Source organism: Mumia sp. (assembly GCF_028803055.1).
Lineage (GTDB): Bacteria > Actinomycetota > Actinomycetes > Propionibacteriales > Nocardioidaceae > Mumia.
On record NZ_JARBCJ010000001.1, the window covers coordinates 1 to 56682 of the forward strand.

Sequence of the window (56682 nt, forward strand, 5' to 3'; positions counted from 1 at the left end):
GCCAGATAGGAGACGTCCATGCCCTTGGGCAGCCACCGATAGCCGTCGGGGACCGTGGCCTCGGCCAGCAGGCCCATCGCGGCCTCGAGGCCGTTGCAGACGGCGATCGCGTGGACCGTGCCGATGTGGTTCTTGACGGCCCACCGCTTCGGGAGCACGAGCTCCGCTCGGTGCGGCCTCATCTGGCGGATCCGTGGGCGGACGGTCCGGAAGTACGGGGCCTTCAGACTGAACGCCAGGTCGAACAGGCGGCCACCGAGAGGCAGGGTCGTCAGGCGCTCGTACATCGCGAGGGTCGAGTTCACGAGTGGCACCCTAGCAGGATTGGTTACTCGTCGGTAACAATCGGTGGACACCGTCGCGAGCGAGGCGGCAGACGATGTCGGCGTAGTCCTCCCCCGGCATCTGGATCCACTGACGCTGCTCGAATCCGAGCTTGCCGAGCACCCTGAGAGACGCGGCGTTGCGCGCATCCGGGCACGCGACGAACCACGGCGCATCGGGGTAGGCCGCCAGCAGGACGTCCGTCAGGTATGCCGCGACCATCCGCGTGCCCAGCCCGGCGCCGATCAGGTCCGGGCGCCCGATCAGGTAGTCGAACCCGACGGCCCCCGGCAGCTGCACCCGAACGGCCAGGTCGTCGTCGGAGGCGACCGGGAAGTCCTGGACATAGCCGACCGGCTCACCCTCGACCTCGACCACCCACATGCATGTCGGGTGCTCTCCGGCGAGCCGCTCGGCGTACCGTGCGCGCGCCTCATCGACGTCCTTCGGCGGATCACGGAACCACGCGAGCACGTGAGGGGCACTCCTCCAGCCGACCAGCATCGCCAGATCCGGCTCGCGCATGGCGCGGAAGGCGATCCCGCGTGATCCGGCGTCGGACATGGCCCTGAGGGTACGACGCCGCCGTACCCTCAGGACATGGGACGCACCGCGTCGACCCTCTCAGTGCTCCTGCTCGCCGTCGGGTGCACGATCGGACCTGCTCCGGAGCCGGCGCAGTCGCCGACTCGGGACCGACCGACGTCCGCCGCGCCCTCGCCCCGGGCCGAGACCGGTGCCGCGCCGGTCTTCGTCACCCATCACCACTCTCCCCTGCGCGTCCTCACTCACGAGGGCGCACTACGGCTCCTCAGCACCGGCCCACCCTCCGAGCTCCGACTGGTCACCGACCGCTCCGACGTCCCGGCGGCCGACCGTCTCGCCGATGCTGCCGCCGTCGTCGCTGCGGTCCGCCTCGACCCGGATGCCGTCGGCTATGTCTCCGCGTCCGTCGTCGACGAGACGGTGCGCACGGTGCGTGTCGAGAGCAAGGACCCGATCCGGCACCCCGCGGCGTATCCGTTGACGACCCCGCAGGCCTCCCCCGCACCCGAGCCCGAGGTCGTCACCGTCGCGATCACGGGTGACATCATGCTCGGACGACGAGTGGGGTCCCTCCTCCGGCGGGCCGACGACCCCACGGCCGTGTTCCGACGGCTTGCAAGCCGCCTCGCGGGTGCCGACATCACGGTGGGGAACCTGGAGTCGACGTTGTCACGGCGTGGCTCGCCCACCCAGGGCGGTGACTCCTTCGGCGGCGATCCGTCGGTGCGACGAGGCCTACGGGCGGCGGGGTTCGACCTCGTCAGCCTCGCCAACAACCACCTCGGCGACTTCGGCGAGCGCGCCATGCTCGACACCTTCGCCCGACTGCGCTCCAGTGGCCTCCCGTACGTCGGCGCCGGTCGTGACCGCACGGAGGCGGAGCGCCCGGTGATCATCGAGCGGGGCGACACGTCAGTCGGGTTCCTCGCCGTCGACTCGATCGGCGAGACGCCCGCTGCCACCGCAACCAGCCCGGGCACGAGCCGACTGGACATGCCTCCCCGCACCGGACCGATGGACGAGCGACGACTGGCACGACTCGAGGCTCAGACCCGCTCGCTGGCCGCGCGGGTCGACACGGTGGTCGTGCTGACCCACTGGGGCACTCAATACACCAACCTGCCGGAGCCGTCCCAGCGCCGCGTCGCGCGCGTGGTCGCTCAGGCGGGCGCCGACGTCGTGGTGGGCGGTCATCCGCACTGGCTCCAAGGACTCGAGCAGGTCGGTGACACGCTGGTGGTGCACTCGCTCGGCAACTTCGTGTTCGACATGGACTTCCAGCGGCGGACCCGCGAGGGCGCGGTCCTCGAGCTCGTGCTGTGGGACGGCGAGCTCAAGGGCATCGAGCTGGTGCCGTACGTGATCGACGACGACTTCACGCCGCGCCCGGTCCAGGGCGCGAGGGGGCAGACCGTCCTCAGGACCGCGTGGGAGACCAGCACCGGTCCCTACGCCCTGCCCTGACCTCTCCTCATCGCATCCAGCGCCAGACGATCGTCGCGACTCGGCGGAGCTGCCGATCGTCCACCACGCCCGAGCGGTCGTCAGCGGAGTGGTATCCGGCATACGGGATGCTTCCGAGCCGGGCGGCCGGGACATCGGCCTTCTCGTACGACCAGTGGTCGCTGGCGCGGTCCTCGCACGTGCTCGTCGGGATCCCGCCGGCCGCGGCGACCAGCGAGCGGACGACGCGACCGTTGCTCGTCCCGCCGTCGCAGACCGGCACCGTCCGACCCCGGACTCCCACGCGGTCGAGCGAGACCATGGCCCGCACCGCAGCGCGTTCGGGGCCGCTCATCGCGGCGACGCGGTGCCGAGACCCGAAGTGGTGCAGGCTGTCACCCGGACCGCGTGGCTCCTCGGCCCCGAAGGCGACGAGCCGCACGGGGAGCCTCGTACCGTACGCACTCGCCAAGCGGGCGAGCTCACGCACGACGGCCACGCCGGACGCGTTGTCCTCGGCCCCCGGCGACACCGCGATGGTGTCGAGATGGGCGCCGACGACCAGGTGCGGCTGCGAGGCGTCGAAGCCCGGCGGATCGGCGATCACGTTGACGGAGTCGCCCGCACTCACCGGCGTCCCCCACGAGTCTCCAGCGGGTACGGCGAACGATTCCTCCGTCACGGTGTAGCCAAGCCGCCGCATCTCCCCGCCGAACCAGCCTGCTGCCTGGCGGAAGGCCGCAGTGGTGGCTTCTCGCGGACCGACCCGGATTGCCAGGTGCCGGATGGCCGCCCGCATCGCCGATCCGTCGGCCGTCGGCGCGACCGGCTTCGGCGGCTCTCCCGGGGACGGGGCGTCCGTGCCCGGCTCACCCGGGCCACCGGGCGAGCCGGTATCCCTCGGGGCTACTCCCGGAGGCTTCGCCGGCGACGAGCTCCCCGCTGACGGACCGCTCGAGGTCGCAGGCGCGGGGCCTGGCGAGGACGGTTCGTCGTCGGCCTCCCTCGCACTGCACGCGGCGAGGAGCAGGACCAGCGATACACCGACGACGGCAGTGCGCACCGCTCCATGCTGACACGTCGGCGGGTGGCCGTCCGACGTGTCAGGGGCCGTCCTGCCAGCCCTCGGCCTCCATCGAGTCGTCGGCCGCGCCGACCTCCTCACGGACGATCCGGTAGGCGATGCCGGGGCCATAGCCTTTGCGACCGAGCGCACCGACAAGTCGTCGCACCTTGACCTGCTCGTCGAGATTGCGCATGGAGCGGAGTTTTTTGCGGACGACGGCACGGGCGGCGTCCTCCTCCGACTCCGGGTCGAGGGTGTCGATCGTGTCGCGCACGATCTCGTCGTCGATCCCCTTGCGCCGGAGCTCGAGCGCCAACGCCCGTCCCGCGAGGCCACGCGACTGCTGCCGGGAGCGCACCCACAGCTGGGCGAACTCCTCGTCGTCGACGAGCCCGACCTGCTCGAACCGGTCGAGCATCCTCTCGGCGATCTCGTCAGGAACGTTGCGCCGCGCGAGCTGCGCGGCCAGCTCCGCTCGGGATCGCGGACGCTCAGCCAACCGGTCCAGGAGGATCTTGCGTGCCACGGCCTCGTGGTCGGGCTCCGGACCGAGGTCCCGGTCGGCGTCCGGCTCGGGATCCCGGCGGCCCCAGGATCCCGAGCGCTGCGTGCGCGCCATGCTCAGAAGTCGACCGCAGCCTTGCCGGCCTTGGCTGACTTGCCCGCAGCACCTGCACGCGTCCCCGCGGCCGCACCGGCGACCACGGCGTCAGCGGCCACGGCGTCGGTCGGCTCGTCCACCGTGGCTCCGATGCCGAGGTGCTCCATGATCCGCTTCTCGAGCTCGTTGGCGAGGTCGGGGTTGTCACGCAAGAAGCTGCGCGCGTTTTCCTTGCCCTGGCCGAGCTGGTCGCCCTCGTACGTGTACCAAGCGCCGGCCTTGCGGACGAAGCCTGCATCGACGCCGACGTCGAGGAGGCTGCCCTCTCGGCTGATGCCCTGGCCGTACATGATGTCGAACTCGGCCTGCTTGAACGGCGGGGCCATCTTGTTCTTGACGACCTTGCAGCGGGTGCGGTTGCCGACCATGTCGGTGCCGTCCTTGAGCGTCTCGATCCGTCGCACGTCGAGACGGACCGAGGCGTAGAACTTGAGCGCCTTGCCGCCCGTCGTGGTCTCGGGCGAGCCGAACATGACGCCGATCTTCTCGCGGAGCTGGTTGATGAAGATCGCGGTCGTGCCGGCACCATGGAGCGCGCCGGTCAGCTTGCGCAGCGCCTGGCTCATCAGTCGAGCCTGCAGACCGACGTGGCTGTCACCCATCTCGCCCTCGATCTCGGCGCGTGGCACCAGAGCGGCGACGGAGTCGATGACGATGATGTCGAGCGCACCGGAACGGATCAGCATGTCGGCGATCTCGAGCGCCTGCTCTCCGGAGTCCGGCTGGGACACGAGGAGGGCGTCGGTGTCGACACCGAGGGCCTTGGCGTAGTCGGGATCGAGCGCGTGCTCCGCGTCGATGAACGCCGCGATGCCACCGGCGCGTTGTGCGTTGGCCACCGCGTGGAGGGCGACGGTCGTCTTGCCGGAGGACTCTGGGCCGTAGATCTCGACGATCCGGCCGCGCGGGAGCCCGCCGATGCCGAGGGCGATGTCCAACGAGGTCGCCCCGGTGGGGATGACCTCGATCGGGATCTTGCCACGCTCGCCGAGGCGCATCACCGATCCCTTGCCGTGCGAACGCTCGATCTGGGCCATTGCCGTGTCGAGTGCCTTGTCGCGGTCCTTCGGTGCTCCCTTGCCCGGGTCAGCAGCCATCAGCGTGGTCCCTTGTCTCTCGTATCCGCCGGTCATCTACGACGTTAGGGGCCGGCACCGACACTTCGTGCGTCTCGCACGTGTGCTGTGGAGTCCGGGCCTGCTCGTCGACCTGGGGACGACTCTAGTCCGAACACGTGTTCGATGCGACTACCGACACGCCGAGTGTCGCGTGTCGACCGCGCTGGGGATGTCTTCGCCACCGATCCCCCCGGAACCGACACGTCGGCCCCCGTCCGTGAGGTGCTGAGCAGCACGGCTCAGCGTCACGGCCGGGGGCCGACGTCGGTTCAGACAGGTCAGACGGAGACGGCGAACCGCTCCCACACCCGGTGCATAGCCATGTCCTCCTGGACCTGGCCGAGCACCTCGGCGCCGCTCTCACCCCGGACGATGCCCGGTCCGCCGACGTAGCCGGCGGCGTCGAGCACGGCCGTACCGGCGCCCCAGGCACCGATGACCTTCGCGTGCCGGAAGCACTCTTCGACCAGCAGCACGACGCGCGGATCGATGGTGACCGTGTCGGCCGCGCCCGCCTTCTCGTCGCGGTTCGGCAGGGCGTCCGGGGCCGGCACCGGGGCTCCGGCGACCAGGACGGCGTCGAACTCCACGGACCGAGCGGTCGCGAACGTACGCTGCACGGCGATGCCGTCACCGATCATCCCGCCGTGCGGCGCGATCACCAGCGGCACCATGCCGGCCGTGAAGATCGCCGTACGAACCTCCTCGACACCGGAGAGGTCACCCTGGGGGTCGACCACGATGCCGACCATCCGGCCGTCGGCCGGCCACGGCTCGCCCACCTGCGACAGCGCAGGACTCGTGACGGGCTCGATCAGCTCGACCGTCGGCGACGGCGCCGGCAGCCCGAGGCCGGTCGCGACCTCCTGGCAGAGCACCGGGTCGATGTTGGCCAGGCACTGCAGCTGGCGTTCCTTGATCGCCTGCTCGTAGCACTTGCCGAGCTCGAAGGTGTAGGCACGGATGATGTGCTCCTGCTCCACCGGCGTCATGCTCTTCCAGAACAGCCGCACCTGGCTGTAGTGGTCGTCGTACGACGCGGGCTGGGCGCGCACCTTGGTGCCCTCGGCCACCCGCACCGCGAGGTGCTCGAACGAGCCCTCGACGTCGGCACCCGCGTGGAACGGACACCCGCCGTCGAGCGAGTTCGGCTTGTACGGCGCCACGCCCGCGTGCACCGCGTGCTGGTGGAAGCCGTCGCGGAACATGTCGTTGACCTCGGTGTGCGGCCGGTTGACGGGGAGCTGGTTGAAGTTCGGCCCACCGAGCCGAGTCAGCTGCGTGTCGACGTACGAGAACAGCCGCGCCTGCACCAGCGGGTCGTCGGTCGCGTCGATGCCGGGCACCAGGTGGCCGACGTGGAACGCGACCTGCTCGGTCTCGGCGAAGAAGTTGGTCGGGTTCGCGGTCAGCACCATCAGGCCGACCGGCTGCACCGGCGCCAGCTCCTCGGGCACGATCTTGGTCGGATCGAGGAGGTCGATCCCCTCGAAGACCTGCTCGGGGTTGTCCGGGAAGACCTGCAGGCCCAGCTCCCAGGCGGGGTACGCCCCGGCCTCGATCGCGTCATAGAGGTCACGGCGGTGGAAGTCGGGGTCGATGCCACCGATCATCTGCGCCTCTTCCCACGTCAGCGAGTGCACGCCGAGGCGCGGCTTCCAGTGGAACTTCACCAGCGAGGTCTCCCCCGCCGCGTTCTCCACGCGGAAGGTGTGGACCCCGAAGCCCTCCATCATCCGGTAGGAGCGCGGGATGCCACGGTCGGACATGTTCCACATGGTGTGGTGCTGCGCCTCGGTGTGCAGCGAGACGAAGTCCCAGAAGGTGTCGTGGGCGCTCTGCGCCTGGGGATCTCCCGGTCGGGGTGCGGCTTGCCGGCGTGGATGACGTCGGGGAACTTGATGCCGTCCTGGATGAAGAACACCGGGATGTTGTTGCCGACGAGGTCGAAGTTGCCCTCGTCGGTGTAGAACTTGGTCGCGAAGCCTCGCGTGTCACGGACCGTGTCCGCCGAGCCGCGCGAGCCGAGCACGGTCGAGAAGCGTACGAACGTGGGTGTCTCGACGCCCTCGCGCAGGAACCCTGCCTTGCACACCGCGTCGGCGGTGCCGTAGCCCACGAACACGCCGTGCGCGCCGGCACCGCGGGCGTGCACCACGCGCTCGGGGATGCGCTCGTGGTCGAAGTGCGTGATCTTCTCCCGCAGGTGGTGATCCTGGAGCAGCGTCGGGCCCCGCTCCCCTGCCTTGAGGGAGTGGTCGGTGTCACGAAGGCGGACACCGGTCGACGTCGTCAGGTAGGTCTCCTGCTGCGACCGGGCGGTCACGGGTGCGCCGGTCTCCACGCCGGTGGCGGTGCGGGTCGCCGGGGCGCTCTGGTCGGCCTTGGGCGGCAACGGTGGCCTCGGCTCTGTGGGCTCAGCGAGACTGGCGGGCTCCGGCCCCGGTGCTCCGGGGATCGCGGGGTCGGTGCTTCCGGCGACGCCGTGCGCGATCCGGTCGAACGTTTCCTTGGCCAGCTGCTTGAGATCCATGTGACTCCTCGGTGGTCGATAGCCGCGTCGCGGCCTTGTCCCCACTATCTCCCGCGGCGATCGCCGTCGCAGGTGGCCAGCTTGACCACCAGCAGCGGGACGGCGGCCGCTCACTCCTCGACCGCGAGCTCCGCGACTCGCCGGCCCCCGTGCAGGCGCAGACCGCACCACACCAGACCCGCCCTGCGCGCCACGGCGCCGATCCCGTCGACCCCGACCCGCGCCCAGGCGAACGGGGCGCTCTCGCGGCCACCCGCACGAAGACGGACGTGGTGGCTCCGGACTCCGACCCCGGGTGACTCGACCTCGGCCAGCACGCTGCCCCCGGCTCCGACCAGCTCGCTCACGCGCCGAAGCAGCCGGACGGGGTCCCCGCCGATGCCGATGTTGCCGTCGGCCAGCAGGGCGTGCCGCCATCTCCCTGCCGCGGGGACGCTGCCGAACACGTCCCCGCGCACCGCGGCCGCCCCACGCCCGCGTGCCTGGCGAACCGCCTCCGCGGAGATGTCGAGACCCAGCGCGTGCACCCCGCGTCCGGCGAGCGCCCCGGCGAGCCGGCCGGGCCCGCAGCCCACGTCGAGGGTCGGCCCGTCACACCGGTCGACGAACAGCTGCCGGTCGGACTCGGTCGCCTCACCCCGCCACCGAGCGACCGGGAGCGAGAGGACCGTCCCACGAGCGGTGACCATCTCGACCGCCGCCCCGCGGAAGGCGGCGTCCACGACCGCCCCCGACGACATCGGCGGCCGTACCGTCACTGGGCGCTCCTCGGAGAGGGTCATGACACCCCACCAGCGACGAGCTCGGCGATCACGCGCCCGGCCCTGCTCCTCGGGGCGGTGCGTACGAGGGCCAGCGCGTCCTCCCACGTGTCGACGTCAGTGAGGACCGGCGCGTCACCGACCCGCGCGCCTGCCGCCGTCAGGGCCGCGTACGTCCGGGCGCCGGTGTCGGATCGCGACATCGCGACGTCGCTGAGGGGCCGAGCCCAGCGCGGCGACCGGACCCCGAGCGCCCACCAGCCCCCGTCGGCGGCGGGGCCGAGCACGGCCTCGTGGGACTGCAGACCGTCCGCGACCGCGATGAGGTCGGCGGTCGTCGCCTGCGGGGTGTCCGTGCCGATCTGGACGACCCCGGCGCCTGCGTCGGCGTCCTCGTGAGCGTTGACCAGGCGCTGGCCGAAGGTGGTCCCCCGCTGGGCGACCACCCGGTGCGGCGCGCACGCGGCAGGGCGGTGTTCACCGGGGGCTGCCGGGTTGTGGGCGCCGGTGGGGGCGACCACCACCGGCCAGCCGAGCACCGACACGGTCTCCAGCGTGTCCAGGAAGGCGGCCGCCGCGAACCGCGCCGCGACGTCGGCTCCGGTCCGTCCGGCCAGGCGGGTCTTCGCGACCCCTGGCTCCGGCGCCTTCGCGACCACCAGCAGCGTCGACGCGGTCATCTCATGACCTTCGCGAAGTCGAGCGCGGTCCGCACCGTCCCCCGCACCGACCCGCTGACCTTCGACCGCGTCCCGGCCGCACGCGCGCGGTAGGCGATGTCGTGCTCCTCCACCGTCCAGCCGGCGCGAGCCGCCCCCAGCATGAGCTCCAGCGGGTAGCCGAACCGCCGGTCCCGCAGGTCGAGCGCCACCAGGTCCTCGCGGGGGCACACCCGCATCGGCGCCAGGTCGTGCAGCGCGAGCCCGGTGGATCGGCGGATCCAGGCAGCGAGCAGTGTCGTACCGGCCCGCGCGTGCCACGGCCAGACACCTGAGGAGACGGGTCGACGTCGCCCGAGCGCCATCGTCGCCCGCCCGGCGAGCACCGCGTCGAGCAGCGGGTCCAGGTCGGCGGCGTCCATCGAGCCGTCGCCGTCCATCACAGCGACGTACGGCGCACGCGACGCGCGAACCCCCGCGTCGACGGCGGCCCCGTACCCCGCGACGGCCTCGTGGACGACACGAGCGCCCAGCTCCCGCGCCACCTCTGCCGTGCCGTCACGCGAGCCGTTGTCGACGACGATCACCGAGAACCGCTCCGGCACGTGGGCGAGCGCCTCCGGGAGCGCCCGCGCCTCGTCGCGGCACGGCACCACGAGGTCGCACACGCGCGCATCCGTCATGGTCCGACCCTAGGGCGAGATGTCCGATCCGTCCGGGTCGACGACGGCGTCAGCCGCGCCCGCGCACCGTGCCCGAGGCCTGCGCCAACGCCTACGGTGTCCAGATGACCAGCCGCCCCGACAGTCGGAGCCGAACCGCCCTCGCGGGCGCCGCGACAGGGCTCGTGCTCGTCGCCGCAGCGATGCTCTGGCCGGCCGTGACGGGCACGTTCGTGCACAACGGGATCTCGGGTCTCCCCCGCTTCCCGCCCCTTCACGCGAACTGGATGCCACGGCTCACCGCGACGTCATGGCTCCCACTCGCCGTCGCGCTGGTCGTCCTCCTCGCGTGGCCGCGCGTGTCGGCCCTGCGCTGGCCCGTCTATCTCGGCGCGCTGTTCGTCGCGGCCTGGAGCTGGACCGTCGCCCTTGCCCTCGTCGACGGCGAGGACGGCCTCGGCGCCGTCTTCGCCCGTCGCGGCGAGTACGTCGCCGACGCGCAGGCCGTCACGGACGTGAGCGCCATGCTCGCCGGGTTCGTCGACCGCATCCCGGTCGATGCCGCCGACAACTGGGGCATCCACGTCGCCGGTCACCCTCCCGGCGCGCTCCTGATGTTCGTCGGCATCGACCGGCTCGGCATCACCGATCCGGTCACCATCGCGATGACGGTCCTCACGCTCGGCTGCACGGCCTTCGTCGCTGCGGCCGTCGTCGTACGCCGCGTCGCGGGTGAGGACTGGGCCCGGCGGGCGGGCATCTGGTGGGTGCTGGCGCCGGCCGCGGTCTGGGTCGGGGTGAGCGCCGACGCCGTCTTCATGGCCGTCGCCGCCTGGGGTCTCGCCCTGCTCGCGGTCTCGCTCACCACGAGACGCACGGGCGTCGAGATCGCGTCGGGCGTCGCCGCAGGCGTCGTCCTCGGTGCCTGCGTCTACCTGTCGTACGGCCTGGTCCTCCTCGCCGTGCTCGCCCTCGCGGTCGTCCTTCTCACACGCCGGCCGCGGCCCGTGCTCTGGGCCGCGCTCGGGGCCGTCGCGGTCGCCGCCGGGTTCACGCTCGCGGGCTTCGCCTGGTGGGAGGGGTACGCGGTCCTGAGGGAGCGCTACTACGACGGGGTCGCCTCGGACCGGCCCTACGGCTACTGGGTGTGGGCCAACCTCGCGGCCTGGACCTTCACCATCGGGCTCGCCGGCTGGGCCGGCCTCGCGGAGGCTGGGCGATCGGTGGTGGCACGACCACGGCCGGATCGCGGGACGGTGGCCGTGTCGGTGCTCGCGATCAGCGGGCTCGCGTGCGTGCTGCTGGCGACGCTCTCAGGGATGAGCAAGGCCGAGGTCGAGCGGATCTGGCTTCCGTTCGCCCTGTGGGCGCTCGTCGCCCCGGCCCTGCTCAGCCCTCGTCTGCGTACGCCGTTCGTCATCGCTCAGGTGGTTGCCGCCCTCGCCGTCCAGCACCTGCTCCTGACGCGGTGGTGAGGTCTGGCGGGCGGCTCGGCGGCGTCAGCGCTCTCGCAGCGGCGCGGTCGCCAGCTCGGCGAGCCCGTCCTCCGGGCTGATCTCCGCCACGAACCCCAGCTCCTCGCGCGCTCGCCGCGGCGAGGCGACGACGTGGCGGACGTCGTACGGGCGGAAGTCACCGGTGAGCTCGGGCGCGGGCCCTCCGGCGGCGGCGGCAAGGACCTGCGCCATCACGCCGAGCGTCGTCGGATGCCCTGACGCCACGTTGTACGCGCGCACCGCCGGGCCCTGCTCGACCACGCGCTCGACGGCCGCGACGTTGGCGCGGGCCACGTCGCGCACGTGCACGAAGTCGCGGAGCTGGCCTCCGTCCTCGAAGACCCTCGGCGCCTCCCCACGGGCAAGCGACGAGCGGAAGATCGCTGCCACGCCGGCGTACGGCGTGTCCGCGGGCATCCCTGGCCCGTACACGTTGTGGTAGCGCAGCGCCACCGCCGACGCCCCCGCCAGCAGGCACCACGCCTGCGCGTAGTGCTCCTGCGCGACCTTCGAGGCGGCGTAGGTGCTGCGCGGGGCGAAGGGCACGGACTCGTCGACCTCCCGCCACGACACCTCGCGCCCGCAGATGCCGCAGCCGGGGTCGTACCGGCCCTCGGAGAGGTCCACCGCGCGTCGTGCCGCCGGCGTGACGTCTCCGTGCTCGGGACACGTGTAGCGACCGTCTCCGTAGACGACCATCGACGACGCGAAGACCAGCCGCCCGACGCCGGCGCGGGCCATCGCCGCGAGCAGGACCGCGGTGCCGTGGTCGTTGTGGTCGGCGTACCCCGGCATGTCCTGGGCATCCACGCCGTTGCCGACCATCGCGGCCTGGTGGCACACGACGTCGACGCCGGCGAGCGCGGCATCGACGTCGGCGGCCGATCGTACGTCGCCGAGCCGCGTGCCTTCGGGCACCTTCGCGTCCGGTCCGTGAGCGAGCGGAAGCAGGAGGTCGAGGCCGACGACGTCGTGCCCTGCCCGCTCGAGCGCCGTCACCACGTGGCCGCCGACGAAGCCGGCCGACCCGGTGACGAGGACCCTCACGGCAGCGTGATCGGCAGGTCGAGACCGTCGAGGGCGCTCGCGCAGTCGCACGTACGGTCCGACCCGACCGCGCCGACCACCCCGCGCAACGCGTCGCGGAGCGTGTCGAGGTGCTCGCCGAAGACACGCAGCACCTCCTGGTGGCTCACCGCCTCCGCCGCCTCCACCCCGGCGTCGAGGTCGGTGACGAGCGCGACCGTGGCGTAGCAGAGCGCGAGCTCGCGGGCCAGGACCGCCTCGGGGTGCCCGGTCATGCCGATGATCGACCAGCCCTCGCGGGAGTACCACTGCGACTCGGCCCGGGTCGAGAACCGCGGACCCTCGATCACGACCAGCGCGCCCCCGTCGACGGCACCACCCGGCGCTCCGTCGACGAGCGCCGTACGGAGCCGCGGACAGTACGGGTCGGCGAACCCGATGTGCACGGCACCCGAGTGGTAGAACGTCTGGTTGCGGTTGGTCGTCCGGTCCACGAGCTGGTCCGGGACCACCAGAGTGCCCGGCCCCAGCTCGGGCTGCAGCCCGCCGACCGCGCACGGCGCCAGCACCTGGCGCACGCCGAGGCTGCGCAGCGCCCAGAGGTTCGCCCGGTACGGCACAGCGTGCGCCGGGTAGCGGTGGCCGGGGCCGTGCCGCGGGAGGAACGCGACCGCGCGCGGGCCGTCCTCGGTCGGCACCGTGCCGAGGGCGATCGGCCCCGACGGCAGGCCGTACGGGGTGTCGACGTCGACCTCGTGGACGTCGTCGAGGAAGGTGTAGAAGCCGGTGCCGCCGATGACGGCGACCTCGGGAGTCAGCGGGGCATCCATGCCTGCCGAGTCTGCCAGCACGTCCCGACTCTGTCTCGGTGCGTCAGCGCTCCGCCGGTGGGAGCCCGAGGGAGGACCAGACGGCGCGCCACACCGTCTTGGGTGCGTCGCCTGCATCGAGCGCCTCGGACACCGTCCGCCCTCCGAGCTCGGCCAGCACCTGCTGGTCGGCCCACACCTGGGCGTAGCCGCCCCCGAGGTGCCTCTCCATGCGTTCCCAGAGCTCACTGTGCCTCACTCGGCCAGTATGCGGGCACGGCCCACACGGTCGTCCGTGGCGCCTCCCGCCACGGGGACCGTGCCGCCCTCACGCAGGCCGTGCCGCTCCCACCACCGGCGCAACGGGCCCGGCGCCCACCAGTTCGCCCGGCCGAGGAGCTTCATCGTCGCGGGGACCATCAGAAGGCGGACCAGGGTGGCGTCGACGATCAGCGCCACGAGCATGCCGACGCCGACCATCTTGATGAACACGATGCCCGACGTCGCGAACGCTCCGGTCACCACCGCGAGCAGCAGCGCGGCGCTGGTGATGATGCGGCCCGTCTTCTGGACACCCCTCGCCACCGCGACCTCGTTGTCTCCGGTGGCGTCCCACTCCTCGCGGATCCGCGACAGCAGGAAGATCTCGTAGTCCATCGACAGCCCGAAGAGGATCGCGGCCATGAGGATCGGCTGGGTCCCGTCGAGGTAGCCGGTCGAGCTGTAGCCGAGCAGGCCCTCGAGGTTGCCGTCGGCGAACACCCACGTCACGACGCCGAATGCCGCCGTGATCGAGACGATGTTGACCAGCACCGCCTTGACGGGCAGCACCACCGACCCGAAGGCGAGGAACAGCAGCACGAGCATCGCGACGACGATGAGGCTCCCCATCAGCGGCAAGCGGTCGGCGATCCCGTCGAGCATGTCGACGGTCTCCGCGCTCCTCCCTCCGACGTACGCATCGGCGGGAGCGTCGACGGCCCGGAGGCTGCGGACAAGCTCCTGCGAGGCAGCACTCTGTGACGTCCCGGTCCAGTCGACGTCGATGAGCGTGCCTCCCCCACCCTCGGCGACCGGCCGCACCTGGGTGACGCCGTCCACGGCGCGCAGGTCGGCGGCGTACGAGGCCACCTCCGTCCGCTCGGTGCTGGCGAGGAAGACATCAGCACTGCTGCTCGGTCCCCCGAAGTCGGTGTCGAGCTTCTCGGTGGCGATCCTCGACGGCGCGTCCGACGGCAGCGCTCGGTAGTCGACCCCGCCCCAGGTCGCCGAGAGGAACGGGCTCGCGAGCAGGAGGAGGAATCCGGTCACGAGCGCCAGGCTCACCACCGGTCGCCGCATGACGGCGTGCGCGAAGCGTGCCCACCCCTGGGAGGTACGCCGCGCCCGACGCCGCCACGGCATCGCGCCGGCCTCGATCCGCCGACCGAGCAGCGCGAGGGTCGCCGGCAGGAGAGTCAGCGCCGCAACCATCGCGACCACGACGGCCGCCATCCCGCCGTAGGCCATCGAGCGCAGGAAGGTCTGCGGGAAGGCGAGGAGCGCGGACATCGCGACGGCGACGGTGAGGCCGGAGAAGAGCACCGTACGGCCGGCGGTACGCATCGTCGCCCCCACGGCGTCCTGCACCTGACCGCGATCGCCCGCGTCCCGGACGGCGAGCTCCTCGCGGAAACGGCTCACCACGAAGAGGGCGTAGTCGATGGCCAGCCCCAGCCCGAGCAGCGTGATGATGTTGAGGGCGAAGACCGACACGTCGGTCACGGTGGTGAGCAGCCGGACCACGGCGAACGCACCGAGCACCGCGACGGCGCCGACCCCGACCGGCATGAGGGCCGCGACCACGGAGCCGAAGACGACCAGGCTCAGCAGCAGCACGAGAGGCATCGACAGCATCTCCGCCCGGGCGATGTCCTGCGAGACGGTCGTGCTGACGTCGTCGAAGACCGCCGACTGCCCCGCGACGGCGAGGTCGAGCGTGCCGTTCTCGACCGCAGCCCCGTCGAGCGCCGGCCGGACCTCGTCGTACGCCTCGAGCACGGCGTCCTCGTCGTCGCCGGCGAGCGTGATGACGACGCTCGTGGCGTGCCGGTCCGCCGAGACGAGGGCGTCGGTCCCCGGGGCGCCGTAGACCATGACCTGCTCGACGGCCTCGTCCGGCAGACCCTCGACGACCTCGGTGACCGCCGCACGGAAGGGCGCCGCATCCACCGTCATCTCGTCGCTCTCGTAGACCGCGACGACGTCGGCTCCGTGACGACCGACCGAGTCGTCGATCAGCTCCGAGGCCCGGTAGGACTCGCTCCCGGGGTCGTCGAAGCCGCCGTAGCTGAGGGCGGCGAACACCCCTGTCCCGTACGCGCCGGCTGCCGCCAGCACGAGCAGCCCCAGGCCGACCACCCATCCGGCTCGTCGTGCGACGAAGCGCCCCCACCGTTCCATCGGACTCCCCCTGCATCACGCGATGAATAGTGTTCACGTTTGTTAACATGATTCACTGCTAACGGTGTTCACTATGCTGAAGCATGATCATCGATGTCAAGGGGTCAACGACACAGCCGACCGGCCTGCCAAGGTAGGGGCCATGACGACGCAGGGTGAGAACGTGACCGTCAAGCCACCGACACGGCGAGACCAGCAGCGTCAGGCGACGCTCGACGAGATCGTGCGGACGGCGCGCACGCTTCTCGTCGAGACGCACGACATCTCGCTCCGGGCGGTGGCGCAGACGATGGGGATGACCGCACCGGCGCTCTACCGCTACGTCAGCAACCTCGAGGACCTCACCCTCCGTGTCGCCGCGCAGGTCTACGACGACCTCCTCGCCACGCTCGAGGATGCTGCGGCCCCGTACGAGGGAGACCCCGCCGCGCAGGTGGTGGCCGGCTCCACGGCCTTCCGCCAGTGGTCGCTGCGCCACCGCCAGGAGTTCGGGCTCACCTTCGCGAACCCGATCACGAGCAGCGCCAAGTCCGTCGACCTCGGCGCCGACCTCCTCGGAGGACACGTCGAGCCTCCGCCCGGCGCTCCACCCATCGGTGCCGAGTGCACCGCCGCGGCCCACCGCTTCGGCAGCTTCTTCGGTCGGCTCGTCGTCGCGCTCTGGGACGTCCAGGGCTATCCCGAGACCGGGCAGGTGCCCGCACCGTCCGACGGAGGCCTCTCGGCCTCCCGGTGGGCCGGGCTCGCCCCCGAGGTCCCCACCGAGGCCTCCTGGTCCTTCGTCCGCGCATGGGCGCGCCTCTACGGCACGACGGCCCTGGAGGTCTTCGGCCACATCGACAGCGACATCGTCACCTCCGGAGCGCTCTTCCGCGACACCATGAACGACTGCGGCGAGGTGCTCGGTCTGCAGCATCGACGTGCCGAGCTCCAGCGCGTCGTCACCGAGGTCCTCGCGACCTGACGCTCACCGCAGGATCAGCAGCCCGACCCGGCGCCCGGCGACGCGCAGGCCGAGCACGCCCATGACCACGAAGTAGGCCACCGGCAGCAGGAGCCCCGGGCCCACGTCGCCGGTCGTCAAGGACCGGATCAGGTCGACGGCCTGATAGAGCGGCGTGACCTGCACGAGCAGCTGCATGCCCTCGGGATAGGCAGACAGCGGATAGAACGTCGCCGACAGGAAGAACATCGGCATGATCGCCACCTGGATGAACTCGAAGTCCTGCCACGACCGCATCCACGTGGTCAGAGCGAGCCCCGCGGACGCGAACCCAAACGCGACCAGCAGTGCGGCCGGCAGGGCCAGCACCGTCCACCACGAGGAGGTCAGGTCGAGCGCCACCATGATGACCACGAACACGGCGGCGTACGCCGATCCCCGGGTCGTCGCCCACAGCACCTCGCCGACCGCGGCGTCCACCGGTCGCAGCGGGGTCGCGAGCACGGCGTCGTAGAGCTTCTCGTACTTGAGCCGGAAGAAGAACCCGAAGGTCGCGTCGAAGATCGCGCCGTTCATGGCCTGCGTCGCGAGCATCGCCGGTGCGAGGAAGGCGGTGTAGCCGATGGTGCGCCCGTCGTCGAGGGTCACCTCGCCCACGAGCGCCGCGATCCCGACACCGATCGAGAGCAGGTAGAACAGCGGCTCCAGGAATCCCGAGGCGAACGCCACCGGCGCGCGACGATAGACGCGGACGTGGCGTTCGAGCAGCGGGTACGGGCTCGGCCGTGGCGTGCGGGACGGCCCCGTACGCCGCAGCGCTGTCGTCGAGACCATCAGACCCTCCCCAGCCGTCGGTCGAACTGCCGTTGTGCCAGCGCCCAGCCGACGCCTGTGACCACCAGCAGGTAGAGGACATGGACCCACGCGGCGGACGTGACGTCGCCGGTGGTCGCCATCCGGCACAGCTCGACCCCGTGCCACACCGGGAGCGCCTTCGCGACGGCCTCGACGACGGCGGGGAGCTGCTCGACCGGGAAGTACGCACCGGAGAAGAGGGTCATCGGGATCACCCCCACGCGGTACACCAGCCCGAGCGCGGTGTCCTCGTGCGCCCATCCGGCGTAGGCGATGATCGGTGCCGCGTGGGCGGCGCCGACGAGGACGGCCGCGCCCACGAGCGCCGCAGCGCCCAGCACGCTGCCGATCACCTGGAAGAGCGCGACGACCACCGTGATCAGCCCGACCGCGATCAGCACGCGAACCGCGACGTAGACGACCACGCCGTTGACGATGTCCCTCACCTGCAACGAGGTGGAGCGCATCGCGAAGTAGATCTTGTTCCAGGTGAAGCCCGCATAGACCGGGAACGTGCTCTCCCCGGCGCCGGCCATCACGGCGGTGACCGCGACCATGCCGGGAGCGATGTAGGCGAGGTACGACAGGCCACCGAGTGCCGCCGTACCCTCGCCACCGCCCTGGGTCCCGTCATCGACGAAGCCGCCGAGCCCGAGGCCGAGGGACGCCAGCACCAGCGCGGGGAGGACCGTGTACGAGAAGGCCGAGCCGCGCCATGTCCGTCGGACCACGGTCGTGTAGTAGGGCACCTGACGCACCAACGCCTGCCAGGCGGTCGGCGTCCCCGTGGGCGTACGGACACCTGCGGTCGGGCGTGTGCCGGTGGTGCTCACTCGTCCAGCGCCCGTCCGGTCAGGCGCAGGAACACGTCCTCCAGGGACGAGCGGCGCACGAGCGTGCTCAGCGGCTCCAGCCCGCGCGCCACCGCCTCCTCGAGGACCTTCTCGCCGTCGGCGACGTAGAGCAGAACCCGGTCCGGGAGCACCTCGACGCGCTCGGCGAGATCACCGACCTGGGCAGCGGCGTCGTCGTTCTCGCCCACGCCCATGCGCAGCTCGACGACCTCCCGGGTCGCGTAGCGGGCGATCAGCGACAACGGCGAGCCCTCTGCGGCGATCACGCCGTTGTCCATGACGACGAGCCGGTCGCACAGCTGCTCGGCCTCGTCCATGTAGTGCGTCGTCAAGACGATGGTCACCCCGGTCTGCTTGAGACGGTGGAGCTGGTCCCAGACCACGTGTCGCGCCTGCGGGTCGAGACCGGTGGTGGGCTCGTCGAGGAGGAGCACCTCGGGCTCGTTCACGAGCGAGCGGGCGATCGTCAGGCGCCGCTTCATGCCACCCGACAGGTCTTCGACCATGCCGTCGGCCTTCTCGGTGAGGTGGACGAACTCCAGCAGCTCGTCGGCCTTGCGGGCCGCGTCGCGACGGCTGATCCCGAAGTAGCGGGCATAGACCACGAGGTTGTCGCGGACGGTCAGGTCGCCGTCGAGCGAGTCCTCCTGCGGGCACACCCCGATCCGTGCGCGGATGGCAGGCCCGTCGGTCGCGGGGTCCATCCCGAGGATCCGCAGGGAGCCGCCGCTGATCGGCGACACCGCCGCCACCATGCGCATCGTCGACGACTTGCCCGCACCGTTGGGACCGAGGAACCCGAACGCCTCACCCCGCTGCACGGTCACGTCGATCCCGCGCACGGCCTCGAAGTCGCCGTACGCCTTGCGCAGTCCTCGAGCCTCGAGCATCGCCTCGGTCACCCGTCCGACCCTAAGGATTCGCACGGAGGCTGTCTTGTCCATATCGGCCCCACGCGCCCCGCAACTGTCACCCCTGCGCGCGATGATGGACGGGTGCCCGATGTGCTCGACCGCTTCTCCCCTGCCACCGCGGCGTGGTTCCGCGGCGCCTTCCCCGCGCCGACGACCGCGCAGACCGGCGCCTGGGACGCGATCGCCGACGGCCGCAACGCGCTCGTCGTCGCCCCCACGGGGTCCGGCAAGACCCTGTCCGCCTTCCTGTGGGCACTCGACCGGCTGATCACCGGTCCGCCGCCCGACGACCCCAAGCGACGCACACGGGTCCTCTACGTGTCCCCTCTCAAGGCGCTCGCCGTCGACGTCGAGCGCAACCTGCGTGCCCCGTTGGTCGGGATCACGCAGACCGCCACGAGGCTGGCCGCCGCCGGGGAGTCCCCCGCGCCACGCGACATCACCGTCGGAGTCCGCTCCGGCGACACCACACCGTCCGAGCGCCGAGCACTCGCCACCCGTCCCCCGGACGTCCTCATCACGACGCCCGAGTCGCTCTTCCTCGTCCTGACCTCGGCCGCCCGCGAGACACTGCGAGACGTCGAGGCCGTGATCGTGGACGAGGTCCACGCCGTCGCGGGCACCAAGCGAGGCGCCCACCTCGCTCTCACCCTGGAGCGGCTCGACGCGCTCCTCGAGCAGCCGGCCCAGCGGATCGGCCTGTCGGCGACCGTACGCCCGCACGCGGAGGTGGCTCGCTTCCTCGCGGGGTCCGCCCCGGTCCGGGTCGTCGCACCCGAGTCGGAGAAGCGCTGGGACCTCTCGGTCGTCGTCCCGGTCGAGGACATGACGGCGCCCCCGGTGCGAGAGGCCGAGGAGGGCGAGCCCGACGTCCGCGACCAGGCGTCGATCTGGCCCCACGTCGAGGAGCGCGTCGTCGACCTGGTCGAGCAGGCGCGGTCGTCGATCGTCTTCGCCAACTCGCGCCGCCTGGCCGAGCGCCTCACTGCACGACTCAACGAGATCCACGCCGAGAGGCTGGGCGTCGAGCTCCCCGACACGGGCTCCCCGGCCGCCGCGACACCGGCGCAGTCGGGCACGGCGGCGGGCGCCTCACCGCTGCTGGCCCGGGCCCACCACGGCTCGGTCAGCAAGGAGCAGCGGGCGCTGATCGAGGACGACCTCAAGTCCGGGCGGCTCCCGTGCGTGGTGGCCACCTCGAGCCTCGAGCTCGGCATCGACATGGGTGCCGTCGATCTCGTCGTCCAGGTCGAGTCGCCGCCGTCGGTCGCCAGCGGGCTCCAGCGGGTGGGACGGGCGGGTCACCAGGTGGGAGAGGTCTCGCGCGGCGTCGTCTTCCCCAAGCACCGCATCGACCTCCTCGAGGCGACCGTGACGATCGAACGCATGGTCGCCGGGGCGATCGAGGAGCTGTCGGTCCCCACCAACCCGCTCGACGTGCTCGCCCAGCAGGTGGTGGCCACGTGCGCCTTGGAGAGCTGGGACGTCGACGACCTGTACGAGACGGTGCGCCGCGCCGCCCCGTACGCGACCCTCCCCCGGTCCGCCTACGACGCGACCCTCGACCTGCTCGCCGGCCGCTATCCGTCCGACGAGTTCGCCGAGCTCCGCCCGCGGATCGTGTGGGACCGCGTCGCCGGCACGATCACCGGCCGCCCCGGCGCCCAGCGTCTCGCCGTCACCTCGGGCGGGACCATCCCCGACCGCGGTCTCTTCGGGGTCTACCTGGTCGGCGCGCAGTCGACCGCCCAAGGCAGCGCGCGCGTCGGTGAGCTCGACGAGGAGATGGTCTACGAGTCGCGGGTCGGCGACGTGTTCGCGCTCGGTGCCACGAGCTGGCGGATCGAGGACATCACGCACGACCGTGTGCTGGTCTCCCCCGCGTACGGCCAGCCCGGCCGGCTGCCGTTCTGGCGCGGAGACAACCCCGGGCGCCCGATCGAGCTGGGGCGTGCGCTCGGCGCGTTCACCCGCGTGATGGCCACCGGCGACCGGCCGCAGGCGCGCGCCCGGTGCGAGGCGGCGGGCCTCGACGCCTACGCCATCGACAACCTCTTCGCGCTGGTCGACGAGCAGCGCGCGGCGACCGGGAGGGTCCCCGACGACACGCTGCTGGTCGTCGAGCGGTTCCGCGACGAGCTCGGCGACTGGCGGCTCGTGCTCCACTCACCACTCGGACTCGCCGTGCACGCGCCGTGGGCGTTGGCCGTCGGCGCGCGTGTGCGTGACCGCTACGGCCTGGACTCGGCCAGCATGGCCAGCGACGACGGCATCGTCGTACGCCTCCCGGAGACCGACGCCGAGCCTCCGGGCGGGGAGCTCTTCGCGTTCACCCCGGAGGAGATCGAGGACCTGGTCACGGAGGAGGTCGGGGGCTCGGCGCTGTTCGCGGCCCGGTTCCGCGAGTGTGCCGCCCGAGCGCTGCTGCTCCCCCGCCGCGATCCCGGTCGGCGCAGCCCGCTGTGGCAGCAGCGCCAGCGCGCCGCCCAGCTCCTCGAGGTCGCCCGCCGCTACCCGACCTTCCCGATCGTGCTGGAGACCGTCCGCGAGGTGCTCCAGGACGTGTACGACGTGCCGTCGCTGGTGCAGATGATGCGCGACCTCGAGAGCCGGCGCCTGCGCGTCGTCGACGTGGAGACGCAGGAGCCCTCACCCTTCGCCAAGTCGCTGCTGTTCGGCTACGTCGCGGCCTTCCTGTACGAGGGCGACTCTCCGCTCGCCGAGCGGCGTGCGGCAGCGTTGTCGCTCGACTCGTCCCTGCTGTCGGAGCTCCTCGGGAGGGCCGAGCTGCGCGACCTCCTCGACGCGGGCGTGCTGGCCCAGACCGAGGCAGAGCTCCAGCGCCTGGTGCCCGACCGTCGAGCCCGGGGCGCAGAGGGCGTGGCCGACCTCCTGCGACTGCTCGGTCCCCTCACGTCGGAGGAGGTCGCGGAGCGGAGCACCGAGCCGTCCGCCTCCGCGGCGTGGCTGGTCGAGCTCGCCGAGGCCCGCCGGATCCTGCGGGTGAGCTTCGCCGGCCGTCAGTGGTGGGTCGCGGTCGAGGATGCCGCCCGGCTGCGCGACGCGCTCGGTGTCCCGGTGCCGATGGGGGTGCCCGACGCGTTCCTGGCGCCCGTCGACGACCCGCTCGGCGACCTCGTGGCTCGTTATGCGCGCACCCACGCTCCCTTCGTCGCCGGCGACGTGGCCGAGCGTCTCGGCCTGGGCGTCGCGGTGGTCTCGGAGACGCTGCGCCGGCTCGCCGGCCGCGGTCGGGTCAGCGAGGGAGAGTTCACCCCGGGGGCGGGTGGCTCTGAGTGGTGTGACGCCGAGGTGCTCCGACGGCTCCGGCGGCGTTCGCTCGCGGCCCTGCGCAAGGAGGTCGAGCCGGTCTCGCCCGAGACGCTCGGCCGGTTCCTGCCCGCGTGGCAGCACGTCGGCGGCAGATTGCGTGGCATCGACGGTCTCGTGACGGCCGTCGAGCAGCTCGCCGGCGCGTCCGTCCCGGCCTCCGCGCTCGAGCCGCTGGTGCTGGGCTCGCGGGTCCTCGACTACTCCCCCGCCATGCTCGACGAGCTGACGGCGGCGGGCGAGGTGCTCTGGTCCGGTGCCGGAGGGCTGCCGGGCAACGACGGCTGGGTCTCGCTCCACCTGGCCGACACCGCCCCGCTCACCCTGGCGCCGCCGGTCGAGCTCGAGCTGACGTCGCTCCAGGAGGCTGTCCTCGGTGTTGTCCAGTCAGGCGGTGCCTACTTCTTCCGACAGCTGGCCGAGGCCGTGAAGGCGTTCGCGACCGGCTCCGGCGAGGGCCTACCGACGGTGCTCGACAGCGAGCTGGCCGACGCGGTCTGGGACCTCGTCTGGGCGGGCTACCTCACCAACGACACCCTCGCTCCGCTGCGGGCGCTCGTCGGGGTGGGGCGGACCAGCCATCGGCAGGCCCGCACCACGCCCCGCCTGCGCGGGCGCCGCGCGCCGTCCTTCGTCCGCCCGACCATGCCCTCCCGTACGGCCCCGCCGACCGTCGGCGGCCGCTGGGCGCTGGTGCCCCGGACCGAGGACAACCCGACCGTCCGCGCGCACGCGCAGGCCGAGCAGCTCCTGGAGCGTCATGGTCTGGTCACGCGCGGCACCGCCGTCGCCGAGGGCGTGCCGGGCGGGTTCGCCGCCGTCTACAAGGTGCTGAGCGGGTTCGAGGAGGCCGGCCGGGCTCGGCGCGGCTACTTTGTGGAGGGCCTCGGCGCAGCCCAGTTCGCGACGCCGGGCTCCGTGGACCGCCTCCGCTCCTACTCGCGCGAGCCGGGCCAGGACCCCGAGCGGCGCGCCGTCACCCTCGCGGCGACCGATCCTGCCAACCCGTACGGTGCCGCGCTCGGGTGGCCCGAGACCGAGGGAGGTCATCGCCCCGGGCGCAAGGCGGGGGCCTTGGTCGTGCTCGTCGACGGCGCGCTGTCGCTGTACGTCGAGCGGGGCGGCCGCACCCTCCTGACGTTCGACGACCTCGGCGACCCCGAGGGTGCGGCAAGGCTCCAGCCCGCCATCGACGCGCTCGCCACCGCGGTGCGCGACGGGGCGCTCGGTCGCCTGATGGTGGAGCGGGCCGACGGCGAGGCCGTGCTCGGGACCCCGCTCGGCGACGCGCTCGCCCAGGCCGGCTTCCACGCGACCCCGCGCGGCCTGCGCATCCGGGGCTGAGCGTGCCCGAGGGAGACGCGGTCTGGCGGACGGCCCGACGGCTCGACGAGGCGCTCGGCGGCCGGACGCTCGTCCGCAGCGACTTCCGGGTGCCCGACTTCGCGACCGTGGACCTCTCGGGCGAGACCGTCCACGACGTCGTGAGCCGGGGCAAGCACCTCTTCGCGCACGTAGGTGACCTCAGCATCCACACGCACCTCAAGATGGAGGGCAGGTGGGACGTGTACGCCCGCGGCGCGCGATGGCGTCGCCCTGCCCACGAGGCTCGGCTGGTGCTCGAGACGGCGTCGGTCCAGGCCGTCGGGTTCGCACTCGGCGTCGTGGCGGTGCTGACTCGCGACGAGGAGGACCAGGTCGTCGCACGACTCGGACCCGATCTGCTCGACCCGGAGCTCGACGCGGCCGAGGCTCTGCGGCGGCTGCGGTCGGACCCCGACCGCCCTCTTGCCGACGCCTTGCTCGACCAGGGCAACCTCGCCGGGATCGGCAACGTCTATCGCAACGAGGTCATGTTCGTGCGCGGTCTCCATCCCGACCTCACGGTGGCCGACGACCCCGATCTCGGCCGTACGGTCCGGACGGTGCGCCGGATGCTGCTCGTCAACCGCGACTTCCCCGAGATCGTGACCACCGGCGTACGCCGTCGGGGTGAGCGCACGTGGGTCTACGGCCGAGGTGGTGAGCCGTGCCGCCGCTGCGGCGCCCGCGTCGAGCGGCGCGCGCCTGTGGTCACGCAGACCGGGGGCGTGGAGGAGCGCGTCACGTACTGGTGCCCGCGCTGCCAGCCGGCGCCCGACCGCCCGGCCCCTGAACGCCGATAAGCGGTGGGAGGATCAGCGCACGCCGATGGAGTCGGACTCCGGAGACAGGGCGATCGACGCCTCCAGGGTCGACTGCTCCTGGATCTCCAGGAGGGCGCTGACGTCGCGCAGGACCTGTGACATCGGGACGTCGAGAGCGTCGCAGAGGGCAGCGAGCAGCTCGGAGCTCGGCTCCTTCTGACCGCGTTCGACCTCGGAGATATATCCCAAGGAGACCCGCGCGGCGGCGGAGACGTCGCGCAGCGTCAGCCCTCTGGCCATCCGCCGGGCCCGCAAGACCTCACCGATCAGACGTCGCAGCACCGTCATCTCACACCTCCGCTCTCGGACTTGGTACAACTCCTCGTCGAGCCGTGTTCTTCCCACCACTCTAGGCGCACCAGGTTCCCTAGGGGGAACGGACCGCCGAGTGACTGCCTCATGGTCGCTCAGTCGACACCGAGGACGTCGGCCAGCAACGCCAGCACCGCGTCCACCGTGGTGCTCCGGACGACCGCTCGGTCACCTTCGACCGCGAGCCGCTCCCACCTCGAGCCCTGTGGCCCGGCGACGGCGACATAGACGGTGCCCGCCGGCTGGCCGTCGCTCGGGCCAGGCCCCGCGACCCCCGTCGTCGCGAGGCCGTACACCGCGTCGAGCCGCTCGCGGACGCCGGCAGCCATCGCCTCGGCGACGGCTGAGTCCACCGGTCCGCGGGTGGCGAGAAGGAGCTCGTCGACCCCGAGGAGCGTCGCCTTGAGCTCCGTGGCGTACGCGACCACTCCGCCGCGGACGACGTCGGACGCCCCTGGGACGTCGACCAGCCGCGCGCACACTGCACCACCGGTCAGCGACTCTGCCGCAGCGACGGTCGCGCCCGTCTGTCGCAGCGCATCGACCAGGGCCGGCACGTCAACCGACGACGTCACGGCAGCCTCAGCGCGGCTCGCCGGGCACCTGATCCGCAGAGCGTCTCGCGGACCGGGAGCCGCGGACCATGCGGACGGCCTGCCCGATGTAGTCGACGGCGGTGACCATGGTGACGACGACGGCAGCCGCCATCGTGAGGTACGCGATCCACATCGTCCAGTCGGGCAGCAGCGCCTCGATCGGGAACAGGTACATGCCGAGGGCGACCGCCTGGAGGACAGTCTTGAGCTTGCCACCACGGGAGGCCGGCATGACCCCGTAGCGGAGCACGGCGAACCGCATCACCGTGATGCCCCACTCGCGCACGAGCACCATGATGGTGACCCACCACGGGAGCGCACCGATGATCGACAGACCGACGAACGCCATCCCGGTCAGCGCCTTGTCGGCGATCGGGTCGGCGATCTTGCCGAAGTCGGTGATCAGACCACGGCTCCGCGCCAGGTTGCCGTCGATGCGGTCGGTGGCCATCGCGACCACGAACACCGCCCAGGCGACGAGCCGGGTGCCGGTGCTCTCGCCACCGTCGATCAGCAGCAGCCAACCGAACACCGGGACGAACGCGATCCGGAGAACGGTCAGCGCGTTGGCGATGTTGTAGATGCTCGGCGTCTGCGCGGCGGCGGACGTCGGCGTGCCGTTCATCGTGTCTCCTCGGGCGGCTCACAGGGGCGGCCGGTCCGTCGGTGACCCGGCGGCCGCGGGCCTCTGCCCAGCCTAGCGGCACGCCTCAAGACCTCCCGAGGGTGGCGCTGACCTTGCCGGAGCCCTCCTCCAGGTGGCGGGCCTTGCCTCCGTTGACGGCCACCGTGGCCGCGTCTGCGCGCCCGAGGCTCACCTTCGCCGGCCCGACCACGCTGACCCGCCGGAACTCGGACCTCGCCAGCTCACCGGACCACACCGTGGTGCCTCGTGCGTCGGTGACCGTGACCTTCGTGGGCTTGCGCTCCTTGCCACGGATGACCAGGTGGTTCGTCGTCGGCGCTCCGAGGCCGGCGAGCGCCGACGGGTCCGCCGGAGCGGGTGCGGCGTCGGTCGGGACGGCGGCCGGAGGCGCGTCCCCCTCGCCCCCGACGACGAGCTGGCCGATCCCCCAGATGATCGCGAGCACGAGGACGACCACGGTGAGGGCAACCCAGCTGCGGCCACCGCGCGCCACACGGATCGTCTGCCCGCCGGTCGAACGCTCCGCCTCGAACACCGCGCGGGCCGGGACCGGCCCCTGGGCGTACGACGCGTCATAGGCCTCAACCAGGGGTGTGGCGTCGGTGCCGAGCACGCGGGCGATCGCGCGCAGGTGCCCGCGGGCGTAGAAGTCGCCCCCGCAGACCCCGGTGTCGCCGTCCTCGAGGGCCTCGATGACGTGCGGGCGGATCTGGGTGCGGGCGGCGAGGTCGTCGATGCTCACGCCGGCACGCCCGCGAGCCTCGCGCAGCATCGTGCCCAGGACGGGCTCGGCCGGCTCGGCGCCAGGCCCGGGCGGCGCAGGGGCGTCGATCTCCGGGACACGCTCAGTGGCGGGCGCGACCTCGGTGACGGGATCTGCCCGCCCTGCCGTGTCGGCTCGCGCCGACTCCTCGATCGGACGGTCGATCACGAGCTCGGGACGGCCGCCGCTGGCCCGCAGGGCGGTCACCACGCGGAACCCAGGCGCCAAGGCCGACGAACCGGCGCTCTGGACCAGACCGAGATCGATCCGCGCCGGCGCGGAGGGACCGCCATCGAGAGGACTCGACGAGGCTGTCCGTGGCACGTCGTGACCAGCGACCTCGGGCGGCTCCCGGTGGACGTCAGACTGCGGGACGGGCGCTGGCCGCGGGGCGGCTTCCGCCTCGCGCGCCGAGGGCTCATCCGGCTCGGGCTCGGCCGGCGCGACCTCCCCTTCACGGGCGTCAGGCTCTGGTTCCGGCGCCTGGCGCACGAGGAGATGCTCGTCGCCGGAGAGCGCGATGAGTGCCTGCGCGATGTCGGCGTCGCTCACGCGGACGGCGAGACCCAGGGGTACGACGTACGCCGTGCCGTCGCGGGCCACGACCTCGAGGGCGCCGTCGCGGAGCAGTCCGCTCGGCTCGACGAGCACGACATGGTCGACCTCACCCCACGGGAGACCACGCCACTCACGGTCGTGCCGGAACCGGACGCCCAGTCCGTCGGCGACCAGCAGCGGGCTGCGTGCGTCCCACCACGCTGCCCCCGCCACCACCGCGATGGCAGCGAGCACGAGCACGATCAGTGCCAGGACCGGCGAGCCGCCGACCGCTCGCACGCCGTACAGGATGGCGAGTGCGGCCGCGCCGACGGCGACCATCGCGAGCGCGCCCGCGCTGCGGCGCACCTCGAGGACCTCCTCACGCATCACCGCACCGCCGATCGGCTCCGCCGCGGCACGTTCCTCCTCCAGGTGATCCGTCATGTCACTCCCCTCGCAACGTCTCCAGGACCTCGTCGAGGTCGTCGGGCTTGATCAGCACGTCACGTGCCTTCGATCCTTCGCTCGGCCCGACGACGCCGCGGGACTCGAGGATGTCCATCAGGCGACCCGCCTTCGCGAATCCGACGCGCAGCTTGCGCTGGAGCATCGACGTCGACCCGAACTGGGTGTTGACGACCAGCTCGACAGCCTGCAGCACGAGCTCCAGGTCGTCGCCGATGTCGTCGTCGATCTCGCGCTTGCTGGCCTGGGGCGCGGTCACGTCCTCGCGGTAGACCGGCTGGAGCTGCTCCTTGCAGTGCTGGACGACCTCGTGGATCTCCTTCTCGGTGATCCAGGCGCCCTGCATGCGGACCGCCTTGTTGGCGCCCATCGGGAGGAACAGCCCGTCACCGCCGCCGACCAGCTTCTCCGCGCCGGGCTGGTCGAGGATCACACGGCTGTCACCGAGCGAGGAGGTCGCGAACGCCAGTCTGCTGGGCACGTTGGCCTTGATCAGACCGGTGACGACGTCGACCGAGGGCCGCTGGGTGGCGAGCACGAGGTGGATGCCGGCGGCGCGGGCGAGCTGGGTGATGCGGACGATCGAGTCCTCGACGTCGCGCGGGGCGACCATCATGAGGTCGGCGAGCTCGTCGACGACGACGAGGAGGTACGGATAGGGAGCCAGCTTGCGCTCGCTGCCCGGCGGCACCTTGACCGTGCCGGCGCGGACGGCCTTGTTGAAGTCGTCGATGTGCCGGAACCCGAAGTTGGCGAGGTCGTCGTAGCGCATGTCCATCTCGCGCACGACCCACTGCAGCGCCTCCGCCGCCTTCTTCGGGTTGGTGATGATCTGCGTGATGAGGTGCGGGATGCCCTCGTACGCGGTGAGCTCGACGCGCTTGGGGTCGACGAGGATCATCCGGACCTCGTCGGGGGTCGCCCGCATCAGCACCGAGGAGATCATCGAGTTGATGAAGCTCGACTTGCCCGAGCCTGTGGCACCGGCCACCAGGAGGTGCGGCATCTTGGCCATGTTGGCGACGACGAAGCCACCCTCGACGTCCTTGCCGAGCCCGACGACCATCGGGTGATGGTCGCTGCGCGCCCGGTTGGAGCGCAGCACGTCTCCGAGGGAGACGGTCTCCTTGTCGGTGTTGGGGATCTCGATGCCGATCGCGGACTTGCCCGGGATCGGCGAGAGGATCCGCACCTCGTTGGAGGCGACGGCATAGGAGATGTTCTTGGCGAGCGCCGTGATCTTCTCGACCTTGACGCCCTGGCCGAGCTCGATCTCGTAGCGCGTGACGGTCGGACCACGCGTGTAGCCGGTGACCTCCGCATCGACACTGAACTCTTCGAGCACGGTGGTCAGCCTTGCCACCACAGCGTCGGAGGCGGCGGTGCGCGCCTTGTGCGGGGTGCCCTCGCGCAGCATGTCGTTGGCGGGGAGCGTGTAGACGATGTCGCCCGAGAGCGCGAGCTGCTCAGCGCGCGCCGGCAGCGGCGTCATGGGCGGGAGCTCGACAGGCTCGTCGTCCTTGACGGCGGCCGCCGGGGTGACGGAGACGGTGTCGTCGTCCTCGGGCGACTTCTGCACCTTGCCCTTGCGGGTCGGCGTCGCGACCGTCGGCTCGTCGCCGGGCCCGCCGACCAGCGGGTTGTCGTACGGGACGTCGCTGCCGGGGCCACCCCTCGAGGGTCGCCTCCGACCCGACTGGGCAGCGGCCGCGTCCTCGTCCCCGTCGGCCGCGTCGTGCTTGGCACCGATGAGGAGGTCGCGCGCCGAGCGGAGGCGCTCGGGGATCCGGTAGACCGGGGTGCCGGTGATGACCAGCAGGCCGAAGAACGTGAGGAGGACCAGCAGCGGGACGGTCACGTACGGCGTGCGCAGCAGGTCGTCGAGGAGCTTGGAGACGCCGTAGCCGATCGCGCCGCCGGCATCGCGGATCCCCGCCCCGTCGCCTTCCGACGGCGCAGGGATGCCGTTGGCGATGGAGACGATGCCGAGGATTCCACCCGACAACGACGCCCACCCGATGATCTGACGTCCGGGCGGCCCGTTGGCCTCCGGGTTGCGCATCGTGCGTCCACCGGCGACGAACAGCGCCAGCGGCACGGTCCAGGCGAGCAGGCCGACGCTGTTGGAGACCGCCTCGCCGACCGCCTTGGTCAACGGGCTGTCGACCTGGAACCACACAGCGCCGACGACGACGACGCCGGCGCCGATGAGGACGAGCCCGACACCGTCACGACGGTGCTCCGGCTCGAGGTCACGAGCAGCGTGCCCGACGCTCCGCACGATCGCGCCGAGCATGCGGGCCAGGCCCATCCAGAGCGCCGCGATCCCCCTCCCGAGCGCGCTGAGGGCACGCAGGACCGGACCAGGACCCGAACGCGGCGGCGGAGCGGGACGACGCCTGGTCGTACCCTGCCCACGCTGCTGCGGACGACGGCCCTGGCCACCGGACGACCGCGAGTTCTTTTTGGACGACCCTCGCGGTGGGGAAGACGTACGGCTCGCCATGGGGGCGACTCTAAGCCTGAGAGCCGCACCCGTCCGGTAGCCCACGCCGTGCGACGGGCTGCTCGTCGCGGGCCCACCTCGTCGTCGTGCGGACGCGCGGGGGCGAGGGCCCGCAGTGGGCCCCCGCCCCCGCCGTCGGTCAGGCGCTGATCGCGCGGCTGGTGTCCTCGCCGTGCTGGATCTCGACCTTGCGCGGCTTCGCCTTCTCCGCGACAGGGATCGTCACCCGCAGCACCCCGTCGGCATAGCGCGCCTCGACGCGCTCGGTGTCGAGCGTGTCGCCGAGGATGAGCTGCCGGCTGAACACACCGCGCGGACGCTCGGCCGCGATCAGCTCCTCGACGCCCTCGCGGGCCGGACGGTCGGCGCGGACCGTCAGGACGTTGCGCTCGACGTCGATGTCGATCGAGCCCGGGTCGACGCCCGGCAGGTCGAGCTCGACGACGAACGAGTCGCCCTCGCGCCACGCATCCATCGGCATCCCGGCCGGACGAGCGGCGGTCCCGAAGACCTGCTGAGTCAGACGGTCGAGCTCACGGAACGGATCGGTGCGCATGAGCATGATCATCACCTCCACAGAACCTTTCATGCCTCACGCATGACCTATATTGGCTGTTACACTTTTTATATACCGCAGAGTTGATGACGATGCAAGAGGGGTCGACAGATGACTGGTCGAGCGCGGGACCGCGCGGTCTACGCGATCTCGGTCGCCGCCGAGCTCGCGGGCACCGCCGCCCAGAACCTCCGCGTCTACGAGCGCGAAGGTCTGGTCGCACCGGCCCGGACCAGCGGCGGCACGCGTCGCTACAGCGACGACGACGTCGTACGGCTCCGGAGGATCGTGGCGCTGCTCGACTCGGGGCTCAACCTCGCAGGCATCACCATGGTCCTCGAGCTGGAGGACGAGAACGCCCGCCTGCGCGCCGACCGCGACGCCGAGCAGGATGCCGGTCGCGACGGCTGAGCGGGCCAGATCATCTCGGGACGGTGGCGGTCTCCGTCCGTCCATCCGCTGCTGCGAAGATGACCGGCGAATCGTCCCACAGCGGAAGAGGCACACGTGAGTCGTCGCGACGCCGACAAGAAGAATGGCCCGCGAGCGTATGCGCGTGCACGTCTCGACAAGCGCAGAGGCAAGGAGACCGGCCTCCGCCTTCCGGTGACCACGGCGCTGCTGATCGTCTACGCGGTTCTCGCGCTGATCGGCCTCGCGCTGCTGTTCATCGCCCCGTACTGGTTCGGGTTCCTGCGCGGCGTCGCCTACAACGCCGCCGCGCCGGTGACGCTCACCGCGGTGCTCCTGGTCCTGCTGGCGCTCGTCACCGACCTGCGCGGGAGGCGGATGGTCGTGCTCGTGATCGCGTTGACGGTCGGATGGGTGGCCTTCGGGGTCTACTCGACGCTGACCGTCGGATGGCACGCAGCGAAGGGCGTGTACGAGGCGTCCGTCGTGGAGACCGACGACCCTCAGGGCGGGTACAAGGTTCGTGAGCCGTACGAGGTGGCGAGGTCGAACGTCTCACAAGGCATCGGTGACGTGATCGCGTCCGACCGCGCCACCGCGATCAAGCACGTCGACGGAGAGTGGACGGCGATCGTCCCCCGCAAGGGATGGAACAAGGGGTACGCGAAGGTCGTCTCCCGCGACACCGACGGCGAGTACACGTCGTGCGCCTTCGACGACGAGCACTCGGGGGTCAAGTTCGGCGGGAAGTTCAGCCACAACCTCGGCCGCGCGATCACCGGGCAGGTCATCGACACCTGGGGCCGTTTCGCCCCCGTCGTGTGGGACGAGTCCGACATGTTCGGGCTGTGCGACGGCGACGGAGCCAGGATCGTCGTGCCCCTCACGCGGTGGAGCGGTCACTGGGCGTCGCACCAGGTCCCCGCCGGCGTCGCGATCGTCGAGACCGACGGGAGCGTCCGTGTCGACAAGACCGCGAAGGGGATCGACGGGCCGGTCTATCCGATCTCGCTCGCTGCCGAGCAGCGCGAGTCGACACGAGCCGCTGGGTCGTTCTGGGACTACGTCAGGCACCGCTCCGGGTACGCCGACAGCGACGCCGTCGGCGAGGCGGGGGCCGCCAACACCGGTGAGTTCGCCCTCGTCCGCGCCAAGGGCGGGATGGACTACGTGACGCCGTTGACCCGTGCATCGAGCGACCGTTCCGGGTCCCAGTCGATCGTCGGAGTCTCCACGATCGCGGCGGACAGGACCGAGCCGGGCAGACTCGCCACGCTGACCGTCCACAAGGTCCCGGCGGAGTCGGGCCTGCGCGGCCGGATCTCGAAGACGCTGACCAACTTCCAGAACGTCTCCGTCCTCGCGACCCGCAAGGCCACGATGCTCGAGGTCGTCCCCACGAGCGCCGACATGTGGGTGGCCACGCTCGGGATGGAGGCGGCCGACGTGATCTCTCCCGCGTATCGGATCGAGATCCCCAGCGAGGGTGAAGCGTGCCTGAAGGCGCTCGACGGCCGCACCATCCAGTGCGGCGCTCAGGCCGGGGTCGACGGCAACGGAGCCGGGCCGGTCCTCGCTCCGTCGGACGGCGCCGACCCGAGCGGTGGTGCCCTCGCTGATCGCAGCGACGCGGAGCTGCTCAAGGACCTCGCCGACATCACCGCCGAGCTCCAACGTCGCGAACAGGCAGGTCCGGCCGACTGACCGCCTGGCGAGTCTGCGGCCGACCAGTGCGAAGCGGGGAGAACTCACCCCCTGGGTGGCCCCAGGGTCCGACCGGACGGCTCGGACGACCTCACGGGCGGCGGACAACCGCCGCCGCCACGAGAGGCCGCCGAGACGTCTCTCAGGCCTCGAGGACGACGGGCACGATCATCGGGCGCCGGCGGTGCGCTCCCGAGACCCAGCGGCCCACCGTACGGCGGATGATCTGCTGGAGCTGGTGCGTGTCGTACGTGCCGTCGCTGACGGCGTCGGCCAGCGCCTGCTCGATCCGGGGCACGATCTCGGTGAAGATCGAATCGTCCTCGGCGAAGCCGCGAGCCTGGATCTCCGGACCGCTGACGACCTTGCCGCTCGAGGAGTCGATGACCACGATGACCGAGACGAAGCCCTCCTCGCCGAGGATCCGCCGGTCCTTGAGCTCGGACTCGGTGATGTCTCCGACCGACGAGCCGTCGACGTAGACGTAGCCGCAGTCGACCTTCCCGGTGACCTTGGCGCGACCGTCGACGAGGTCCACCACGAACCCGTCCTCGGCGATGACGACGCGGTCGTGCTCGACCCCCGTCGCCCGCGCCAGCGCCGCGTTGGCGTGCAGGTGACGCATCTCGCCGTGGACCGGCATGACGTTGCTCGGCTTGACGATGTTGTAGCAGTAGAGGAGCTCGCCCGCCGACGCATGGCCGGAGACGTGGACCAGGGCGTTGCCCTTGTGCACCACGCGCGCGCCCAGCCGGATGAGGCCGTCGATGACGCGGTAGACGGCGTTCTCGTTGCCGGGGATCAGCGAGCTCGCCAGCACCACCGTGTCACCGGGCTCGATGCGGACGGAGTCGTGCGAGTTGGCCGCGATCCGCGACAGCGCCGCCATCGGCTCGCCCTGCGACCCGGTCGACACGAGGACGAGCTCCTCGGGCCGGTAGTCGGAGATCTTGCGGCCGTCGACGATCACGCCGTCGGGGACGTGGAGATAGCCGAGGTCGCGCGCGATCTGCATGTTGCGGATCATCGAGCGGCCGATGTAGGCGACCTTGCGGCCGTGCTTGACCGCGGCGTCGAGGATCTGCTGGACGCGGTGCACGTGCGAGGCGAAGCAGGCTGTGATGATGCGCTGCTGGCTCTGCGCGAAGACGCGGTCGAGCACCGGCGAGATGTCACGCTCGGTCGTCGTGAAGCCCGGGACGTCGGCGTTGGTGGAGTCGGTGAGGAAGAGGTCGACCCCGGCCGCCCCCAGCCGCGCGAACGCCCGCAGGTCGGTGATGCGGCCGTCGAGCGGAAGCTGGTCCATCTTGAAGTCGCCGGTGTGGATGACCAGGCCGGCCTCGGTACGGATCGCGACGGCGAGAGCGTCCGGGATCGAGTGGTTGACCGCGATGAACTCCAGGTCGAACGGCGCCAGCGACAGGGTGTCGTCCTCGGCCACGACGTACTTCGGCACGTCCTTGAGACGGTGCTCGCGGAGCTTCGAGTCGACCAGGGCGAGCGTCAGCCGCGATCCGACGAGCGGGATGTCGCCGCGCTCGCGCAGGAGGTACGGGACGCCACCGATGTGGTCCTCGTGACCGTGGGTCAAGACGATCGCGACGATGTCGTCGAGACGGTGCCGGATCGGCGAGAAGTCGGGCAGGATCAGGTCGACACCTGGCTGGTGGTCCTCGGGGAAGAGGACGCCGCAGTCCACGATGAGGAGCTTGCCGGCGTGCTCGAAGACGGTCATGTTGCGACCGATCTCGCCGAGACCGCCGAGCGCGATGATGCGCAGCCCGTCGGCGGGGAGCTCCGGCGGTGCGCCGAGCTCGGGATGAGGATGGCTCATTTATCAGTCCTTCAGCAGGGAGGCGTCACGCAGCACGCGTGCCAGCTCGGCCACCTGCTCGTCAGTCGCGTCCACGTAGGGCGAACGCGTAGTCCGGTCGTCGATCACACCCAGCAGCTGCAACGCTGCCTTGGACATGATCGCGCCTTGGGAGCTTGGCGGCATGACAGCGGCCACCACGTCGAGCAGCTGCTCGTTGATCGCACGGGCGTCACGGAGGCGGCCGTCGTCGACCGCGCGCACCATCGCGGCGTACTCCGCCGCGGCGACGTGGCTGACCACCGACACCACGCCGGCGGCGCCGGTGACGAGCCATGCGAGGTTGAGGGCGTCGTCGCCCGAATAGAGCGCGAGCCCGGTGTCACGCATCACGGCAGCACCGCCGGCGAGGTCGCCGACGGCGTCCTTCACGGCCACGATCGCCTCGTGCTGGGCGACCTCGGCGTAGGTCTCGGTGGAGATGCGGACGACCGAGCGGCTGGGGATGTCGTACAGCATCACAGGCACGCCGCCGCCGGCGTCGGCGACGGTCGTGAAGTGGCGGACGAGCCCGGCCTGCGGCGGCTTGTTGTAGTACGGCGAGACGAGAAGCATCCCGTGAGCACCTGCGGCCGCGGCCTGGCGGGCGAGGCGGGCCGACGCGCGGGTGTCGTTGTTGCCCACGCCGGCGACGACCGACGCACGGTCTCCTACGGCCTCGAGGACCGCCGTCAGGAGCTGACCGTCCTCTTCCGGGTTGGTCGTGGGTGACTCGCCGGTGGTGCCGCTGACCACGAGACCGTCGGAGCCCTGGTCGACGAGGTACGAGGCCAGCTTGGCGGCGGCGTCGAGGTCGAGGGCGCCGTCGGGGGCGAACGGAGTCACCATGGCCGTCAGCACCCGGCCGAACGGGGCCGCAGGAGAAGCGAGCGGTGAGGTCATGTGGACCACGCTACCGCCTGGGTGGCGCTGTGCTCCCGGCGCCACACACCGAGCGCCGCACCGGCCGCCGGCTCCGGAAGCGGACATGGAATGTCCCGATCCTGTCCGTTCGGGGGCCCGGACAGGACCGGGACACTGGGGAGATCGTCGAAGCCCTCGTCGGTGTTACACCTGATCGGGAACTGTCTCGTGTGATCTGGGTCACACCCGCTCGTACGTCACGATCCGGTAGCCCTCGTAGGGCACGGTCTGGGCCTCGCGCCACTGCGACCAGTCGACCTCGGGGAACCAGGCATCGCCAGGCGGGGCGGCGTCGACGTGCGTGAGGACCATGCGATCTGCTCTCGAGAGGGACTGCGCGTAGAGCTGCTCCCCTCCGATGACGAAGACCTCGTCGTCCAGCTCGGATGCCAGGTCGAGTGCGCCGTCCACGTCGTGGCTGACGACGACCTCGTCCGGTCCCTTCCAGCCCGTGCGCCGCGTCACCACGACGGAGGTGCGGTGCGGGAGCGGCCGCCCGATCGAGTCCCACGTCTTGCGACCCATCACCAGGACGTGGCCGGTGGTGAGCGCCTTGAACTGAGCGAGATCACCGGTCGGGGGCCACGGCAGACCACCGTCTCGACCGATCACGCCGTTGGTCCCGACGGCGGCGACGAGCGTGATGCGGGCACGGTGGCCGCCGCGCCCTGTGTCGTCGTCGCTGCCCGGATCGAGCGTCATACGGCGATGGGGGCCTTGATGGCCGGGTGGGGGTCGTAGCCGGTGACCGTGACCGCGTCGAGGGTGAAGCCGTCGATCGAGGTGACGCCCGGGTCGAGCTCGAGCTGCGGCAGCGGGCGCGGCTCGCGCGTGAGCTGCTCACGCGCCTGGTCGAGGTGGTTGACGTAGAGGTGCGCGTCACCCAGCGTGTGGACGAAGTCGCCCACCTCGAGGCCGGTCACCTGGGCGACCATGTGCGTGAGGAGCGCGTACGAGGCGATGTTGAAGGGCACTCCGAGGAAGACGTCGCCGGATCGCTGGTAGAGCTGGCACGACAGACGGCCCGGGCCCCCGTCGGCCCCAGGCGCGACGTAGAACTGGAACATCGTGTGGCACGGCGCCAGCGCCATGTCGGGGAGGTCGGAGACGTTCCAGGCGCTCACGATGTGGCGGCGCGAGTCGGGGTCGCCCACGATGGCGTCGACCACGCCCTGGAGCTGGTCGACGTGGCGGCCGTCGGGCGTCGGCCAGGACCGCCACTGGTAGCCGTAGATCGGGCCCAGCTCACCCTGCTCGTCAGCCCACTCGTCCCAGATCGAGACGCCGTTCTCTTTGAGGTAGGCGGTGTTGGTGCTGCCGGCGATGAACCACAGCAGCTCGGCGACCACCGACCTCACGTGCACCTTCTTGGTGGTGACCAGGGGGAACCCCTCACGCAGGTCGAACCGCATCTGGTGACCGAACACGCTGAGCGTGCCGGTGCCGGTGCGGTCGTCCTTGCGGACGCCGTCGTCGAGGATCCGCTGGACGAGGTCGAGGTAGGCGCGCACGTGGTCACGCTACGGCACCGACCTGACACAATCGCAGGCGTGACCACTGCCGACACCAGCGTCCGGATCGCGTGGAGCGCCGACGCCGACGCCATCGCGACGCTCCAGGCCGCGGCGTGGCGCGAGCGCTACGCCGACGTGCTGCCTCCCGAGCTCCTCGAGCAGGTCGTGCCCGAGCTCTTCGCCGAGAAGTGGGCCGCCTCCCTGGACCGTCCCGGCGACGCACGCAACCGGGTCCTCGTCGCCCTGGAGCACAGCACCGTCCGCGGGTTCACCGTGACGGGCCCTTCGACCGACGACGACGCCGACCCGGTCGCCGACGGCGAGGTGAGCGAGCTGACGGTCTCGCCCGACCACCGGCGTACCGGTCACGCCTCCCGGCTCCTCCAGGCGGCGGCCGACACCCTTCGGGCCGACCGGTTCACCCGGGCGACCATGTGGCTCGACGCCCGCGACGACGCCCTGCGCGCCTTCGTCGCGAGCACGGGGTGGGCTCCCGACGGCGCTCACCGTGAGGTCGACCCCGTCGGCGACGGCAGCGTCCGGCTCAAGCAGGTGAGGCTCCACACCACCCTCGGGGGTGACGGTGACTGACGGCGACCACGGCCCGGTCGGGTTCTCCGTCGCGGCGGCCGACTTCTACGAAGACCTCGAGAACGACAACTCGCGCACCTTCTGGACCGCCCGCAAGGACGACTACGAGACGCTCCTACGGCGTCCCATGCTGGCCCTCACGGCGGTGCTGGCCGACGAGTTCGGCCCCGCGAAGGTGTTCCGCCCCTATCGCGACGTCCGCTTCAGTGCCGACAAGACGCCGTACAAGACCCACCAGGGCGCGTTCGTCTCGACGTCGCCGGCCACCGGCTACTACGTCCAGATCGACGCCTCCGGCGTCAGGGTGGGCGCCGGCTGGTACGACGCCACGGCGGACCGCAAGCACCGGTTCCGCCAGGCGGTGGACGACCCACGCAAGGGCTCCGCGCTCGAGCGGCTGATCGACTCGCTGGTCGCGAAGGGTTTCGAGGTCGGTGGTGACCGGGTCAAGACCCGGCCGCGAGGCTGGCCGGCGGACCATCCGCGCATCGATCTCCTGCGCCACAACACGCTGACGCTCATGCGCTGGTACGGCACACCGGGCTGGATGGAGACTCCCGGGCTCGCCACCCGGGTGGCCGACGACTGGCGCACGCTCACCCCTCTCCTCGACTGGCACGCGCAGCATGTCGGCTGAGGTCCCCGCTCCCAGCGACCGCAGCGTCGTCGTCGACTCCCTCGGTGTCGGCCTCGCCACCGGTGTGTACGGCATCTCCTTCGGCGCCATCGGCACCGCATCAGGGCTGACCGTGGCCCAGACCTGCGTGCTGTCGCTGCTGATGTTCAGCGGAGCCTCCCAGTTCGCGTTCGCCGGCGTGGTCGCCGCCGGCGGGAACCCGGTCACGGGAGGGGTCACCGCCTTCCTCCTCGGCAGCCGCAACACGTTCTACGGGCTGGGTCTCGCACCGCGGCTGCGCGTGCGCGGCTGGCGGCGGCTGGTGACCGCACAGCTGGTCATCGACGAGTCGACCGCGATGGGGGTCGCGCGCGAGACCGACCGGCACGCCCGCATCGGCTTCTACGTCACGGGCACGTCGATCTTCGTGCTGTGGAACCTCATGACGTTCCTCGGGGCCCTGGCCGGCAACGCGCTCGGCGACCCCCGCACGTACGGGCTCGACGCCGCGGTCGCCGCTGCGTTCCTGGCGCTGCTGTGGCCCCGGCTCACCGCCTGGCCCCAACGGCTGGTCGCGGCGGTGGGAGCGCTGGTGGCGATCGGGACGGTGCCGCTGACGCCGGCGGGGGCGCCGATCATCGTCGGCGGTGCAGTCGCCGTGCTCGTCGGTCTGTGGCTCACCCGCCGCACCAGCGAGGCCGAGGTCGCCGACGCTCTCGAGCACGCGGACGACCCGCACGAGCACCGTCACCACCGTGACGAGCCCGAGGAGGGCACGTCGTGATCTGGTGGGCCGTGATCGTCGCGTCGCTCGCCTGCTACGCGCTCAAGCTGGCCGGCCTGTCGGTGCCCGACCGTGTCCTCGAGCGGCCGCTGACGGTGCGGGTCGCGGCGCTGATCCCCGTGGGGCTCCTCGGCGCCCTCGTCGCGGTCCAGGCGTTCGCCGACGGTCAGGCCCTCGTGCTCGACGCCCGCGTCGCCGGTGTCGGCGTCGCGGTGGGGCTGCTCCTGCTCCGGGCGCCGTTCCTCGTCGTCGTCGCCGGTGCGGCGCTCACCGCCGCTCTCGTCAGGCTGATCTGAGCAGCAGCGCTCACTCGAGTCCGAGCACTCTGTCCAGACCGACCGTCAGCCCGGGACGGTCCACCACGCCACGCACTCCCGCCACCACGCCGGGCATGAACGACTCACGGTGGACGGAGTCGTGCCGGATCGTCAACGTCTCGCCGGCGTCACCGAGCACGACCTCCTGGTGCGCGACCAGGCCACGGGCACGGACGGCGTGGACGTGGATCCCGTCGACGACGGCTCCCCGGGCTCCGAGGGGGTCGGAGGTCGTCGCGTCCGGCACCGGGGGCGTCCCGGCCTCCGCCCGCGCCGCGGCGATCAGCTCCGCCGTCCTGGTCGCGGTGCCAGAAGGTGCGTCGACCTTGTCCGGGTGGTGCAGCTCGACGATCTCGACCGACTCGAAGTAGGGCGCGGCGACGCGGGCGAACCGCATCATCAGCACCGCACCGATCGAGAAGTTGGGCACGATGAGCACGCCGACTCCGGGTGACGCCTCGACAAGGTCGCGGACCTCGGCGATCCGGGCGTCGTCGAAGCCCGACGTACCGACGACCGCGTGGATCCCGTGGCCGACGCAGAACCGCAGGTTGTCCATCACGACGTCGGGGCTGGTGAAGTCCACCGCGACGGTCGCACCGGCCTCGACGAGCTGCTCGAGGGGCTCGTCGGCGTCGATCCTCGCCACCACCGAGATGCCGTCCGCCGCCTCGAGTGCACGCACCGACTCCGACCCCATCCGCCCCTGCGCGCCCAGCACCCCGACCGTGATCTCACTCATGTGCCGATCCTCTCATCGTCCGCACGGCGGCAGCGTCCGGCAGACTGTGTACGAGACGCACCCGCGTCACCGACAGAAAGAGCAGGCATGCCTGAACCGGGCGCAACCCGCGTCGCCGTCTACATCGACTTCGACAACATCGTCATCTCCCGGTACGACCAGGTGAACGGACGCAACCAGTTCCAGCGCGACAAGGCGCGGGCGTTCTCGACCAACGAGACCGCCGCCGACAGTGAGGTCACCGAGAAGCTGGCACGGGCGACCGTCGACGTCGGCGCCATCATCGACTTCGCGTCGTCGTTCGGCACGCTGGTCCTCACACGGGCCTACGCCGACTGGTCGGCGCCGGTCAACGCGGAGTACCGCGGGCAGCTCGTGAGCCGCGCCGTGGACCTGGTCCAGCTCTTCCCGGCAGCGGCCTACGGCAAGAACGGTGCTGACATCCGCCTGGCGGTCGACGCCGTGGAGGACATGTTCCGTCTGCCCGACCTCACGCACGTCGTGATCGTCGCCGGCGACTCCGACTACATCGCGCTCGCGCAGCGGTGCAAGCGGCTGGGCCGCTACGTCGTCGGTGTCGGGGTGGCCGGCTCGACGAGCAAGTCGCTCGCCGCGGCGTGCGACGAGATGGTGACGGACGACTCACTTCCCGGTGTCGAGGCCCCTCCCCCGGCGCCGGACAAGCCTGCGCGAGGCTCCACCCGCAAGCGCACCTCCAAGTCCGCCCAGACGGCATCGGCCGAGCCCGCCACCGAGGAGCCCAGCGCGCCTGCCGCCAAGAAGGCCCCGCTCAAGGCGGCCGCACGATCCACGGTGCCCCTCTTCGCCGAGCCGGGATCGGACGACGCCGTCGAGACCGAGCCCGAGGACGCCCAGGACCTGGCGACACGTCTCCTCGAGCGCGCGCTGCGTCTTGGCCACGAGAAGGACGACGCTGACTGGCTCCACAGCTCCGCGGTCAAGAGCCAGATGAAGCGGATGGATCCGTCCTTCAACGAGAAGTCCCTGGGCTACCGCTCCTTCTCCGACTTCGTCAAGTCGCGCGACGGTGTGGCCGAGATGGACGAGAGCAGCACCGCCCGTCTCATCCGACTTCACCCGGCCAGGACGGGGCGGTGACACCACCGGTTAACCAGGAGGTGATAGCGTCGGAGATGTTGCATGACGTCATTGCCGCAGATTCGAATCTGGACCTCGCTCGCGAGGAACGTTCTTTCCCAGGTTGATGTGCTCGCGACACCAGTCGCTCGCTAACACAGCGTGCGCACGACCGAAGGAGAGAAACATGGCTACAGGTACCGTCAAGTGGTTCAACGCCGACAAGGGCTTCGGCTTCATCGCCCCCGACGGCGGCGGCGAGGACGTGTTCGCGCACTTCAGCGCGATCGCTGCTTCGGGCTTCCGCTCGCTCGAGGAGAACCAGAAGGTCGAGTTCGACGTCGAGCAGGGCCCCAAGGGTCTGCAGGCCGCCAACATCCGGCCGCTCTGACACCCGACTGAATCGGGTCTCGAACCCGCAGAACCCCCGCTCCCTCTCTGGGTGCGGGGGTTCTGCACGTCCGGCCGCCGAAGCGGCCGGGGCGCGTCAGCGTCCGACGGTCAGCGGGACCGCGTCGGGATCGACCGAAGCGATGATGCTGCGGACCTGATCGGTGTCGGCCTCGAGGTGGGAGACCTCGAAGTTGCCGACGGGCTCGCGACGGGAGCCGATCCAGCAGTCGACCCCGGCCTCGCGCAGAGCGGCCAGGATCGGCGCACAGGTGCGGCCCGGTCCGGGGCACCACGCGAAGACGCGCGGACGCTCGGGCCGGTCGTGGCTCAGGCCCATCCGGCTCAGGTCTCGCTGGGGGCGGCGGCTGCGTCCGGGTGTGGTCGTCGCAGCAGGTTCGGGTTGGTCGCTCACGAGGCACCAGCTCTCGGTCGGCCGGCGGCGTGCTCGGGGGCGAGCTCGTCGAACCGGTGACTCCAGACTACGCCACCGAGCGGGGTGGCTCCGACCGCTCAGAGGGCCCCGACGATCTCGCGGGTGATGTCCATCGCCGTCCAGAGCTCGGCGTAGGAGGTGGTGAGCGGCGAGAGACCGAGCCTGATCATGTCGGGGTTCCGGAAGTCCGGGATGACGGCGGCCGCGTACATCGAGGCAGCGACCTCACGAGCCTGGGGACCCTGCACCGTGACATGGGCCCCGCGCCGCGCCGGGTCACGTGGTGACGCGACGACGAAGCCGTGCGGGACGAGCCACGCGTCGGCGAGCTCGACGCACATCTGCGTGAGGGCGACCGCCTTCGTGCGGAGAGCGTCGATCCCCGCCTCGGCGACCAGCGAGACCGACGCGTCGACGGCGGCGATGCCAGGGACGTACGCGGTGCCGGACAGCATCGCCCGGATCGACCGGTCGGGATCGTACGTCGGTCCCATCGCGAAGCGGTCCGCGGTGCTCCACCACCCGGTGATCGGCTGCCGCACGGTCCCCAGGTGCCGCTGCGCGACGTAGAGGAAGGCAGGCGCGCCCGGTCCGGCATTGAGGTACTTGTACGTGCAGCCGACGGCCAGGTCGACGCCGTGCGTGTCGAGGCCCACGGGGACGACGCCCGCGGAGTGGCACAGGTCCCAGATCGCCAGCGCGCCGACCTCGTGGACCAGCGCCGTGGTCGCCGGCAGGTCGAGGAGCGCGCCCGAGCGGTAGTCGACGTGGCTCAGCACCACCAGCGCCGTACGGTCGGAGAGCACCGCTCGCAGCTCGTCCTCGGTGACACCCTCGACCACGTCGGGGGACAGCCATCGCACGGTCATCCCGCGCGAGGCCGCCACGGAGTCGACGAGATAGCGGTCGGTGGGGAAGTCCACGTCTGCGGCGACGATCTCGTCGCGGTCCGGCCTCAGGTCGCAGCCGGCGTGGAGCACCTTGAAGAGGTTGACCGACGTCGACTCGGCGATCACGGTCTGTCCGGGGGCGGCCCCGAGGCACGCCGCCGCCAGGCGGTCGCCGACCTGCTCAGGAAGCTCCAGCCACCCCTCCTCCCAGCTCCGGATCAGGCGCTCGCCCCACTGGCGGTGCAGGACGTCCTCCACGCGCTGGAGGGTCCGCCGCGGTGGTCGACCGAGCGAGTTGCCGTCGAGGTAGGCGACCGGGTCCTCGGCGAGGAGGAACTCCTCGCGGAATCGCGACAGCGGGTCGGCCGCGTCCAGCGCGACCGCGTCGTCGTAGGAGGGGATCATCCGCCGATCTCACCATGGACGCCTCGCCAGCGGTCCACCGCCTTGCCGACCTCCACGAGGAGGAACACCGCGATCGCCAGCGCCGCGGTGTAGCCCCACACGTCGAGACCGATCGGTGCCGACTCGAACCAGGTGTTCATGAACGGCAGATAGACGAAGCCGATCTGGGCGAGGACCATCGCCGCGGAAGAGATCCAGACCGCGGGGTTTCCGCGCAGCGCCCTCGTCGTCAGGCTCGAGGCGTCGAGGTAGCGGCTGTTGAACAGGTACGCGAGCTGGCCGAGAGCCAACATCGTGACGGCCGCCGTCCTGGCCTCGTCCAGCGACAACCCGGCGTCGTAGGTGGTGGTGAACACGAGCAGCGCCGCTCCGCCGATGAGGACCGACACGACCGCGATCCGCCAGCCGTAGGCGAGGTCGACGACCGAGGCACCCGGGTCGCGCGGACGCCGGTCCATGATCCCGGGCTCTGCCTTCTCGTAGGCGAGGGCCAACGACAGGGTCACGGCGGTCACCATGTTGATCCACAGGACCTGCACCGGCTCGAGAGGCAGGGTCATGCCGAAGACGACGGCCACCAGCATCACGAGGGCCTGCGCCCCGTTGGTCGGCAGGAGGAACAGCACCGACTTGCGGACGTTGTCGTAGATCCGCCGGCCCTCCTCGACCGCCTTCTCGATGGTCGCGAAGTTGTCGTCGGCCAGGACGACGTCGGCCGCCTCCTTCGTCGCCTCCGTCCCCTTGATCCCCATCGCCACCCCGACGTCGGCCTGGGTGAGCGCAGGGGCGTCGTTGACACCGTCACCGGTCATGGCGACGACCTCGCGGTGGTGCTGGAGGGCGGAGACGATCCGGATCTTGTGCTCCGGGCTCGTCCGCGCATAGATGTCGACCTCCAGCACGGCCTCCCGCAGCTGCGTGGTGCTCATCGCCTCGAGCTCGGCGCCGGTCAGGACACCGACCCCCTCACCCTCCACGATGCCCATCTCGCGCCCGATGGCGAGCGCCGTACCCGCGTGGTCACCGGTGATCATCTTGACCCGGATCCCGGCACGGTGGCACTTCTCGATCGCGGCGACGGCCTCCGGGCGTGGCGGGTCGACGATCCCGACCAGGCCGACCACCTCCAAGCCCTGGCTGACGTCCTCGTCGCTCAGGGCCTCCTCGCCGGGCCGAGGCGCGCCGACCGCCGCAGCCAGGACCCGCAGACCTTGGCTGCCCAGGTCCTCGATCCGCTCCGACCACCACTCGCGGTCGAGGGGCTCGGTCGACCCGTCTGCGCCACGCTGGGAGCCACAGCGGTCGAGGATACGGTCGGGTGCACCCTTGACCGACACCTGCAGACTGCCGTCAGCCGCTCGGTCGAGCGTCGCCATGTACTTGGTCTGGGAGTCGAAGGGCACCACGTCGAGGCGCCTGCCGCCCGGGTCGTCGAAGGACGCCTTGAGAGCCAGCGTCCGCAGCGCACCGTCCGTCGGGACCCCGACGAGCGTCCAGTCGTCCCCGTCGCGGCGAACGACGGCGTCGTTGCAGCGCGCCATCACGGTCACCAGCTCGGCGAGGTCGGGGCGTTCCTCGCACCGCACGGGCGCGCCGCCGTCACGGATCTCGCCGTCCGGGGCGTACCCGATGCCGGTGACCTCGTACGCCGCCGCGCGCGTCACCACGGTGCGGGCCGTCATCTCGTTCTTGGTGAGCGTGCCGGTCTTGTCGGAGCAGATCGTCGTCACCGAGCCGAGCGCCTCGACGGCCGGGAGCTTGCGGGTGATCGCCCGCTCCCGCGCCATCTGCTGGACGCCGAGGGCGAGGATGATGGTGACCAGCGCGGGGAGACCCTCCGGGACGGCCGCGACCGCGAACCCGATCGTCGCCGACACGAGCTCGGGGATGTCGAAGTCGTGCACGAGGCGGCCGACGAGCACCATCACAACCGCCATGACGGCGATCAGCAGCGCCAACGCCTTGCCGAACGCGTCGAGCTGGCGACTCAGCGGGGTCTCGAGCGGCTCGACCTCGTCGACGAGGGTCTGGATCCTGCCGACCTCGGTGCTCTGACCGGTCGCCGTCACGACCCCGAGCCCGCTCCCCTGCGTCACGAGCGTCCCGGAGAAGACCATGTCGGCGCGGTCCCCCACCCCTGCATCCGCGGCCACGACGTCGACGTCCTTGCTGGAGGGCACGGACTCGCCGGTGAGCGCGGACTCCTCGACCTGGAGGTTCGAGGCCGCCAGGAGCCGCAGGTCGGCGGGGACCTTGTCGCCGCCCCGGAGGCGTACGACGTCGCCGGGGGCGAGCGCTTCGGCGTCCACACGACGCCAGCCACCGTCACGGCGTACGTCGGCCTGCACGCTCAGCATCGTGCGGATGCCGGCCAATGCCTTCTCGGCCCGGCCTTCCTGGATCAGGCCGATCGCGGCGTTGATGACCGCGACCGCCAGGATCACCGTGAAGTCGACCCAGTCCTCCAGGACGGCCTTCGCTGCCGCGGACGCCAGGAGGATGTAGATCAACGTGTCCTCGAACTGAGCGACCACCCGCTTCCACCACGGGGTCGGCTCGGGCGGCGGCAGACGGTTGGGACCCACCTCGGCGAGCCGCCGCTCGGCCTCGGCGTCGGTCAACCCGTCGCGCGACGTCCCGAGTCCCTCCAGGACCTCGTCGACGGGAGTGGCCCAGACCGGCGGTTGATCGGTGACGTCGTGCATGGGTCCATCGAACCGTGGCTGGTCTCGCGCCGCACCCGCGGGTCCCCCTCACGTTACGGTGGACCATGAGCTTCGCGCCCACGATCCCCGCCGCGGTCACCGAACGGCTGGCCGAGGACCTCGTCGTCTGGCTGACGACCGTGAACGCGGCCGGGGAGCCGACACCCACACCCGTCTGGTTCGTCTGGCACGACGGCGCGCTGTGGATCCGGAGCCGGCCCGAGGGCGCCAAGATCGCGCACCTCGCCGCCAATCCGCACGTCGCGCTCAACCTCAACAGCGACCGCGCAGGCAACGACGTCGTCGTCCTCAACGGGACGGCGACCATCGAGGAGACCATGCCGGACGAGACGTGGGCCGCCTACACCGGCAAGTACGGCAACCAGATCTCCGGGCTCGGCTCCACGGCGGAGTCCTTCGCGGAGTCCTACTCGACCACGCTGCGCGTCGCGGTCGGGCGGGTACGCAGCTGGTAGCAGGGCACGCCTGACGCTGCGGTGGCCGCGCCAGGTCAGTCCAGGTCGTCCAGCGACTCGAACGGGCCGACCACCGCGAGGGCGGGCTTGCCGGCGAACATCAGGGCCACCTCGCGCGCGTCGTCGAGCGTCACGGCGTCGATGCTGGCGAGCAGGTCGTCGATGCCGGCCAGCTCGCCGTGGAGGAGGTCGGCCTTGGCGATGCGGCTCATCCGCGAGGCGGGGTCCTCGAGCCCGAGCACCACGCTCCCCTTGAGCTGTCCCTTGCCGCGCTCGAGCTCCTCGGCGGTCGGTCCGCGCTCGGCGAACGTGCCGAGCTCGTCGCGGACGACCTTGAGCACGTCGCCGAGCTTGCCCGGCGCGCACCCCGCGTAGACGCCGAGCATGCCGGCGTCGGCGTAGCTGGCGCCGAACGAGTAGACCGAGTACGCGAGGCCGCGCTTCTCGCGGATCTCTTGGAACAGGCGGGAGGACATGCCCCCTCCGAGCACCGCGTTGACCACGCCGAGAGCGTGCCGGCGGTCGTCTCCGCGCTGCACGCCGGGCAGCGCCGCGACGACGTTGGCCTGCTCGGTCGGCCGGGCCACGAGGCCGCGAGCGCGCCGGAACCGCGTACGGCCGCCGCCCCTGCGGACGGCGGCGGGACCGGCGTCACCGGCGATGGCGAGCACCCGGCCGAACGCCTGCGCGACCTGCTCGACGACCCGCTCGTGGTCGACGTTGCCGGCGACGGAGACCACCATCGCCGACGGCACGTAGCGGCGGCGGTAGTAACGCAGGATCTGCGGGCGTGTCAGCTCGCGGATCGTGCCGGGGTCACCGGCGACCGGGCGACCGAGCGGCGTGGGTCCCCAGGCGAGCGACGTCGCCAGGTTGTGGACGACGTCGTCCGGGTCGTCCTCGTTCATGGCGATCTCTTCGAGGATGACGTCGCGCTCAGCCTCGACGTCCTCGGTGGTGATGAGCGAGTCGGTCACCATGTCGGCGAGCACGTCGACGGCCAGCGGCAGGTCGTCGTCGAGTACGCGTGCGTGGTAGCACGTGTACTCCTTGCCGGTGAAGGCGTTCATCTCTCCACCGACCGCGTCGAGGGCGGCGGAGATGTCCAGGGCCGATCGCGTGCTCGTCCCCTTGAAGAGCAGGTGCTCCAGGAAGTGCGACGCACCGGACAGGGTCGGGGCCTCGTCGCGAGACCCGACCCCGACCCAGATGCCGATGGTGGCCGTCCGCACGCCCGGCATGGCCTCGGTCACCACACGCAGCCCACCCTTGAGGACCGTCCGGCGGACGAGTCCGCCTTCGGTCAGGAGGGTGCGTGTGGTGCCCGGGCTCTGGTCCGGGTCGAGCAGGACGGTCACGAAGCGCTGTCGGCCTTCGCGGCGGTGTCCGCGCCCTCGGCGGGAGCCTCGTCCGAGGACGAGCCCTCCACGACGGGGATCAGCGACAGCTTGCCGCGGTCGTCGATCTCGGCGATGGAGACCATGACCTTCTGGCCGACCTTGACGACGTCGTCGACGTTCTCGACACGCTTGCCGTCGTTGAGGTCACGCAGCTTGCTGATGTGCAGCAGGCCGTCCTTGCCCGGCATCAGCGAGACGAACGCGCCGAAGTTGGTCGTCTTGACGACCGTGCCGAGGTAGCGCTCGCCGATCTCGGGCATCGTCGGGTTGGCGATGGCGTTGATCGCCGCACGGGCGGCCTCTGCTGCCTCGCCCGACTCTGCGCCGACGTAGACGGTGCCGTCGTCCTCGAGCGTGATCTGCGCACCCGTGTCGTCCTGGATCTGGTTGATGACCTTGCCCTTGGGGCCGATCACCTCACCGATCTTGTCGACCGGGATGTGGATCGTGATGATCCGCGGCGCGTAGAGCGACATCTCGTCCGGAGTCGAGATGGCCTCGTTCATGACGTCGAGGATCGTGAACCGCGCGTCGCGAGCCTGGGTCAGCGCACCTGCGAGCACCGACGCCGGGATCCCGTCGAGCTTGGTGTCGAGCTGCAGGGCGGTGACGAACTCGCGCGTGCCGGCGACCTTGAAGTCCATGTCGCCGTAGGCATCCTCGGCGCCGAGGATGTCGGTCAGCGTGACGAACTCCGTCTTGCCGTCGACCTCGCCCGAGATCAGACCCATCGCGATGCCCGCGACCGGGGCGCGCAGCGGCACACCGGCGTTGAGCAGCGCCATCGTCGAGGCGCAGACCGAGCCCATCGAGGTGGAGCCGTTGGAGCTGAGCGCCTCGGAGACCTGACGGATCGCGTAGGGGAACTCCTCGCGAGCCGGCAGCACCGGCATGAGCGCACGGCCGGCGAGGGCGCCGTGACCGACCTCGCGCCGCTTCGGCGAACCGACACGACCGGTCTCACCGGTCGAGTACGGCGGGAAGTTGTAGTTGTGCAGGTAGCGACGGGCGCGCTCGGGCGAGAGCGTGTCGAGCTTCTGCTCCATCGTCAGCATGTTGAGCGTCGTGACGCCGAGGATCTGCGTCTCGCCGCGCTCGAACAGCGCCGAGCCGTGGACGCGCGGGATCGTGCCGACCTCGGCGTGCAGCGTACGGATGTCGGCGAGTCCGCGACCGTCGATGCGGATCTTGTCGGTGAGCACGCGCTGGCGGACGAGCTTCTTGGTGACCGCACGGACAGCCGCGCCGAGCTCCTTCTCGCGACCCTCGAACTGCTCGCCGAGCTTGTCGAGGACGTCGGCCTTGATGGCGTCGAGACGCTCCTCGCGCTCCGCCTTGCCGGCGATGGTGAGCGCCTGACGCAGGTCCTCGGAGGCAGCCGCCTCGACCGCGTCGTAGGCGTCGTCCTGGTAGTCGAGGAAGACCGGGAACTCCTGCACCGGCTTGGCTGCCGACGCGGCGAGCGCGGCCTGCGCCTCGCACAGCGTGCGGATGAACGGCTTGGAAGCCTCGAGGCCCTCGGCCACGATCTCCTCGGTGGGCGCGGTGGCGCCGCCGCGGACGAGCTCCCACGTGACCTCGGTCGACTCGGCCTCGACCATCATGATCGCGACGTCGTCACCGGCGATGCGGCCCGCGACGACCATGTCGAACACGGCGTTCTCGAGCTCGGAGTGCTTCGGGAACGCGACCCACTGGCCGTCGATGAGCGCGACCCGCACGCCACCGATGGGGCCGGAGAACGGCAGGCCCGAGATCTGCGTCGAGGCCGACGCGGCGTTGATCGCGAGGACGTCGTAGGCGACGTCGGGGTTGAGTGCCATCACGGTGATGACGACCTGCACCTCGTTGCGCAGACCCTTCTTGAAGGTCGGGCGCAGCGGGCGGTCGATGAGGCGGCAGGTGAGGATCGCGTCCTCGCTCGGCCGTCCCTCACGCCGGAAGAACGAGCCGGGGATGCGACCCGCGGCGTACATGCGCTCCTCGACGTCGACCGTGAGCGGGAAGAAGTCGAAGTGGTCCTTCGGGTGCTTCCCAGCGGTCGTCGTCGACAGCAGCATCGTGTCGTCGTCGAGGAAGGCGGTGACAGCACCGCCGGCCTGGCGAGCCAGCACACCGGTCTCGAAGCGGATCTCCCGCTTGCCGAAGCGGCCGTTGTCGATGACAGCAGTGGTGGAGTGGATCTCGGGTCCCGTCATGGGTACCCCTTTCTCACGCGCATCCTGCGCGTGCGTCTCGCGGAGCAGTCACGCGAGCGGGCGTGCGCACCGTCTGGGTGCGCCATCGGCCCCGGGGGCGCCGGTCTTCGATCGAGGTCCGCGAAGTGCGGCGTACGAGGTGTCGTACAGCGCCATCCGCGGGCCACTACCGAGGACCGAGCGTCGCCCCGTGTGCTGCTCCGTCTGCTTGCGGTCGTGCGATGTGGAGTTGTGGTCAGGAACGATGAGACGAGCGGCCCGTCCTTGGCGGAGGGGCCGCTCGTCTCATGATCAACGGCGCAGGCCGAGGCGCTCGATGAGGCTTCGGTAGCGGGCGATGTCGTTCTTCTGGAGGTAGTTCAGGAGGCGGCGACGCTGGCCGACCATCAGCAGCAGGCCGCGCCGGCTGTGGTGGTCGTGCTTGTGCGTCTTGAGGTGCTCCGTCAGGTGCGCGATGCGCGCCGTCAGGAGAGCGACCTGGACCTCCGGAGAACCGGTGTCGCCCTCGGTCGTCGCGAACTCCGCGATGATGTCCTTGCGGTCGACGTCCTTGATCTCGGCAGGGGTGTACGTCTTGGTCGCGCTCACGCGGTCTCCTTTGGTCGTTGCACGGCGCGCCGGGGCATGTTCACCCGGGCACTCTGGATCCGTGGCCGATCTGACGGCAACGTCCAGCGTATCAGCGGCCGCGACCCATCCCCAATCCGGACGCCTGCCGGCAGTTGTGCTGTCGGCGGGGCTGACGCACCATCGGAGGTATCCGACGACGGAGGTGGCGCATGTCTGACTTCGAGAGCGAGTCCTACGATACCGAAGCCCCGCTCGACGACGACGGGCCGGAGGAGCGTCTGACACCGGACCCGGAGCTGGATCCCACGCCCCGGGTGGACGTCGACGAGGTCGACCCCGACGCGGATGCCGCCGAGGCCGACCAGGTGGAGCAGGCCTGGGAGGTCGCTCTCGACGACGACTTCGACCGGGGCTGACCGGTCGCGTCAGCGATCGTCGCCGACCCCGGCGACCTCGTCGAGGTCGGCGACGACGACGACCTGGCCGCCGTCTCCAGGGTCTGGGTCGGGAAGGATCGAGTCCGGGTCGACGAGGTATACATGACGACCCTCGAGCGTGAGCCGCCGCGCAACCTCCAGCAGCATGCGCCGGGCCACGTCGTCGATCGACGAGACCATGGTGAGGTCCAGTGCGACCCTCGACTCGGCACGTACGGTTTCGACGGCTTCTCGTACGACCCTCTCGGCCCCGGCGAAGCGGATCCCGCCCTGAAGCTGGAGAACCCGGACCGCATCCTGCCCGGCACCGACGACGTGGTTGGACCGTACGACCGCGCGAGCAGCGGGCGGAACCTCCATCAGATGCAGGCCCATGTCGGACGAGAACCGTTCGAACAGCGACACCCCGCGCACGCTGTTCCCGTGCGGGTCCAACCGGGGTGAGAACGTCGCGATGCCGATCTGACCAGGAAGGGCACCGATGAGCCCGCCCGCCACCCCGCTCTTCGCCGGGATGCCGACCTGGGTGGCCCAGTCACCGGCGGCGTCGTACATCCCGCAGGTGGACATGACGCTGAGGACCTGACGGACCACCGGCGAAGGCACGACCCGCTCCCCCGAGCAGGGGTTGACTCCGCCGTTGGCCAGGGTCGCGGCCATCACCGCAAGGTCGCGGGCGGAGACGAGCAGGGAGCACTGGCGGGTGTAGCCCCCGACGACGGTGTGCGGATCATCGGTGAGGATGTCGTGGCTGCGGAGCATGTGCCCGATGGCCAGGTTGCGGTGCGCGTGCTCCATCTCCGACGCCCATACCGACTCGTCGGTCTCCAGCCGGCGGCCGGCGAACGCCGAGAGTCCGCCGACCACGCGCGCCATACGCCCCGCCGGGTCGATTCCTTCGGCTCCGGTCAGCGAGTGAGCGGTGATCGCGCCGGCATTGATCATGGGGTTGAGCGGACGCCCGGAGTCGGGTTCGAGGGAGATCTCGTTGAATGCCTCCCCGGATGGCTCGACGCCGACCTTGTCCAGGACCGCGTCGAAGCCTCGATCGGCGAGGGCCAGCGCGTAGACGAACGGCTTGGAGATCGATTGGATGGTGAACGGGGCGTCGACATCACCGGCGCCGTAGACCTCGCCGTCGACGGTGGCGAAGACCGCGGCGAGACACCGAGGGTCCGCCGTGGCGAGCTCGGGGATGTACCCGGCCGGCGCGCCGGACGTGTTCGAGACGACGTGAGAGAGCGCCTCAGCGAGGTAGTCGGGGATCGGTGACCGCACGAGCGCTCAGCCGAGGAAGGTACGAAGGGCGGCGTTGACCTCGTCGGCATGTGTCCACAACAGACCGTGCGGCGCACCTTCCACCTCGACGTACTCGGCGTCCGGAACAAGGTCTCGGAATCGCCGACCCGTGGCATCGATCGGCAGGATGTTGTCGGCTGTGCCGTGGAGGATCAACGTCGGCAGAGCAGCGTCGCGGACCGCGGCGACGTCACCTCGGAAGTCCTCGATCCAGCTGGGGACCACCGCGTACGCCGCGACGGGGGCACTGCCGACCGCGATGTTCCAGCTCGCCCGGACGACTTCCTCGCTGATCCGCGACCCAAGGTTCTCGTCGAGGTTGTAGAAGTCTCCGTAGAACTGGGTGAACCAGGCGTACCGGTCGGCCTTCGCCGCGTCCATGATGCCGTCGAACACCGCCTGCGGGACGCCTTCGGGGTTGTCGTCGCGTTGCACGAGAAACGGTTCGAGGGAGGCGAGGAACGCAAGCCTCGCGACGCGGTCGGTCCCGTACGTCGCCACATAGCGGGCGAGCTCACCGGTGCCCATCGAGAACCCGACCAGGATGACCTCGTGCAGGTCGAGCGTCTCGAGCACGGCGTTCAGGTCGGCAGCGAAGGTGTCGTAGTCGTAGCCGGTGGCGACCTTGGAGGACCGGCCGAACCCACGACGGTCGTAGGTGATGACGCGGTAGCCGAGGTCGAGCAGCTCGCGGGTCTGCTTCTCCCAGCTGTCACCGTTCAGCGGATAGCCGTGGATGAGGACGACAGGCTGTCCCGTGCCCTGATCCTGGTAGTACAGCTCGATCGGGGTGCTGTTCTCGTTGCCGACGGTGATGAAGCCCATGATGCGTTCCCTTCCTTGTGGCCGATGAGGCCCTTCGCTGCTGACTGGAGCGCATCCGCGAACGCCCGGGCGCTCTGGAAACGGTCCTCTCGCGCTTTGGCGAGTGCTTTGACGAGTACGGCGCCGAGCGCCGGCGAGTGGTCGTAGGCGGTGATTCGCGGTGGTTCTTCGTGGACGTGCTGGTAGGCGACAGAGACCGGGTCGTCCGCGACGAAGGGCGGCCGCCCGGTCAGCATCTCGTAGAACAGGCAACCCGCCGAGTACAGATCGCTGCGGACGTCCGCGACCTCGCCGCGGGCCTGCTCCGGCGAGAGGTAGACGGGAGTCCCCATGAACGCCCGGTCGTGGGTGATCGTCGCGGTCGGATCACCACTGTCGCGCGCGATCCCGAAGTCGACGACCTTGACGGCGCCGGACGGCGTGATCATCACGTTGGCCGGCTTGATGTCGCGGTGGACGACGCCCGCCCGATGGCTGGACTCCAGTGCCGAGAGCACCCCGAGCTGATACCGGATCGCCCGCTCGAGCGAGACGCCACCGCGCTTGAGCATGTCCCGCAGCGACCAGCCGGGGACGTACTCCATGACGAGGAACGGGACGCGTACGTTGCCCTCCCCGCCACCGACGACCTCCTCGCATCCGGTGTCGAGGAGAGCGACGATCGCGGGGTGGCAGAGCCCTGCCACCAGGCGCGCTTCACGCCGGAGCCTGGAGAGCACCAGGGGATCGTGTGCGAGATGCGTACGGAACACCTTGACGGCGACCTGGCCGCCCGAGCGGAGATCGTGTCCTCGGTGGACGTCGGCCGTCCCGCCGCGTCCGACGACCTCGCCCAGCACGTAGCGGCCACCGAGCACCCGAGGTGTGCTCATCGGCGCGGCTCCCATCGGAAGTACCGCGATGCCAGCGCGAAGGCAGCGACGACCCAGCCCAGCGTGGGCGCCAGGAGCGGCAGCGACTCGACAACCGGGACACCGCCGTCCCAGGCGTTGACGACCAGCTGGGTGGCCGAGCCCCCGGGGAGCAGACGCTTGAGCACGGCAAGGTCCTCGAGGCCGGTGATCCCCACCCAGCTCGCGACGGCGATCACGACCAGGCTCACCGGCAGGGTCGTCACCTGGGCGTGCTCCGGAGAGTTCGTGAGTCCGGTCGTGGCCAGCGCCAGGCCGACCATCATGGCGGCGATGGCGAGGATCGCCACGACGAGGATCGGGATGTCGACCGGCGCGGTGGCCACCACCCCGAGGACGACCAGGATCGCGACCGTCTGCCCGAGCGCGATGACGGTGATCGGCAGCACGAGCCCTGTCAGGATCTCGGCGTCGCTCGCTGCGGTGGAACGCAGCCGTTTGAGGAACAGGTTCTGTCGCCGCGAAGCCAGGGTGGTCACCGCGGTGGTGTAGAGGCCGAAGGCCATCACCGTGAAGAGCACGATCGCCGCGATGTAACCGAGGCTGGCCCCGTCGGCGAATGCCTCGTGCCGGTAGACGAAGAGCCCACCGACGGCCAACGGGATGATCAGGCCCGTGACCATGACCAGCCGGTTCCGGAAGATCTGGATCAGCTCACTACGCGCGATCGCCAACATGCTGCGGCCTTTCGAGAGTCGGTGTCGTGGTTTCGCTGCTGAGGGCACGGAAGACGTCGTCGAGGCGGGTGGCACCAGCCTGCAGCTCCTGCAGCTCCACCCCGGCGTCGTGCGCCCAGTCCAGCAACCGATAGAGGTCCTCCTGGAGCCCGAACGTCTCGACGCGCACCGTCCCGTCGGCGTGGGCGAGGGAGAGCGGCGGCTCGGGTGCGCCCGCAGGAAGGATGAAGCTGATGACCGACGGGAGACTCCGGGTCAGCTCGACGAGCGTTCCCTCCTTGCGCAACGTCCCCTGGTGCATGACGCCGATGCGGTCCGCCCGCTGCTGCGCCTCCTCCAGGTAGTGGGTGGTGAGCACGATCGTGGAGCCCTCTTCGCGCAGGCGGTCCACCGCGGCCCACAGTGCATCACGGGACTGGATGTCCAGTCCGGTCGTCGGCTCGTCGAGGATGACGAGCTCGGGCCCGCCGTAGACGGTGGTAGCGAAGTCGAGGCGTCGCTTCTCCCCACCGGAGAGCTGCGCGACCTGGGTGCCCGCCTTGTGGGTGAGGCCGGAGATGGCGAGGACGCGCTCGACGTCGTCGTGCCTCCCGCTCAGCGTGCCGAGGAGACCCACCGACTCCCGCACCGTGAGATCCGGGGAGAAGCCGCTCTCCTGCAGCATGATCCCCATCCGAGGCCGTACTGCACGACGGTTCGTGGGGGGTTCGCCGAAGATCCGTACGCTGCCGGCGGTGGCCTGGCGGTGGCCTTCGACGACTTCGAGGGTGGACGTCTTGCCGGCTCCGTTGGTGCCGAGGAGGGCGTAGAGCTCACCGTGTTGGACATGGAACGAGAGATCCCGCACGGCGGTGAAGTCGCCGTACGTGATGCTCAGTTTGTCGACCTCGATGACGGGGCTGATGGACATGGCGGATCTTTCATTTCGGGGTTCTTGCCGGGTCATCAGACTCGCAGCGGCCGGTGGCACTTCGCGTCAGTGAAAGCCCCTGATGTCCTCGCGCGTGCGGCGACCCGATCGCCCTTTCCGCGTCCACGGAGGACGACCCGGTCTGGTGCGCCCCGTTCGCATCGGTAAGGATTACCTAGACCTCCACCTAGGTGACGACGCTGGGAGTGCACACTGACGACGCTTCTGGGCCGGCGCGAGGAGTGCGAAACGGTCACACAGCTGCTCGACCAAGCCCTGTCCGGTCGCAGCGGCGTACTCGTACTGCGTGGCGAAGCAGGCATCGGCAAGACGGCGCTCGTCCAGCATGCCCGCGACCGCGCGGTCCCCTCGGGGTTCCGCGTGGAGTGCTGTGTGGGGGCGGAGTCCGAGACCCAGTTCGCCTTCGCTGGTCTGCACCAGCTGTGCGGGCCGCTGCTGGACGGCGTGGATGCGCTGCCCGAGCCGCAGCAGACGGCACTCTGCGTGGCGTTCGGACAGCAGGCCGGTGCCGCACCGGACCTGTTCTTGGTCGGGCTCGCCGTCCTCAACCTTCTGGCCGAAGCCGCC

At 71.0% G+C, this 56682-nt stretch carries 55 protein-coding genes (1 of these 55 only partly in view); 16 read left to right on the forward strand and 39 right to left on the reverse strand.

Features of this window, described 5'->3' with window-relative positions; genetic code table 11:
- Together PV363_RS00005 and PV363_RS00010 are read right to left on the reverse strand one after the other, a co-directional pair.
- Window positions 1-305 (reverse strand): hotdog fold domain-containing protein (locus PV363_RS00005; protein ID WP_301021416.1); only part of this gene is annotated, 305 nt, incomplete at its 3' end.
- 10 nt (window positions 306-315) lie between these two features.
- Entirely contained in the window at window positions 316-888 is a 573-nt protein-coding gene (locus PV363_RS00010; protein WP_220341384.1) for a GNAT family N-acetyltransferase, read from the reverse strand.
- A 36-nt stretch (window positions 889-924) separates the two neighbouring features.
- Between PV363_RS00010 and PV363_RS00015 the strand changes: the two genes are divergently transcribed.
- Window positions 925-2334, forward strand: coding sequence for a CapA family protein (locus tag PV363_RS00015; RefSeq protein ID WP_301021417.1), 1410 nt, complete (start codon window positions 925-927; stop codon window positions 2332-2334).
- Window positions 2335-2341: 7 nt separating this feature from the next.
- On the opposite strand, the gene PV363_RS00020 is transcribed toward PV363_RS00015, so the two are convergent.
- From PV363_RS00020 to PV363_RS00055, 8 genes are all read right to left on the reverse strand, one after another.
- Complete coding sequence (locus tag PV363_RS00020) at window positions 2342-2995, reverse strand: M28 family peptidase (protein ID WP_301021418.1); 654 nt, start codon at window positions 2993-2995, stop codon at window positions 2342-2344.
- Window positions 2996-3416: 421 nt separating this feature from the next.
- A complete protein-coding gene (locus PV363_RS00025) occupies window positions 3417-3998 on the reverse strand; it encodes a regulatory protein RecX (protein ID WP_220365334.1) in 582 nt (193 codons plus the stop codon).
- Between the two features lie 2 nt (window positions 3999-4000).
- Window positions 4001-5137: a recombinase RecA gene (gene recA, locus PV363_RS00030; protein WP_220341380.1), complete on the reverse strand. Its 1137-nt coding sequence runs from the start codon at window positions 5135-5137 to the stop codon at window positions 4001-4003.
- Between the two features lie 299 nt (window positions 5138-5436).
- Entirely contained in the window at window positions 5437-6927 is a 1491-nt protein-coding gene (locus tag PV363_RS00035) for a catalase (protein ID WP_366525432.1), read from the reverse strand.
- Window positions 6891-7691: a catalase gene (locus PV363_RS00040; protein ID WP_301021419.1), complete on the reverse strand. Its 801-nt coding sequence runs from the start codon at window positions 7689-7691 to the stop codon at window positions 6891-6893. Before PV363_RS00040 ends, PV363_RS00035 begins: the two co-directional genes overlap by 37 nt.
- 110 nt (window positions 7692-7801) lie before the next feature.
- A complete protein-coding gene (locus tag PV363_RS00045; RefSeq protein ID WP_301021420.1) occupies window positions 7802-8449 on the reverse strand; it encodes a class I SAM-dependent methyltransferase in 648 nt (215 codons plus the stop codon).
- 20 nt (window positions 8450-8469) lie between these two features.
- Complete coding sequence (locus tag PV363_RS00050; RefSeq protein ID WP_301021421.1) at window positions 8470-9132, reverse strand: DUF2064 domain-containing protein; 663 nt, start codon at window positions 9130-9132, stop codon at window positions 8470-8472.
- Window positions 9129-9794 carry a glycosyltransferase family 2 protein gene (locus tag PV363_RS00055; protein ID WP_220341376.1) on the reverse strand — a complete coding sequence of 222 codons (666 nt, stop codon included), beginning with the start codon at window positions 9792-9794 and terminating at the stop codon, window positions 9129-9131. Before PV363_RS00055 ends, PV363_RS00050 begins: the two co-directional genes overlap by 4 nt.
- A 104-nt stretch (window positions 9795-9898) precedes the next feature.
- Between PV363_RS00055 and PV363_RS00060 the strand changes: the two genes are divergently transcribed.
- Window positions 9899-11248 carry a hypothetical protein gene (locus tag PV363_RS00060; RefSeq protein ID WP_220341375.1) on the forward strand — a complete coding sequence of 450 codons (1350 nt, stop codon included), beginning with the start codon at window positions 9899-9901 and terminating at the stop codon, window positions 11246-11248.
- A 24-nt stretch (window positions 11249-11272) separates the two neighbouring features.
- On the opposite strand, the gene PV363_RS00065 is transcribed toward PV363_RS00060, so the two are convergent.
- Genes PV363_RS00065 through PV363_RS00080 form a run of 4 tightly spaced genes read right to left on the reverse strand, consistent with a single transcriptional unit; the run spans window position 11273 to window position 15546 of the window.
- Window positions 11273-12316, reverse strand: coding sequence for an NAD-dependent epimerase/dehydratase family protein (locus tag PV363_RS00065; RefSeq protein ID WP_301021422.1), 1044 nt, complete (start codon window positions 12314-12316; stop codon window positions 11273-11275).
- Complete coding sequence (locus tag PV363_RS00070; protein ID WP_308290356.1) at window positions 12313-13146, reverse strand: S-methyl-5'-thioadenosine phosphorylase; 834 nt, start codon at window positions 13144-13146, stop codon at window positions 12313-12315. Before PV363_RS00070 ends, PV363_RS00065 begins: the two co-directional genes overlap by 4 nt.
- 22 nt (window positions 13147-13168) lie before the next feature.
- On the reverse strand, window positions 13169-13363 hold the full coding sequence (locus tag PV363_RS00075; RefSeq protein ID WP_220341373.1) for a DUF3046 domain-containing protein: 195 nt from the start codon (window positions 13361-13363) through the stop codon (window positions 13169-13171).
- Window positions 13360-15546 (reverse strand): MMPL family transporter, encoded by a 2187-nt coding sequence (locus tag PV363_RS00080; RefSeq protein ID WP_301021423.1) that lies wholly within the window; start codon window positions 15544-15546, stop codon window positions 13360-13362. Before PV363_RS00080 ends, PV363_RS00075 begins: the two co-directional genes overlap by 4 nt.
- 142 nt (window positions 15547-15688) lie before the next feature.
- Here PV363_RS00080 and PV363_RS00085 point away from each other — a divergent pair, with 142 nt between their 5' ends.
- On the forward strand, window positions 15689-16510 hold the full coding sequence (locus PV363_RS00085) for a TetR/AcrR family transcriptional regulator (RefSeq protein WP_220341371.1): 822 nt from the start codon (window positions 15689-15691) through the stop codon (window positions 16508-16510).
- A 3-nt stretch (window positions 16511-16513) separates the two neighbouring features.
- On the opposite strand, the gene PV363_RS00090 is transcribed toward PV363_RS00085, so the two are convergent.
- From PV363_RS00090 to PV363_RS00100, 3 genes are read right to left on the reverse strand one after another with little or no spacing between them, the layout of a single operon-like run.
- Window positions 16514-17323 carry an ABC transporter permease gene (locus PV363_RS00090; protein WP_220341370.1) on the reverse strand — a complete coding sequence of 270 codons (810 nt, stop codon included), beginning with the start codon at window positions 17321-17323 and terminating at the stop codon, window positions 16514-16516.
- Window positions 17323-18177: an ABC transporter permease gene (locus tag PV363_RS00095; protein WP_220341369.1), complete on the reverse strand. Its 855-nt coding sequence runs from the start codon at window positions 18175-18177 to the stop codon at window positions 17323-17325. The genes PV363_RS00090 and PV363_RS00095 overlap by 1 nt, the downstream gene beginning before the upstream one ends.
- Window positions 18174-19088: an ABC transporter ATP-binding protein gene (locus tag PV363_RS00100; RefSeq protein WP_255559289.1), complete on the reverse strand. Its 915-nt coding sequence runs from the start codon at window positions 19086-19088 to the stop codon at window positions 18174-18176. Before PV363_RS00100 ends, PV363_RS00095 begins: the two co-directional genes overlap by 4 nt.
- A gap of 105 nt (window positions 19089-19193) precedes the next feature.
- Between PV363_RS00100 and PV363_RS00105 the strand changes: the two genes are divergently transcribed.
- Together PV363_RS00105 and PV363_RS00110 are read left to right on the forward strand one after the other, a co-directional pair.
- A complete protein-coding gene (locus PV363_RS00105) occupies window positions 19194-23786 on the forward strand; it encodes an ATP-dependent helicase (protein ID WP_301021424.1) in 4593 nt (1530 codons plus the stop codon).
- Window positions 23787-23788: 2 nt separating this feature from the next.
- Window positions 23789-24607, forward strand: a complete 819-nt coding sequence (locus tag PV363_RS00110; protein WP_301021425.1) for a DNA-formamidopyrimidine glycosylase family protein — start codon at window positions 23789-23791, stop codon at window positions 24605-24607.
- A 12-nt stretch (window positions 24608-24619) separates the two neighbouring features.
- Here PV363_RS00110 and PV363_RS00115 read toward each other — a convergent pair whose 3' ends face one another.
- The 6 genes from PV363_RS00115 to PV363_RS00140 all read right to left on the reverse strand — a co-directional run bounded on the left by PV363_RS00115 (window position 24620) and on the right by PV363_RS00140 (window position 31018).
- Window positions 24620-24916, reverse strand: coding sequence for a helix-turn-helix transcriptional regulator (locus PV363_RS00115; RefSeq protein WP_220341365.1), 297 nt, complete (start codon window positions 24914-24916; stop codon window positions 24620-24622).
- 119 nt (window positions 24917-25035) lie between these two features.
- Complete coding sequence (locus PV363_RS00120) at window positions 25036-25515, reverse strand: CinA family protein (RefSeq protein WP_220341364.1); 480 nt, start codon at window positions 25513-25515, stop codon at window positions 25036-25038.
- Window positions 25516-25522: 7 nt separating this feature from the next.
- The gene (pgsA, locus tag PV363_RS00125; RefSeq protein WP_301021426.1) at window positions 25523-26161 is read right to left on the reverse strand and encodes a CDP-diacylglycerol--glycerol-3-phosphate 3-phosphatidyltransferase; all 639 of its coding nucleotides are present in this window, start codon (window positions 26159-26161) and stop codon (window positions 25523-25525) included.
- Window positions 26162-26246: 85 nt separating this feature from the next.
- Window positions 26247-27929, reverse strand: a complete 1683-nt coding sequence (locus tag PV363_RS00130) for a RodZ domain-containing protein (protein ID WP_301021427.1) — start codon at window positions 27927-27929, stop codon at window positions 26247-26249.
- Between the two features lies 1 nt (window position 27930).
- Window positions 27931-30456 carry a DNA translocase FtsK gene (locus tag PV363_RS00135; protein ID WP_220365345.1) on the reverse strand — a complete coding sequence of 842 codons (2526 nt, stop codon included), beginning with the start codon at window positions 30454-30456 and terminating at the stop codon, window positions 27931-27933.
- Between the two features lie 139 nt (window positions 30457-30595).
- The gene (locus tag PV363_RS00140; RefSeq protein WP_220342471.1) at window positions 30596-31018 is read right to left on the reverse strand and encodes an Hsp20 family protein; all 423 of its coding nucleotides are present in this window, start codon (window positions 31016-31018) and stop codon (window positions 30596-30598) included.
- 105 nt (window positions 31019-31123) lie between these two features.
- On the opposite strand from PV363_RS00140, the gene PV363_RS00145 reads away from it, so the two are divergent.
- Both PV363_RS00145 and PV363_RS00150 read left to right on the forward strand, forming a co-directional pair.
- Window positions 31124-31423, forward strand: a complete 300-nt coding sequence (locus PV363_RS00145; protein WP_220346975.1) for a MerR family transcriptional regulator — start codon at window positions 31124-31126, stop codon at window positions 31421-31423.
- A gap of 96 nt (window positions 31424-31519) precedes the next feature.
- Window positions 31520-33127, forward strand: a complete 1608-nt coding sequence (locus PV363_RS00150) for a hypothetical protein (RefSeq protein WP_301021428.1) — start codon at window positions 31520-31522, stop codon at window positions 33125-33127.
- Between the two features lie 142 nt (window positions 33128-33269).
- On the opposite strand, the gene PV363_RS00155 is transcribed toward PV363_RS00150, so the two are convergent.
- The 4 genes from PV363_RS00155 to PV363_RS00170 form a co-directional block, all read right to left on the reverse strand.
- Window positions 33270-34961: a ribonuclease J gene (locus PV363_RS00155; protein WP_301021429.1), complete on the reverse strand. Its 1692-nt coding sequence runs from the start codon at window positions 34959-34961 to the stop codon at window positions 33270-33272.
- Between the two features lie 3 nt (window positions 34962-34964).
- Window positions 34965-35882, reverse strand: a complete 918-nt coding sequence (dapA, locus tag PV363_RS00160) for a 4-hydroxy-tetrahydrodipicolinate synthase (protein WP_220341357.1) — start codon at window positions 35880-35882, stop codon at window positions 34965-34967.
- A gap of 201 nt (window positions 35883-36083) precedes the next feature.
- Window positions 36084-36605: a dihydrofolate reductase gene (locus PV363_RS00165; RefSeq protein WP_220341356.1), complete on the reverse strand. Its 522-nt coding sequence runs from the start codon at window positions 36603-36605 to the stop codon at window positions 36084-36086.
- Window positions 36602-37414, reverse strand: coding sequence for a thymidylate synthase (locus tag PV363_RS00170; protein ID WP_220341355.1), 813 nt, complete (start codon window positions 37412-37414; stop codon window positions 36602-36604). Before PV363_RS00170 ends, PV363_RS00165 begins: the two co-directional genes overlap by 4 nt.
- Before the next feature lie 39 nt (window positions 37415-37453).
- On the opposite strand from PV363_RS00170, the gene PV363_RS00175 reads away from it, so the two are divergent.
- The 4 genes from PV363_RS00175 to PV363_RS00190 are packed head-to-tail and all read left to right on the forward strand — an operon-like array spanning window position 37454 to window position 39704.
- A complete protein-coding gene (locus tag PV363_RS00175; RefSeq protein WP_220346971.1) occupies window positions 37454-38008 on the forward strand; it encodes a GNAT family N-acetyltransferase in 555 nt (184 codons plus the stop codon).
- Window positions 38001-38645, forward strand: a complete 645-nt coding sequence (locus tag PV363_RS00180; protein WP_220341353.1) for a DUF2461 domain-containing protein — start codon at window positions 38001-38003, stop codon at window positions 38643-38645. Before PV363_RS00175 ends, PV363_RS00180 begins: the two co-directional genes overlap by 8 nt.
- Entirely contained in the window at window positions 38635-39408 is a 774-nt protein-coding gene (locus PV363_RS00185) for an AzlC family ABC transporter permease (RefSeq protein WP_220341352.1), read from the forward strand. The genes PV363_RS00180 and PV363_RS00185 overlap by 11 nt, the downstream gene beginning before the upstream one ends.
- On the forward strand, window positions 39405-39704 hold the full coding sequence (locus PV363_RS00190) for an AzlD domain-containing protein (RefSeq protein ID WP_220341351.1): 300 nt from the start codon (window positions 39405-39407) through the stop codon (window positions 39702-39704). The genes PV363_RS00185 and PV363_RS00190 overlap by 4 nt, the downstream gene beginning before the upstream one ends.
- Before the next feature lie 10 nt (window positions 39705-39714).
- On the opposite strand, the gene dapB is transcribed toward PV363_RS00190, so the two are convergent.
- The gene (dapB, locus tag PV363_RS00195) at window positions 39715-40467 is read right to left on the reverse strand and encodes a 4-hydroxy-tetrahydrodipicolinate reductase (protein WP_301021430.1); all 753 of its coding nucleotides are present in this window, start codon (window positions 40465-40467) and stop codon (window positions 39715-39717) included.
- An 87-nt stretch (window positions 40468-40554) separates the two neighbouring features.
- Here dapB and PV363_RS00200 point away from each other — a divergent pair, with 87 nt between their 5' ends.
- Window positions 40555-41586: an NYN domain-containing protein gene (locus tag PV363_RS00200; protein WP_301021431.1), complete on the forward strand. Its 1032-nt coding sequence runs from the start codon at window positions 40555-40557 to the stop codon at window positions 41584-41586.
- A 166-nt stretch (window positions 41587-41752) separates the two neighbouring features.
- Entirely contained in the window at window positions 41753-41956 is a 204-nt protein-coding gene (locus PV363_RS00205; RefSeq protein ID WP_220341348.1) for a cold-shock protein, read from the forward strand.
- 96 nt (window positions 41957-42052) lie between these two features.
- On the opposite strand, the gene PV363_RS00210 is transcribed toward PV363_RS00205, so the two are convergent.
- The 3 genes from PV363_RS00210 to PV363_RS00220 all read right to left on the reverse strand — a co-directional run bounded on the left by PV363_RS00210 (window position 42053) and on the right by PV363_RS00220 (window position 46391).
- Complete coding sequence (locus tag PV363_RS00210; protein WP_220341347.1) at window positions 42053-42370, reverse strand: hypothetical protein; 318 nt, start codon at window positions 42368-42370, stop codon at window positions 42053-42055.
- 98 nt (window positions 42371-42468) lie between these two features.
- Window positions 42469-43686, reverse strand: a complete 1218-nt coding sequence (kynU, locus tag PV363_RS00215; RefSeq protein WP_301021432.1) for a kynureninase — start codon at window positions 43684-43686, stop codon at window positions 42469-42471.
- Window positions 43683-46391: an HAD-IC family P-type ATPase gene (locus PV363_RS00220; protein WP_301021433.1), complete on the reverse strand. Its 2709-nt coding sequence runs from the start codon at window positions 46389-46391 to the stop codon at window positions 43683-43685. Before PV363_RS00220 ends, kynU begins: the two co-directional genes overlap by 4 nt.
- Before the next feature lie 65 nt (window positions 46392-46456).
- On the opposite strand from PV363_RS00220, the gene PV363_RS00225 reads away from it, so the two are divergent.
- Window positions 46457-46867, forward strand: coding sequence for a TIGR03667 family PPOX class F420-dependent oxidoreductase (locus PV363_RS00225; protein WP_301021434.1), 411 nt, complete (start codon window positions 46457-46459; stop codon window positions 46865-46867).
- A 35-nt stretch (window positions 46868-46902) separates the two neighbouring features.
- Here the strand turns inward: PV363_RS00225 and PV363_RS00230 are convergent, their stop codons facing one another.
- The 3 genes from PV363_RS00230 to rpsO form a co-directional block, all read right to left on the reverse strand.
- The gene (locus tag PV363_RS00230; protein WP_301021435.1) at window positions 46903-48225 is read right to left on the reverse strand and encodes a pitrilysin family protein; all 1323 of its coding nucleotides are present in this window, start codon (window positions 48223-48225) and stop codon (window positions 46903-46905) included.
- Window positions 48222-50465, reverse strand: coding sequence for a polyribonucleotide nucleotidyltransferase (locus PV363_RS00235; protein ID WP_220346963.1), 2244 nt, complete (start codon window positions 50463-50465; stop codon window positions 48222-48224). The genes PV363_RS00230 and PV363_RS00235 overlap by 4 nt, the downstream gene beginning before the upstream one ends.
- A gap of 291 nt (window positions 50466-50756) precedes the next feature.
- On the reverse strand, window positions 50757-51020 hold the full coding sequence (rpsO, locus tag PV363_RS00240; RefSeq protein WP_220342470.1) for a 30S ribosomal protein S15: 264 nt from the start codon (window positions 51018-51020) through the stop codon (window positions 50757-50759).
- Between the two features lie 224 nt (window positions 51021-51244).
- On the opposite strand from rpsO, the gene PV363_RS00245 reads away from it, so the two are divergent.
- Window positions 51245-51451 carry a hypothetical protein gene (locus PV363_RS00245; RefSeq protein WP_220341341.1) on the forward strand — a complete coding sequence of 69 codons (207 nt, stop codon included), beginning with the start codon at window positions 51245-51247 and terminating at the stop codon, window positions 51449-51451.
- 9 nt (window positions 51452-51460) lie between these two features.
- Here the strand turns inward: PV363_RS00245 and PV363_RS00250 are convergent, their stop codons facing one another.
- Genes PV363_RS00250 through PV363_RS00270 form a run of 5 tightly spaced genes read right to left on the reverse strand, consistent with a single transcriptional unit; the run spans window position 51461 to window position 56094 of the window.
- Complete coding sequence (locus PV363_RS00250) at window positions 51461-52750, reverse strand: glutaminase (RefSeq protein ID WP_301021436.1); 1290 nt, start codon at window positions 52748-52750, stop codon at window positions 51461-51463.
- A gap of 6 nt (window positions 52751-52756) precedes the next feature.
- Entirely contained in the window at window positions 52757-53596 is an 840-nt protein-coding gene (locus tag PV363_RS00255; protein WP_220365354.1) for an alpha/beta hydrolase, read from the reverse strand.
- Window positions 53491-54468 (reverse strand): protein kinase, encoded by a 978-nt coding sequence (locus PV363_RS00260; protein WP_255559255.1) that lies wholly within the window; start codon window positions 54466-54468, stop codon window positions 53491-53493. Before PV363_RS00260 ends, PV363_RS00255 begins: the two co-directional genes overlap by 106 nt.
- The gene (locus PV363_RS00265) at window positions 54465-55184 is read right to left on the reverse strand and encodes an ABC transporter permease (protein ID WP_220341337.1); all 720 of its coding nucleotides are present in this window, start codon (window positions 55182-55184) and stop codon (window positions 54465-54467) included. Before PV363_RS00265 ends, PV363_RS00260 begins: the two co-directional genes overlap by 4 nt.
- Window positions 55165-56094 (reverse strand): ABC transporter ATP-binding protein, encoded by a 930-nt coding sequence (locus PV363_RS00270; protein WP_220365356.1) that lies wholly within the window; start codon window positions 56092-56094, stop codon window positions 55165-55167. Before PV363_RS00270 ends, PV363_RS00265 begins: the two co-directional genes overlap by 20 nt.
- A gap of 225 nt (window positions 56095-56319) precedes the next feature.
- Between PV363_RS00270 and PV363_RS00275 the strand changes: the two genes are divergently transcribed.
- A protein-coding gene (locus PV363_RS00275) for a LuxR family transcriptional regulator (protein ID WP_301021446.1) crosses the window boundary here: on the forward strand, window positions 56320-56682 show its beginning. Its footprint extends 2367 nt past the window's final position; the window shows 363 of its 2730 coding nt (coding positions 1-363); its start codon is at window positions 56320-56322; the stop codon falls past the right edge of the window.

Excerpts from the sequence above, each read along its gene's own strand:
- PV363_RS00010 (WP_220341384.1), bottom strand. The coding sequence starts at position 888 with ATGTCCGACGCCGGATCACGCGGGATCGCCTTCCGCGCCATGCGCGAG.
- PV363_RS00015 (WP_301021417.1), top strand. The coding sequence starts at position 925 with ATGGGACGCACCGCGTCGACCCTCTCAGTGCTCCTGCTCGCCGTCGGG.
- PV363_RS00025 (WP_220365334.1), bottom strand. The coding sequence starts at position 3,998 with ATGGCGCGCACGCAGCGCTCGGGATCCTGGGGCCGCCGGGATCCCGAG.
- recA (WP_220341380.1), bottom strand. The coding sequence starts at position 5,137 with ATGGCTGCTGACCCGGGCAAGGGAGCACCGAAGGACCGCGACAAGGCA.
- PV363_RS00035 (WP_366525432.1), bottom strand. The coding sequence starts at position 6,927 with ATGTCCGACCGTGGCATCCCGCGCTCCTACCGGATGATGGAGGGCTTC.
- PV363_RS00040 (WP_301021419.1), bottom strand. The coding sequence starts at position 7,691 with ATGGATCTCAAGCAGCTGGCCAAGGAAACGTTCGACCGGATCGCGCAC.
- PV363_RS00050 (WP_301021421.1), bottom strand. The coding sequence starts at position 9,132 with ATGACCGCGTCGACGCTGCTGGTGGTCGCGAAGGCGCCGGAGCCAGGG.
- PV363_RS00055 (WP_220341376.1), bottom strand. The coding sequence starts at position 9,794 with ATGACGGATGCGCGCGTGTGCGACCTCGTGGTGCCGTGCCGCGACGAG.
- PV363_RS00060 (WP_220341375.1), top strand. The coding sequence starts at position 9,899 with ATGACCAGCCGCCCCGACAGTCGGAGCCGAACCGCCCTCGCGGGCGCC.
- PV363_RS00080 (WP_301021423.1), bottom strand. The coding sequence starts at position 15,546 with ATGGAACGGTGGGGGCGCTTCGTCGCACGACGAGCCGGATGGGTGGTC.
- PV363_RS00085 (WP_220341371.1), top strand. The coding sequence starts at position 15,689 with ATGACGACGCAGGGTGAGAACGTGACCGTCAAGCCACCGACACGGCGA.
- PV363_RS00090 (WP_220341370.1), bottom strand. The coding sequence starts at position 17,323 with ATGGTCTCGACGACAGCGCTGCGGCGTACGGGGCCGTCCCGCACGCCA.
- PV363_RS00100 (WP_255559289.1), bottom strand. The coding sequence starts at position 19,088 with ATGCTCGAGGCTCGAGGACTGCGCAAGGCGTACGGCGACTTCGAGGCC.
- PV363_RS00115 (WP_220341365.1), bottom strand. The coding sequence starts at position 24,916 with ATGACGGTGCTGCGACGTCTGATCGGTGAGGTCTTGCGGGCCCGGCGG.
- pgsA (WP_301021426.1), bottom strand. The coding sequence starts at position 26,161 with ATGAACGGCACGCCGACGTCCGCCGCCGCGCAGACGCCGAGCATCTAC.
- PV363_RS00130 (WP_301021427.1), bottom strand. The coding sequence starts at position 27,929 with ATGACGGATCACCTGGAGGAGGAACGTGCCGCGGCGGAGCCGATCGGC.
- PV363_RS00135 (WP_220365345.1), bottom strand. The coding sequence starts at position 30,456 with ATGGCGAGCCGTACGTCTTCCCCACCGCGAGGGTCGTCCAAAAAGAAC.
- PV363_RS00140 (WP_220342471.1), bottom strand. The coding sequence starts at position 31,018 with ATGCTCATGCGCACCGATCCGTTCCGTGAGCTCGACCGTCTGACTCAG.
- PV363_RS00145 (WP_220346975.1), top strand. The coding sequence starts at position 31,124 with ATGACTGGTCGAGCGCGGGACCGCGCGGTCTACGCGATCTCGGTCGCC.
- PV363_RS00155 (WP_301021429.1), bottom strand. The coding sequence starts at position 34,961 with ATGAGCCATCCTCATCCCGAGCTCGGCGCACCGCCGGAGCTCCCCGCC.
- dapA (WP_220341357.1), bottom strand. The coding sequence starts at position 35,882 with ATGACCTCACCGCTCGCTTCTCCTGCGGCCCCGTTCGGCCGGGTGCTG.
- PV363_RS00165 (WP_220341356.1), bottom strand. The coding sequence starts at position 36,605 with ATGACGCTCGATCCGGGCAGCGACGACGACACAGGGCGCGGCGGCCAC.
- PV363_RS00185 (WP_220341352.1), top strand. The coding sequence starts at position 38,635 with ATGTCGGCTGAGGTCCCCGCTCCCAGCGACCGCAGCGTCGTCGTCGAC.
- dapB (WP_301021430.1), bottom strand. The coding sequence starts at position 40,467 with ATGAGTGAGATCACGGTCGGGGTGCTGGGCGCGCAGGGGCGGATGGGG.
- PV363_RS00200 (WP_301021431.1), top strand. The coding sequence starts at position 40,555 with ATGCCTGAACCGGGCGCAACCCGCGTCGCCGTCTACATCGACTTCGAC.
- PV363_RS00205 (WP_220341348.1), top strand. The coding sequence starts at position 41,753 with ATGGCTACAGGTACCGTCAAGTGGTTCAACGCCGACAAGGGCTTCGGC.
- kynU (WP_301021432.1), bottom strand. The coding sequence starts at position 43,686 with ATGATCCCCTCCTACGACGACGCGGTCGCGCTGGACGCGGCCGACCCG.
- PV363_RS00220 (WP_301021433.1), bottom strand. The coding sequence starts at position 46,391 with ATGCACGACGTCACCGATCAACCGCCGGTCTGGGCCACTCCCGTCGAC.
- PV363_RS00225 (WP_301021434.1), top strand. The coding sequence starts at position 46,457 with ATGAGCTTCGCGCCCACGATCCCCGCCGCGGTCACCGAACGGCTGGCC.
- PV363_RS00235 (WP_220346963.1), bottom strand. The coding sequence starts at position 50,465 with ATGACGGGACCCGAGATCCACTCCACCACTGCTGTCATCGACAACGGC.
- PV363_RS00245 (WP_220341341.1), top strand. The coding sequence starts at position 51,245 with ATGTCTGACTTCGAGAGCGAGTCCTACGATACCGAAGCCCCGCTCGAC.
- PV363_RS00255 (WP_220365354.1), bottom strand. The coding sequence starts at position 53,596 with ATGGGCTTCATCACCGTCGGCAACGAGAACAGCACCCCGATCGAGCTG.
- PV363_RS00260 (WP_255559255.1), bottom strand. The coding sequence starts at position 54,468 with ATGAGCACACCTCGGGTGCTCGGTGGCCGCTACGTGCTGGGCGAGGTC.
- PV363_RS00265 (WP_220341337.1), bottom strand. The coding sequence starts at position 55,184 with ATGTTGGCGATCGCGCGTAGTGAGCTGATCCAGATCTTCCGGAACCGG.
- PV363_RS00270 (WP_220365356.1), bottom strand. The coding sequence starts at position 56,094 with ATGTCCATCAGCCCCGTCATCGAGGTCGACAAACTGAGCATCACGTAC.